Origin of the sequence: Corynebacterium sp. HMSC064E08 (assembly GCF_001811805.1) — a bacterium.
In the GTDB taxonomy this organism is placed as follows: Bacteria; Actinomycetota; Actinomycetes; order Mycobacteriales; family Mycobacteriaceae; genus Corynebacterium; species Corynebacterium jeikeium_D.
The window spans coordinates 21,913-79,583 of the sequence record NZ_KV806702.1 but is presented as its reverse complement, the minus strand read 5'-3'; the positions used below and the strand labels follow the sequence as shown (position 1 = coordinate 79,583).

At 57.8% G+C, this 57,671-nt stretch carries 41 protein-coding genes and 1 tRNA gene (1 of these 42 running past the window's edge); 13 read left to right on the top strand and 29 right to left on the bottom strand.

Features of this window, described 5'->3' with window-relative positions; all coding sequences use genetic code 11:
- From atpB to rho, 7 genes are all read right to left on the bottom strand, one after another.
- A protein-coding gene (gene atpB / locus HMPREF2820_RS08925) for a F0F1 ATP synthase subunit A (protein ID WP_016422455.1) crosses the window boundary here: on the bottom strand, nucleotides 1-628 show its 5' portion. The gene continues 167 nt to the left of window position 1, outside the view; only the first 628 of its 795 coding nucleotides appear in the window; it begins with the start codon at nucleotides 626-628; its stop codon lies beyond the left edge, outside the window.
- 390 nt (nucleotides 629-1,018) lie between these two features.
- Nucleotides 1,019-1,468: a Cg1360 family ATP-synthase-associated protein gene (locus HMPREF2820_RS08920; protein ID WP_005509564.1), complete on the bottom strand. Its 450-nt coding sequence runs from the start codon at nucleotides 1,466-1,468 to the stop codon at nucleotides 1,019-1,021.
- Nucleotides 1,465-2,697: a glycosyltransferase family 4 protein gene (locus HMPREF2820_RS08915; protein WP_246822263.1), complete on the bottom strand. Its 1,233-nt coding sequence runs from the start codon at nucleotides 2,695-2,697 to the stop codon at nucleotides 1,465-1,467. Before HMPREF2820_RS08915 ends, HMPREF2820_RS08920 begins: the two co-directional genes overlap by 4 nt.
- Before the next feature lie 82 nt (nucleotides 2,698-2,779).
- Complete coding sequence (locus HMPREF2820_RS08910; protein WP_005509411.1) at nucleotides 2,780-3,436, bottom strand: L-threonylcarbamoyladenylate synthase; 657 nt, start codon at nucleotides 3,434-3,436, stop codon at nucleotides 2,780-2,782.
- 37 nt (nucleotides 3,437-3,473) lie between these two features.
- Nucleotides 3,474-4,418 carry a peptide chain release factor N(5)-glutamine methyltransferase gene (gene prmC, locus HMPREF2820_RS08905; protein WP_049172049.1) on the bottom strand — a complete coding sequence of 315 codons (945 nt, stop codon included), beginning with the start codon at nucleotides 4,416-4,418 and terminating at the stop codon, nucleotides 3,474-3,476.
- Nucleotides 4,405-5,478 carry a peptide chain release factor 1 gene (gene prfA / locus HMPREF2820_RS08900; protein WP_005509382.1) on the bottom strand — a complete coding sequence of 358 codons (1,074 nt, stop codon included), beginning with the start codon at nucleotides 5,476-5,478 and terminating at the stop codon, nucleotides 4,405-4,407. Before prfA ends, prmC begins: the two co-directional genes overlap by 14 nt.
- Before the next feature lie 66 nt (nucleotides 5,479-5,544).
- Nucleotides 5,545-7,497 carry a transcription termination factor Rho gene (gene rho, locus HMPREF2820_RS08895; protein ID WP_070603730.1) on the bottom strand — a complete coding sequence of 651 codons (1,953 nt, stop codon included), beginning with the start codon at nucleotides 7,495-7,497 and terminating at the stop codon, nucleotides 5,545-5,547.
- Between the two features lie 515 nt (nucleotides 7,498-8,012).
- On the opposite strand from rho, the gene HMPREF2820_RS08890 reads away from it, so the two are divergent.
- Nucleotides 8,013-9,731, top strand: coding sequence for a long-chain fatty-acid--CoA ligase (locus HMPREF2820_RS08890; protein ID WP_042388601.1), 1,719 nt, complete (start codon nucleotides 8,013-8,015; stop codon nucleotides 9,729-9,731).
- A gap of 45 nt (nucleotides 9,732-9,776) precedes the next feature.
- On the opposite strand, the gene thrB is transcribed toward HMPREF2820_RS08890, so the two are convergent.
- The 4 genes from thrB to argS all read right to left on the bottom strand — a co-directional run bounded on the left by thrB (nucleotide 9,777) and on the right by argS (nucleotide 15,171).
- Complete coding sequence (gene thrB / locus HMPREF2820_RS08885; protein ID WP_005509404.1) at nucleotides 9,777-10,703, bottom strand: homoserine kinase; 927 nt, start codon at nucleotides 10,701-10,703, stop codon at nucleotides 9,777-9,779.
- Nucleotides 10,704-12,038 (bottom strand): homoserine dehydrogenase, encoded by a 1,335-nt coding sequence (locus HMPREF2820_RS08880; protein WP_016422448.1) that lies wholly within the window; start codon nucleotides 12,036-12,038, stop codon nucleotides 10,704-10,706. It abuts the gene before it with no gap.
- Nucleotides 12,035-13,453, bottom strand: coding sequence for a diaminopimelate decarboxylase (gene lysA, locus HMPREF2820_RS08875; RefSeq protein ID WP_070603728.1), 1,419 nt, complete (start codon nucleotides 13,451-13,453; stop codon nucleotides 12,035-12,037). The genes HMPREF2820_RS08880 and lysA overlap by 4 nt, the downstream gene beginning before the upstream one ends.
- A 65-nt stretch (nucleotides 13,454-13,518) precedes the next feature.
- A complete protein-coding gene (argS, locus tag HMPREF2820_RS08870; protein ID WP_049172039.1) occupies nucleotides 13,519-15,171 on the bottom strand; it encodes an arginine--tRNA ligase in 1,653 nt (550 codons plus the stop codon).
- A gap of 213 nt (nucleotides 15,172-15,384) precedes the next feature.
- Between argS and HMPREF2820_RS08865 the strand changes: the two genes are divergently transcribed.
- The 4 genes from HMPREF2820_RS08865 (at nucleotide 15,385) to HMPREF2820_RS08850 (ending at nucleotide 19,599) form a co-directional block, all read left to right on the top strand.
- Nucleotides 15,385-16,173, top strand: a complete 789-nt coding sequence (locus HMPREF2820_RS08865) for a (Fe-S)-binding protein (protein WP_070595721.1) — start codon at nucleotides 15,385-15,387, stop codon at nucleotides 16,171-16,173.
- Nucleotides 16,173-17,753, top strand: coding sequence for a LutB/LldF family L-lactate oxidation iron-sulfur protein (locus HMPREF2820_RS08860; RefSeq protein WP_070603726.1), 1,581 nt, complete (start codon nucleotides 16,173-16,175; stop codon nucleotides 17,751-17,753). Before HMPREF2820_RS08865 ends, HMPREF2820_RS08860 begins: the two co-directional genes overlap by 1 nt.
- 2 nt (nucleotides 17,754-17,755) lie before the next feature.
- Complete coding sequence (locus HMPREF2820_RS08855) at nucleotides 17,756-18,484, top strand: LutC/YkgG family protein (protein ID WP_083308470.1); 729 nt, start codon at nucleotides 17,756-17,758, stop codon at nucleotides 18,482-18,484.
- Nucleotides 18,485-18,576: 92 nt separating this feature from the next.
- The gene (locus tag HMPREF2820_RS08850; RefSeq protein WP_070603725.1) at nucleotides 18,577-19,599 is read left to right on the top strand and encodes a pirin family protein; all 1,023 of its coding nucleotides are present in this window, start codon (nucleotides 18,577-18,579) and stop codon (nucleotides 19,597-19,599) included.
- Nucleotides 19,600-19,795: 196 nt separating this feature from the next.
- Here the strand turns inward: HMPREF2820_RS08850 and HMPREF2820_RS08845 are convergent.
- The 10 genes from HMPREF2820_RS08845 to HMPREF2820_RS08800 all read right to left on the bottom strand — a co-directional run bounded on the left by HMPREF2820_RS08845 (nucleotide 19,796) and on the right by HMPREF2820_RS08800 (nucleotide 32,495).
- Nucleotides 19,796-19,868 (bottom strand) — tRNA-Arg (locus tag HMPREF2820_RS08845).
- A gap of 93 nt (nucleotides 19,869-19,961) precedes the next feature.
- The gene (locus HMPREF2820_RS08840) at nucleotides 19,962-20,753 is read right to left on the bottom strand and encodes an ABC transporter ATP-binding protein (protein ID WP_049194111.1); all 792 of its coding nucleotides are present in this window, start codon (nucleotides 20,751-20,753) and stop codon (nucleotides 19,962-19,964) included.
- Complete coding sequence (locus tag HMPREF2820_RS08835) at nucleotides 20,753-21,928, bottom strand: FecCD family ABC transporter permease (protein ID WP_070603724.1); 1,176 nt, start codon at nucleotides 21,926-21,928, stop codon at nucleotides 20,753-20,755. The genes HMPREF2820_RS08840 and HMPREF2820_RS08835 overlap by 1 nt, the downstream gene beginning before the upstream one ends.
- 30 nt (nucleotides 21,929-21,958) lie before the next feature.
- A complete protein-coding gene (locus HMPREF2820_RS08830; protein ID WP_038628435.1) occupies nucleotides 21,959-23,161 on the bottom strand; it encodes an ABC transporter substrate-binding protein in 1,203 nt (400 codons plus the stop codon).
- Between the two features lie 169 nt (nucleotides 23,162-23,330).
- Nucleotides 23,331-23,783 (bottom strand): MarR family winged helix-turn-helix transcriptional regulator, encoded by a 453-nt coding sequence (locus HMPREF2820_RS08825; RefSeq protein ID WP_038628433.1) that lies wholly within the window; start codon nucleotides 23,781-23,783, stop codon nucleotides 23,331-23,333.
- Between the two features lie 69 nt (nucleotides 23,784-23,852).
- The gene (locus HMPREF2820_RS08820) at nucleotides 23,853-24,344 is read right to left on the bottom strand and encodes a MarR family winged helix-turn-helix transcriptional regulator (RefSeq protein ID WP_038628431.1); all 492 of its coding nucleotides are present in this window, start codon (nucleotides 24,342-24,344) and stop codon (nucleotides 23,853-23,855) included.
- A 14-nt stretch (nucleotides 24,345-24,358) separates the two neighbouring features.
- Nucleotides 24,359-27,016, bottom strand: coding sequence for an ATP-binding protein (locus tag HMPREF2820_RS08815; protein ID WP_070603723.1), 2,658 nt, complete (start codon nucleotides 27,014-27,016; stop codon nucleotides 24,359-24,361).
- A 3-nt stretch (nucleotides 27,017-27,019) separates the two neighbouring features.
- Complete coding sequence (locus tag HMPREF2820_RS08810; RefSeq protein ID WP_070603721.1) at nucleotides 27,020-28,195, bottom strand: metallophosphoesterase family protein; 1,176 nt, start codon at nucleotides 28,193-28,195, stop codon at nucleotides 27,020-27,022.
- 2 nt (nucleotides 28,196-28,197) lie between these two features.
- A complete protein-coding gene (locus HMPREF2820_RS08805) occupies nucleotides 28,198-29,256 on the bottom strand; it encodes a hypothetical protein (RefSeq protein ID WP_070603719.1) in 1,059 nt (352 codons plus the stop codon).
- The gene (locus HMPREF2820_RS08800) at nucleotides 29,256-32,495 is read right to left on the bottom strand and encodes a DEAD/DEAH box helicase (RefSeq protein ID WP_070603717.1); all 3,240 of its coding nucleotides are present in this window, start codon (nucleotides 32,493-32,495) and stop codon (nucleotides 29,256-29,258) included. Before HMPREF2820_RS08800 ends, HMPREF2820_RS08805 begins: the two co-directional genes overlap by 1 nt.
- Nucleotides 32,496-33,074: 579 nt before the next feature.
- Here HMPREF2820_RS08800 and putP point away from each other — a divergent pair.
- The 3 genes from putP to HMPREF2820_RS08785 all read left to right on the top strand — a co-directional run bounded on the left by putP (nucleotide 33,075) and on the right by HMPREF2820_RS08785 (nucleotide 35,946).
- On the top strand, nucleotides 33,075-34,598 hold the full coding sequence (gene putP, locus HMPREF2820_RS08795; protein ID WP_070603715.1) for a sodium/proline symporter PutP: 1,524 nt from the start codon (nucleotides 33,075-33,077) through the stop codon (nucleotides 34,596-34,598).
- A gap of 97 nt (nucleotides 34,599-34,695) precedes the next feature.
- Entirely contained in the window at nucleotides 34,696-35,337 is a 642-nt protein-coding gene (locus HMPREF2820_RS08790) for an HNH endonuclease family protein (RefSeq protein ID WP_070603714.1), read from the top strand.
- Between the two features lie 108 nt (nucleotides 35,338-35,445).
- Entirely contained in the window at nucleotides 35,446-35,946 is a 501-nt protein-coding gene (locus HMPREF2820_RS08785) for a DUF2269 domain-containing protein (protein WP_070603712.1), read from the top strand.
- Between the two features lie 164 nt (nucleotides 35,947-36,110).
- Here the strand turns inward: HMPREF2820_RS08785 and HMPREF2820_RS08780 are convergent, their stop codons facing one another.
- On the bottom strand, nucleotides 36,111-38,282 hold the full coding sequence (locus tag HMPREF2820_RS08780) for a DEAD/DEAH box helicase (protein WP_083308469.1): 2,172 nt from the start codon (nucleotides 38,280-38,282) through the stop codon (nucleotides 36,111-36,113).
- 711 nt (nucleotides 38,283-38,993) lie between these two features.
- Here HMPREF2820_RS08780 and HMPREF2820_RS08775 point away from each other — a divergent pair.
- A complete protein-coding gene (locus HMPREF2820_RS08775; RefSeq protein ID WP_070603709.1) occupies nucleotides 38,994-39,926 on the top strand; it encodes a bile acid:sodium symporter family protein in 933 nt (310 codons plus the stop codon).
- Here HMPREF2820_RS08775 and HMPREF2820_RS08770 read toward each other — a convergent pair.
- The 5 genes from HMPREF2820_RS08770 to HMPREF2820_RS08750 form a co-directional block, all read right to left on the bottom strand.
- Nucleotides 39,923-41,305, bottom strand: coding sequence for an MFS transporter (locus tag HMPREF2820_RS08770; protein ID WP_070603708.1), 1,383 nt, complete (start codon nucleotides 41,303-41,305; stop codon nucleotides 39,923-39,925). The two genes, HMPREF2820_RS08775 and HMPREF2820_RS08770, sit on opposite strands and share 4 nt — an antisense overlap.
- A 52-nt stretch (nucleotides 41,306-41,357) precedes the next feature.
- Nucleotides 41,358-42,359, bottom strand: coding sequence for a DNA cytosine methyltransferase (locus tag HMPREF2820_RS10745; RefSeq protein ID WP_083308468.1), 1,002 nt, complete (start codon nucleotides 42,357-42,359; stop codon nucleotides 41,358-41,360).
- Between the two features lie 164 nt (nucleotides 42,360-42,523).
- Nucleotides 42,524-43,453: a NaeI family type II restriction endonuclease gene (locus tag HMPREF2820_RS08760; RefSeq protein ID WP_070601566.1), complete on the bottom strand. Its 930-nt coding sequence runs from the start codon at nucleotides 43,451-43,453 to the stop codon at nucleotides 42,524-42,526.
- A 110-nt stretch (nucleotides 43,454-43,563) separates the two neighbouring features.
- Entirely contained in the window at nucleotides 43,564-44,703 is a 1,140-nt protein-coding gene (locus HMPREF2820_RS08755; RefSeq protein ID WP_070603707.1) for a trypsin-like serine protease, read from the bottom strand.
- A 255-nt stretch (nucleotides 44,704-44,958) separates the two neighbouring features.
- Nucleotides 44,959-46,041 (bottom strand): chymotrypsin family serine protease, encoded by a 1,083-nt coding sequence (locus HMPREF2820_RS08750; RefSeq protein ID WP_246822253.1) that lies wholly within the window; start codon nucleotides 46,039-46,041, stop codon nucleotides 44,959-44,961.
- Nucleotides 46,042-46,318: 277 nt separating this feature from the next.
- Here HMPREF2820_RS08750 and HMPREF2820_RS08745 point away from each other — a divergent pair, with 277 nt between their 5' ends.
- The gene (locus HMPREF2820_RS08745; RefSeq protein WP_070603706.1) at nucleotides 46,319-46,873 is read left to right on the top strand and encodes a hypothetical protein; all 555 of its coding nucleotides are present in this window, start codon (nucleotides 46,319-46,321) and stop codon (nucleotides 46,871-46,873) included.
- A 28-nt stretch (nucleotides 46,874-46,901) separates the two neighbouring features.
- Here the strand turns inward: HMPREF2820_RS08745 and HMPREF2820_RS08740 are convergent, their stop codons facing one another.
- Both HMPREF2820_RS08740 and HMPREF2820_RS08735 read right to left on the bottom strand, forming a co-directional pair.
- Nucleotides 46,902-47,732 carry a hypothetical protein gene (locus HMPREF2820_RS08740; RefSeq protein ID WP_070601567.1) on the bottom strand — a complete coding sequence of 277 codons (831 nt, stop codon included), beginning with the start codon at nucleotides 47,730-47,732 and terminating at the stop codon, nucleotides 46,902-46,904.
- 198 nt (nucleotides 47,733-47,930) lie between these two features.
- Nucleotides 47,931-48,752 (bottom strand): (2Fe-2S)-binding protein, encoded by an 822-nt coding sequence (locus HMPREF2820_RS08735; protein WP_246822252.1) that lies wholly within the window; start codon nucleotides 48,750-48,752, stop codon nucleotides 47,931-47,933.
- Between the two features lie 177 nt (nucleotides 48,753-48,929).
- Between HMPREF2820_RS08735 and HMPREF2820_RS08730 the strand changes: the two genes are divergently transcribed.
- The 3 genes from HMPREF2820_RS08730 to HMPREF2820_RS08720 all read left to right on the top strand — a co-directional run bounded on the left by HMPREF2820_RS08730 (nucleotide 48,930) and on the right by HMPREF2820_RS08720 (nucleotide 57,463).
- A complete protein-coding gene (locus HMPREF2820_RS08730; RefSeq protein WP_224783718.1) occupies nucleotides 48,930-49,748 on the top strand; it encodes a hypothetical protein in 819 nt (272 codons plus the stop codon).
- A 106-nt stretch (nucleotides 49,749-49,854) separates the two neighbouring features.
- Nucleotides 49,855-53,691 carry an ABC transporter ATP-binding protein gene (locus HMPREF2820_RS08725; RefSeq protein ID WP_168164052.1) on the top strand — a complete coding sequence of 1,279 codons (3,837 nt, stop codon included), beginning with the start codon at nucleotides 49,855-49,857 and terminating at the stop codon, nucleotides 53,689-53,691.
- Nucleotides 53,692-53,794: 103 nt separating this feature from the next.
- The gene (locus tag HMPREF2820_RS08720) at nucleotides 53,795-57,463 is read left to right on the top strand and encodes a multifunctional oxoglutarate decarboxylase/oxoglutarate dehydrogenase thiamine pyrophosphate-binding subunit/dihydrolipoyllysine-residue succinyltransferase subunit (RefSeq protein ID WP_070603704.1); all 3,669 of its coding nucleotides are present in this window, start codon (nucleotides 53,795-53,797) and stop codon (nucleotides 57,461-57,463) included.
- The last annotated feature ends 208 nt before the right edge of the window (nucleotides 57,464-57,671 follow it).

Genomic DNA, 57,671 nt, shown 5'->3' with positions numbered 1-57,671 from the left:
AGTTCGTGGCACCGAAAAGCAGGACTAGAACCATGTGGCCCGCCAGCATGTTGGCCATCAGACGGATGGTCAGCGTAACTGGGCGGAGAACGAAGTTGGAGAAAATCTCGATCGGCACCACGATGAGGTGGAGTACCGGTGGCAAGTTCGGAATAACGACTGCCGACTTCACAAACTTGAAGAAGCCCATCTTCTTCGAGCCCGCGTAAATGAAGGCAACGTATGCGAACAGGGCCAGAACCAGTGGCATACCGATTCGGGCGTTCGGCGAAATATTGAGGCCAGGAATAATAGCCGCAATATTCATCGAGATAACAAGGAAGAAGATGGTGGCCAGAACCGGAAGGAAACGACGCCCCTCCTTCTTACCCAGAATCTCCTCCGCGATGTGGATGCGGACGAAGTCCAGCATCAACTCCGCAACGTTCTGCAGACCAGTCGGCACGAGCTTCGGACGACGCATTGCGACGACGAAGAACACGGCGACGATCACGGCCATCAAAAGACGAACAATCATCAGGCGGTCCATGGCGTACCAGTCGCCACTGCCACCTAAAATGAAGTCGCCAAATTGTTCACCCGGGAAATACTCCTCCTGCAAGTTGGGTGAGTGAAACTCACCCCGCATCTCGGCAAGTGTTGTAACGCTCAGCGTTCTCTCCCGTGATTGGGCCGCTAGAACTATTGTCAAGCGGTGCGAAGGACGTCATTTAACGTGTCGCGCCGCGGATTCCATTCGCTCATCAGCACGGCGCTCACGGGGACCGTACCTGTGGAAATGATAGTTATTTCGCTACAGGCCGTCTTACCCGAAACTCAGGATAACAGTTCTGACTCATTTTCCCCACCCGGTACACCCCCGCGTTTCCGACCCCGAATCCAACAAAGAGGCCGACCCCCTCTGTGGGTTTCGGCCTCTATTTGTGGCATCTTCTGCACAAACTGGACAATATGCTTATTACCTGCGGTTTTAGAAGCGCTTTGCAGCCTCTCAGCAGGTCAACAAGTTATTAACGAGCTATTCGTCCTTCATTGGTTGCACATAAGTGAGGTTAGATTGCGACATTCCCCACACTTCTGCACCGAGTGTCACCATCAGAGTGAGTACAACAGTGACGAAGAAAGTCATGTTGTCATAAAACTCAAGATTTCTAATAACAACCAGGACACCGATTAGTACGACAATCTTCAACAACCAGCCACCCAGTACAACGGCAAGCGTAACGGACGGCGAAGTTCGAGCAGTAAAGAGGATGCCTAGAACGGTAAGCAATACGAAGCTTCCGCTAATGCCCGCTCCAAGGAGTACGCCCCAGACACCGGGCATACCGTTTTTGCCACCCCAGACCAGCAGCGAAAGCACGGTAATCACAGCGAGCGCGATTGCGCCCGAGCGAGCAGCAGCCAGCAGCGGTCGCCGCGAATCATCGTATTTAGACTCGGGCTCCGGAGTTGTTTTTTCAGTCACGGTCGAAGATTGTACCTTCTGCGTCCACGTCGACGTCTTATAACCTGCCGGACCCCACTTCCACTTCTGGGACGCGCTCCCGTTGAACGGTCGTCGGCAAGCGCATTGCGACGGCGGAGGGTGAAGACAACCGCGATGATAAGCAGGATCCCGAAGGTGAGAGCGACAAATTCAAAGGGGAAAATGGTGGTGGCAACGGCGGCGTACGCGACGACCGACACCCATAGGTAAAGCACTAGCACCACGCGGCGATGACTGTGTCCCATCGACAGGAGGCGGTGGTGAATATGCATTTTGTCGGGTGAGAAAGGTGACTTGCCCTGGCTGACGCGGCGAACGACAGCGAGAAGTAGGTCTAGCATTGGCACGCTAATTGCTGCGATGACGACCACAACCGGCGAGATTAGAGCGATGACGTCAGCGGTGCCGTACATGGAGGGCGCGATGCGTCCCGACGCCGACACCGATGCCGCTGCGAGCAGCAAACCGATCATCATGGCACCGGAATCGCCCATGAAAATGCGTGCGGGCTCGAAGTTGTGAGGCAAGAAGCCCAGGCAAGCGCCGAGGAGACACGCGGAAATCATCGCTGGCGGATAGGCAGAGACGGTGCCACCTTGATCATGGAGCATGACCATCGAATAGACAAGGATTGCAGCTGCGGCGATCATGCCGAGTCCAGCTGCGAGACCATCGATGCCGTCAACAAAGTTGAAGGCGTTAATCAATGCCACAGTAAATAGGACAGTCAAGACTGTGGACATGATTGGATCGAGAATGAGAGTGGCGCCGCCACTGAAAGGGATATAGAGCAGATACCAATTGACGCCCATAAATGACATCAAAAGTGCCGCCGCGACCTGCCCCACCAACTTCGTAAGGGCATCTAAGTCAAAGAGGTCATCCCAAATACCGACGATTAGCAAGAGCGACGCGGCCGCCACAACTGCCCTCATATCTGGAGTCATAGGTGGAAAACCACGGTTGAGGGCCGGCATAACCGAGGCAAGGGCGATAGCTGCGACCACCCCAGAGTACATCGCCACGCCTCCGAGCCTGGGCTTCGGAATATCGTGGACATCGCGCGTGCGGGGCGCATCCAACCAGCCCGAGCGAACCAGCACAAAACGCACTACTCCAGTGAGCAAATAACTGACAGCAGCGGAAACTAAAACGAGCATGGCGAGCTCGCGGATGGGCACACCTGCCCCACCCGACTGGGCTGCCAATAAGCTCATGTCCGCCACTAGGTACTACTCACCCACACAATCGCTGCAGATATTAAACAGGAAAAACCTTAGGTAGCCAAGACTACTGCCCCAGCAGTCGCTCGGGCGTCGTACTCAAAACCTCAGCAACCGCCGCTGCTGACACAGCGCCTTCGCGCAGAATCCGCGGCACTGGAGTCGAGATATCGACAATCGTCGATGGGGTGCCAATCGTGGCTTCGCCGCCGTCGACGTAGACAGCCGCTTCCCCACCCAACATCTGCTTGGCACGCACGGCATTGGTGGCCGGTGCCTGGCCGGAGATGTTCGCACTGGACACGGCCATTGGACCGGTGCGGCGCAGAATCTCGATAGCAATTGGGTGCAGCGGCATGCGCAGCATGACCGTGCCCGCGGTATCACCAAGGTTCCACGGCAAGCTCGGCGCCTGGTTCACAACCAGCGACAGTCCGCCCGGCCAGAAAGCCTCCACCAGCGTGCGAGCAGCTGGCGAGTATTCGCGGACGAGCCCCTCAATCGTATTCCAGGAACCCACGAGCACCGGTACCGGCATATCCGGGCCGCGGTGCTTGGCACGCAGCAAGGAGGCAACGGCCTGGTTATCAAAGGCATCGCAGCCAAGGCCATAGACGGTATCGGTAGGCATAACGACCAGCCGCCCTGCCTTCACCGCATCTACTGCTGCTGCAATTGCGCGTTCGCGGTTTTCATCTGTGCTGCAGTCCATAATCCTGCTCATCAGATTTGTGCTCCTGCTTCAAAGTTTGCTTTTAAGATCAATTTTTGCGTCCCACCGTAAAACGGTCACGGCCTGCAAAGTCACGGTGGACCTCTACATCAGCGTAATCCCAGGTGTCCTTTAGCAGTGAACTGACATCGTCTCCTGAAGAGTCATCGTGCTCGATGCCGATGACTCCACCCGGCCGCACCAGCGCATCCACTAGGTTCATCATAGGTCGAATGACATCTAGCCCATCGTCGCCGCCGAAGACCGCAGAGTGCGGATCAGCTCTCACTTCGGGGTCAACTTCGGTGTCTTCGGGCACATATGGAGGGTTGGACACAACAATGTCGGTCTCGCCTACCCATTCTGCGAGCTCAGCGCCATCATCAATCAGCTGAACATCCGTGACATCGCCAGCAATCAGACGCACACGCCCATCGCCGTACGTCTCGATATTCTTCGCAGCCCACGCCCGTGCCCGCTCAGAGAGCTCCACAGCCACCACGTCCGCTTCGGGTACGGCATCGGCGATCGCCAACGCCAACGCACCGGATCCAGTACACAAGTCAACGATTTTCGGCTTGACGACGCCACTTGCGACCAGTTCACGGGCTCGATCGATTGCCCACTGCGCGAGCAGTTCCGTCTCCGGCCGGGGTACAAAAACACCGGGCCCGACCTGTAGTTCCAGGCTCATCATCGGCGCCGTACCGAGGATGTGCTGCAGTGGCTCACGAGCCACTCTGCGGGCCAGTATCTCGGCCAGATACTTGCGACCGTCCTCATCGGTGTACGGTTCGTCTCCGCGGAAGATAATGTCTGCCGATCCCGCATCGACTGCGGCTGCAAATAGCGCCCGTGCGTCGGCATCCGGAGAAGCCAGCGCCGCGTCGTCAAGCGTGCGACGCGCATAGCGAAACAGCTCGCCGAGAGTACGGACGGAATCCGGTAACGTCGGCGAGCTATTTTCTGCGGGCGTGGGGCTACTCGGCTTCAAGACGCTCAGCGCGCTCCGCGTCGTGGAGGGCCTTGAGCAGGTCATCCATGTCGCCGCCCAGCACCGAGTCCAGGTTGTGAGCCTTGTAACCGATGCGGTGATCGGAAACGCGGTTCTCCGGGAAGTTGTAAGTGCGGATGCGCTCGGAGCGATCCATGTTGCGCACCTGAGACTTACGCTGGTCAGAGGCAGCCTCGGCGATCTCCTCTTCCTTCATCTGCTGCAGTCGAGCAGCAAGGACCTGCATAGCGCGGGCCTTGTTCTGAATCTGCGAGCGTTCCTTCTGACAGGTAACAACGAGACCAGTCGGAAGGTGCGTCAGGCGAACGGCGGAGTCAGTCGTGTTAACACCCTGACCGCCCTTACCGGAGGAGCGGTAGACGTCGACACGCAGATCCTTTTCATCAATCTGGATGTCTTCGACCTCGTCGGGCTCCGGGTAGACCAGCACACCAGCGGCGGACGTTTGAATACGGCCCTGAGATTCGGTAACCGGCACGCGCTGCACGCGGTGGACGCCACCTTCAAACTTGAACACGCTCCACGCACCGTCGCGGGACGGAGTCTTGGCTCGGATGGACATAGTCATGTCCTTCACGCCGCCGAGATCAGACTCGGACAGACCGAGAATCTCGGTGGTAAAGCCGTGCTTTTCTGCATAGCGCTGGTACATGCGAGCGAGCTCACCTGCGAAGAGCGCAGCCTCCTCACCGCCGGCACCGGACTTGAGCTCCATAACGATGTCATCGCTGTCGTGCGGATCGCGCGGAGCCAGCAGGTCGGCGAGCTTCTCCTCGAGTTCCTCAGCCTCGGCAGCGAGACGCTCAGCCTCAGCTGCGAACTCGGAGTCCTCGTATGCCATCTCGCGAGCTGCCTCCAGGTCATCCTGGACCTCAGTCAGCTTCTTGTGAGTCTGAATGACCGGCTGCAGCTCATTGAAGCGCTTGCCGACCTTACGGGCAGCCTTCGGGTCGTTGTGCAGCTCGGGGTCAGCCAGCTGCGCCTCGAGCCCGTGGTATTCGGAGAGGATGTCGTCAACTGCGGAAACCTGATTAGCCATTGAATATTCCTTCAGATTGTGATGGGTGAAATGCTGGTTGGTGCTGTGGTTTGCGGCTAACCCCAGCTAAAGCATGTCGTCCACATCAACGTCGGCGGCCATTGGTGCAGAAGAAGCCACCTGCATCAGGAATTCCTTATTGTTCCGGGTCTTCTTCAGCTGCTTAATCAACAGGTCAATAGCAGCCTGCGACTCCAGCGCGGAGAGGATGCGGCGCAGCTTGTGCATAATGCGAGCCTCCTCCGTGCTGAGCAGCAGCTCATCCTTACGAGTACCCGACGGGTTGACATCCACTGCCGGGAACACGCGGCGCTCGGAGATTTTACGGTCGAGCTTCAGCTCGGCGTTACCGGTGCCCTTGAACTCCTCGAAGATAACAGTGTCGCCTGCGGAACCGGTCTCCACCATCGCGGTGGCGATGATGGTGAGGCTGCCGCCTTCTTCGATGTTTCGGGCAGCACCCAAGAAGCGCTTCGGTGGGTACAGAGCGTTGGAGTCCACACCACCGGAGAGGATTCGTCCCGATGCCGGCGAAGAGTTGTTGTACGCACGGCCAAGGCGGGTAATGGAGTCCAGCAGTACGACGACGTCCTGCCCCTGTTCCACCAGACGCTTTGCACGCTCAATAGCCAACTCGGCCACTGCCGTGTGATCTGACGGCGGGCGGTCGAAAGTGGAGGCAATGACCTCGCCACGGACACTGCGCTGCATGTCGGTGACTTCCTCCGGGCGCTCGTCGACAAGCACGACCATCATGTAGCACTCGGGGTTGTTCGTCGCGATAGCGTTCGCAATGTTCTGCAGGATCGTGGTCTTACCGGCCTTCGGCGGCGAAACGATGAGCGCACGCTGACCCTTACCAATCGGCATAATCAGGTCGATGACGCGAGTGGTGAGAATCTTCTGCTCGGTCTCCAGGCGCAGGCGGCGGTTCGGGTACAGCGGAGTGAGCTTAGCGAAATTCGGGCGCTGCTTTGCCTGCTCCGGATCGATGCCGTTTACGGTTTCAACCTTGACCAGCGGGTTGTACTTGCGGCGATTACGGCCGTTGCCATGAGTGACCTGGCCCGAGCCATTCTCGCGCGGCATGCGGACCTGACCGGTAACGGCGTCGCCCTTGCGCAGGCCGTACTTACGAACCATTTGCGCGGACACCAGCACATCGTTAGAGCCCGGCAGGTATCCGGACGTGCGCACGAATGCGGTCTTGTTATCTAGCACATCGACGATGCCAGCCACCGGCTGGAGAACGTCATCCTCGCGGATCTCGTCCTGACCGCCGTGTCCCCCACCGTTGTTATCGCGTCCGCGACGGTCGCGGCGATTGCGACGGTTGCGGCGGTTACGGTTGCCACGACCGTCATCGTCATGATTATTGCGGTCGTTATTGCGATTGTTGTTGCGACCGCGGCGGTTGTTGCGGTTGCCGCGGCCTTCATCGTCGTTGTCTCGATCGTGGTTGTTGCGATCGTTGCGGTTATTACGGTCGTTGCGATCACCGCGGTCATTACGATCATTACGATCGTTGCGATTGTCGTTACGCTCACTGCGGTCGTTGCCGTTATCGGAATCGTCGCGGCTATCGTTGCTGCGATCGTCCTGATTCTCCTGCTCGCGCTGACGAGCACGGTTACGGCGATTTCGACGCTGCTGAGAACGGGACATCTCCTCGCGACCATCCGCGTTGGCGTCGTCTCGCTTGTCGTTGCCCTTGTCGCTCTTGTCGGCGCTCTTACTGGAACCCTTATCCGCGCTTTCCGACGGCGATTCCTTGGCATCCTTCGCTTTGAAGCCGGTATCCGCAGCCCCAGCCGCAGCCTTCTTCGCGCGGGATTTCCGAGCTGGAGCGGAACCAGCAGCCGGGGCACCATTCTTAATGGCCTCAATCAGCTCATGCTTGCGCATGGCGGAGATGCCGCGAATGCCCTTGCTGGAAGCGATTTCACGCAGTTCTGCCATTCGGAGGGCCGCAAGATTCTCTGGGCCGCCTGCCGTGGCAGTGGTGTCCGTATCGGTCACGGATGTCCTTTCATCGACCTTCCCTGCAGTCACTCTCTACAGGGGGCTATGTCATTGACACTTTTTCGCTCTTACTGCCCGCCACCGCGTGTGCTCCGTCGTCGAACCTTTACCACGTGCGGAAAAGTAGCCGCAGCTGACGGGAAATTATCGAAAAAGCCAGGCAAAAGACCTCGACGTTGAAACTAAACCGAGGCATCTTGCCTACATTATTTCCGCATCTCAAACCCGAGCGTCCGGGCTGAAGATGGTTAGGAAATTCTAGGTCCACAGCACCGCAAGACTATGTAGTCGCACTACTGATTTGTGTGTTTTCAATGTCACGTTGCGCCATCGCGTTGTGTGAACAACTGCGAAGGTCAACGGCATGCGGAGTACATGAAGAAGTACGTATCTAGCCGCGTATTGAAAACGACCTATTGCCCAAGGATAGTCACCAAATAGTCAGGTAGCAACACTAGTTCTCACCTGCGTTTCGCTAGGTCGCGGGGCTGTGAGTCGGTACTGTAGAGCTCATGCGCAGTACGATGCCTCATATTCCTCTCAATATCGCTCAGATTGTGGAATACGGTCGCACCATTCACGGTCGGACTCCGGTGACCTCCTGGAACAGTGACGGACCTGAGACCACCACTTTTTCCGCCATCGCCGCGCGCGCTAGTGCGCTGGCACATGCACTTCGCGATGAGCTCGGCATCGACGGCGACCAGCGCATCGCCACCCTGATGTACAACTGCACCGAACACTTCGAGGTCTTCCTCGGCGTCGCCTCCATGGGCGCGGTATTCCAGCCGCTGAACAAGCAGCTCATGCCGGATCAGATTGTGCACATTATCAATCACGCCGATGACCAGGTCATTATCGCGGACCCGACCGAGATCGAACTGCTCGCCGAGGTTCTTCCCCACTGCCCGCACGTCCGCGCTGTCATCATTATCGGTATCGGTGATCTGTCCGACGTGGCTGAGCAACTGCCAGATGGCATCCCGTGGTACTCCTACGAATCGCTCATCGACGGACGCCCCAGCCGCTTCGACTGGCCTGAGCTCGACGAAAGCTCCGGTGCAGCCATGTGCTATTCGACGGGCACCGAAGGCGCACCTAAAGGTGTCGTCTACAGCCACCGTTCGCTGTACTTGCACAGCCTGAATATGCGCACCACTGACTCCTTTGCAATTTCGCATGGAAACCCATGGCTTTGCTGTGTGCCCATTTATCACGTCCTGTCCTGGGGCGTGCCGCTGGCCTCCTTCATGTGCGGGGCGTCGCTAATCTTCCCCGGCGCGGACCTGTCCGCACCACGTCTGGCAGAAATCATCGAAACCTCAATGCCGCGCGTAGCTCAGGGCGTGCCGACGCTGTGGATTAACCTCATGGCGCACTACCTCAGCAATCCTCCGAAGCGCATGAGCCTGCAGGAGATTTTCTCGGGCGGTTCCCCTGTCCCGCCTGCACTGATTCGGCTCTGGGAAGAGCGCTACGGTGTCGACGTCATCCACTTCTGGGGCATGACCGAGACTTCGCCTATCGGTACCGTGGCACGTCCTCCGTACGGCGCCTCCGGTGAGGCCCGCGAACGCTACCGTGTCAGCCAAGGGCGCTTCCCGGACATCATGCAGTTCCGCATTGTTGATGACAACGACCGCGTGCTCGACCTGCATGACCGCAACCAGGGTGAGCTGCAGGTGCGCGGCAACACGGTCACCGGAGGCTACTACAGTTCTCCGGAGGCTCAAGATGGAGGCACCGCGCACTTCTTCCGCGGTGCGGAGGTCGACGAGGCTAGCGAACAGTTCACCGAGGACGGGTGGCTCCGCACTGGCGATGTCGGCTCGATTACTCACGACGGCTATCTGACTATTCATGACCGTGCTCGCGATGTCATTCGTTCCGGTGGCGAGTGGATCTACTCTGCTCAGCTGGAGAACTTCGTAATGGAAAGCCCACAGGTACTCGAGTGCGCGATTATCGGCATGCCAGATAAAAAGTGGGGTGAGCGCCCACTGGCCATTACGGTGCTGATGCCGGAAGTTGAACCAAGCAAGGAGACCGCTGAAATGCTCCGCGATGAGCTGCGGCCAAAGCTACCAAAGTGGATGTTGCCGGAGTACTGGGCCTTCGTGGACTCAATCGATAAGACCTCAGTGGGCAAGTTCGACAAGAAAGACCTGCGCTCGCACTTGAGCGCAGGTCAGTACAGCATCGTGAAACTGAAGGGGCCGGGCGAAAAGTAGGTGGCAGGCTAAGCCACTGGCTCGGCACCTGGCCGCAGCGGCGGCTTAGCCGTCGACCACGACCTTAACCGGCTCGCCGATTCCCAGCTCCATGACCTTGATGCCAGCCTCGCGGGCATCGTCCAAGATCTTCTCATCCACTGCAGTAGTTCCCAGAACCATACAGGTCGGGCCAGCACCCGAGAGAAATGCTGCGTAGCCACGGTTGCGCAGGCGGTTGACCCACTCTGCGGTCACCGGCAGCACGTCGGAGCGGTACGGCTGGTGCAGGCGATCTCGCGTTCCCTCCCACAGCAGTTCCGGGTGGGACTGCAGCGCTGCGGTCATAACCGCAGTACGGGAGACATTGAAACGAGCGTCGACATGCGAAACATCGCTCGGCAGCACCTGACGGACTGCATTCGTGGAGGCGTGGAATGCCGGTACGAGTGCGGTAGCCTGAATGGACTCATGCACCGGAATGCTCACTGCTCGGTACTGAGGTGCGGTGCGACCATCGACAGGCTTGTCGGTCCAGCTGACCACTGCCCCGCCGAGAACGGATGCGCCGGCATTATCCGGGTGGCCCTCGAAGACCGAGGATTCCTGGATTACCTGGTCGTCGGTAAGCGGGAAGCCCGCCAGACCGTTAGCGGCAGCGACACCAGCAACAGCGGCGGCTGCGGAAGAGCCCAGACCGCGCGACTGCGGAATGGTGTTGTGGCAAATAACCTTCAGCCCCGGTGCCTCGACTCCTGCAGCGCGAAGGCCCGCGCGAATCGCGCGCACAACCAGATTAGATTCGTTGCGCGGCAGGTCAACTTCGCCCTCGCCGTGAATTTCAACGACGACACCGGACTCGATGACCTCGACCTCGACGATGTCGTAGAGCGCAACTGCCAACCCCAGGGTGTCGAAGCCCGGGCCCAAGTTCGCTGACGAACCTGCAACAGTGACGGTGACCTTCTGACCCGGGAAAAGCTCCTGTGCCATTTAGATATCCATTCCTTCGATACGAATGACGTTGTTGACGGCCAAAACCGCGTCGTTGGCGCGCAATTCGTCAACCGTTGCTTCCAAATCCTTCTCCAGTGCCTTGTGGGTCACGATGACCAGGCGAGCGCCGTTGGCGCCCTCTTCCTGGCGGACGGTGCGCAGGGAGATGTTGTGATCAGAGAAGGTACGAGCGACATCGGCAAGCACTCCGACACGATCGTCGACGTGCAGGTCGATGTGGTAGCGGGTGCGAACGTCACCGAAGTCGAGAATCGGCAGGTTAGCGTAGGTGGAATCTCCCGGTGCGCGACCACCGTGGACAATGTTGCGAGCAGCTGCAACGAGGTCACCGAGCACTGCGGAGGCGGTCGGATTACCACCAGCGCCGTTGCCGTAGAACATCAGGCGACCAGCGGCCTCGGCCTCAATGAAGACAGCGTTGAAGGACTCACGCACAGTTGCCAGCGGGTGACGACGTGGAATCAGCGCTGGGTACACGCGGGCGGAAATGGACTCCTTGCCATTTTCGTCCGTAACCCGCTCACAGGTAGCCAGCAGCTTAATGGTGCAGTCTGCGCTCTTGGCAGCTGCGATGTCGTCAGCGGTGATCTCGGTAATGCCCTCGCAGTGAACGTCATCAGCAGTCACGCGGGTGTGGAATGCCAGGCTGGCCAGAATAGCTGCCTTGGAAGCGGCATCGTGGCCCTCGACGTCTGCAGTCGGGTCGGCCTCGGCGTAACCCAGGCGGGTGGCCTCTGCCAGCATCTCGTCGTAGTCCGCACCGGTGGAGTCCATCGCATCAAGGATGAAGTTGGTAGTGCCGTTGACAATGCCCATGACCTTATTGACAGTGTCACCGGCCAGCGAACGACGGAGCGGACCGACGACCGGGATAGCTGCCGCCACAGCTGCCTCAAAGAACAGGTCGACACCCGAGGAATCGGCAGCCTCAGAGAGCTCCTCACCGTGTGCGGCGACGAGTGCCTTGTTGGCGGTCACGACCGACTTGCCGGCACGCAGTGCCTCCAGCACAACGCGACGTGGGTAATCAATGCCGCCGATGACCTCGACTACCAGGTCAACGTCATCGCGCTGAACCAGCGAAAAAGCATCATCGGTAAGAAGATCCTGATCCACATTCGGACGCGGCTTGGTCTTGTCGCTCACAGCAATACCAACGACCTCGACCGGGCCGCCGATGCGGCGCTCGAAGTCCTCAGCCTTCTCGTTGAGCAGGCGGTAAACCTCAGTACCGACTGTGCCAAGACCTAAAATAGCGACACCAACTTTGTGGCCCTCGCCCTTTCCAGGATTATTCGTTGCGGCAGTCATCGTGGCGTTTCACACTCCAGGCTTAGTAAGTCTTGTACGGTTTCTCGTCTTAATATTTGGGTCACTTGACCATCGCATACCGACACTACTGGTGGTCGCGTCAGCATGTTGTAGCGGCTGGCCATTGCGTAACAGTATGCCCCAGTAGCAGCGAGCGCGAACAGATCACCCTCGACAATGTCGTTCGGGTAGTTCGCATCGTTAATCAGAATGTCTCCCGATTCACAGTGCTTTCCGACGACGCGGGTGGGAATCCTGGAACCGGACACCTCGCGATTAACGACGCGACCATCATAGTTCGAGCCGTAAAGCGCCGGACGAATATTGTCGCTCATGCCGCCATCGACCGATACGTAACGACGGGTCATGCCATCATCGATGGTCACATCCTTCAAAGTGCCCACTTCGTACACCGTGACCATGGACGGGCCAACGATGGCACGACCTGGTTCAACAGCCACTGCCGGAGTCGCAATGCCGATACGCTGCGCAAGCTTGTCTACGGCAGTGAGGATCTCGTCGGCAAGCGGAGCAACGTCGAGGGGCTGCTCGCCTGCGGTGTAGGCGATCCCGAAACCGCCACCGAGGTCGAGAGTGTTGAAGTGTTCCGAGATTTCAGTGCCGTGGCGTTCGACCAGCTTTTCCACCAGTGAGAACACGCGCTCGGCGGCGAGAATGAAACCGTCGGAATCGACAATCTGGGAGCCGATGTGGCAGTGCAGACCAACCAGGCGCAGATTGTCGTCCTCTTCTACGAGGTTGGCAGCTTCCAGCGCAGAACCAGACGCGAGGGAAAAGCCGAACTTCTGATCTTCATGCGCAGTAGCAATGAACTCGTGGGTGTGCGCTTCCACACCGGGCTTCACGCGAACGAGCACGTCCTGCACCACGCCTCTTTCAGCCGCCACCTGGGACAGGCGACGCAGCTCCGAACGGGAGTCAAGCACAATCTTGCCCACGCCAGCGGAGATAGCATCACGCAGCTCAGCGGTGGACTTGTTGTTGCCGTGGAAGGTCATGTCCTTGGCTGGGAAACCCGCCGCCAGAGCGATAGCCATCTCGTTGCCCGAGGCGACATCGAGATGCAGCCCCTCCTCCATTACCCAGCGGGCAATGGTCTTCGACAGGAAAGCCTTGGATGCGTAGTGGACATTCTCCGCGCCGCGGAAGGCCTTGGCCATCGAGCGGCAGCGGGAGCGGAAGTCCTGCTCATCGACGACAAAAACCGGAGTGCCAAATTCCTTGGCAATGTCGACCAGGCTCACGCCGCCAATTTCCACCGAGCCGGAGCTTTCTTCGTCATCGCCCCGACGACGGGCGGTAGTTGGCCAGACATGCGCTGGTAGTTCATTAAATTGGGTGGAATCGGGTCGGGTGTAGCCACCCAGTTCGAAACCATTGCCGTCGATAGGCACGAAACAGCTCTCTTTCTCCGTTACCCGGGCGGAGCAACGGGGTGTAGTTTTACGGGCGCGTTCGACTACATGCGCTCAGGTGCGGTAACACCGAGCAGCTGCAGAGCATTGGCCAGCGTCTGGCGGGTAGCCTCAGCCAGGCCGAGACGAGCACGGTGTAGCTCGGATACCTCCTCGTCTGCCTTTGGCAGAATCTGGCAGGTGTCGTAGAAGCGGTGGAAGACACCGGCGAGCTGCTCAGAGTAACGGGCAATGCGGTGTGGTTCCCGCAGGTCAGCAGCAGACTTGATGATGGCCGGGAACTCACCGATAGTGCGGATGAGCTCACCTTCACGGTCCTCTACCAGCAGGGAGAAGTCAGCGCCTTCACTGGTCACACCGGCCTCTTCGGCACGGCGACCGATTGAGCACAGACGAGCGTGACCGTACTGGACGTAGTAGACCGGGTTGTCGCTGGACTGCGAAGCCCACAGCCCCAGGTCGATATCCAGGCTGGAGTCCACGGAGGAACGGATTAGCGAGTAGCGAGCAGCATCGACGCCGATTGCCTCAACCAGGTCGTCCAAGGTGACCACTGTGCCCGCACGCTTGGACATCCGGACAGCCTTGCCGTCGCGAAGCAAGTTGACCATCTGACCGATGAGCACCTCGACGCCATCGGCGTTGTAGCCGAGCGCTGCAGCGGCCGCGCGCAGACGCGCGATGTAGCCGTGGTGATCGGCACCCAGCATGTAGATGCACAGGTTGTGGCCGCGGTCGAACTTGTTCTTAACGTATGCGATGTCACCTGCGATGTAGGCTGCGTCGCCGTCGGATTTGATGACCACGCGGTCCTTGTCGTCACCGTAATCGGTGGACTTCAGCCACCATGCGCCGTCAGCTTCGTAGAGCTTGCCGTTTTCCTTCAGGGAATTGACAGCTGCTTCCACCTGACCGGACTCGAACAGCGAGTTTTCGTGGAAGTAAACGTCGAAATCGGTGCCGAACTCGTGCAGAGACTTCTTGATGTGCTCGAACATCATGTCCACGCCGATGGCGCGGAAGTGCTCCTGGACCTCTTCCTCAGAGCCCTCGAGTGCCTGCGGGTTCTTCTCCAGCACAGCAGCGGCGATGTCCTGGATGTACTCTCCGCCGTAGCCATCTTCCGGAGTCGGCTCGTTGCGAGCGGCTGCAACCAAGGAGTCGGAGAAGCGGTCAATCTGGCGACCGTGGTCATTGAAGTAGTACTCGCGGGTGACCTTGGCACCGGTGGCAGACAGGACACGACCGAGAGCGTCACCGACTGCTGCCCAGCGAGTACCACCCAGGTGAATCGGCCCGGTCGGATTTGCGGAGACAAACTCCAGGTTCACGTCGAGGTTGGAGTTGAAGTCGGCATGACCCCACTTCTCCCCCGCTGCCAGGACGTCCTCGACGATCTTGCCCTGGGCATCGGAGGCCAGGCGGATGTTAATAAAGCCCGGGCCTGCGATGGTTGCTTCATCGATGCCCTCAGAAGCGCCGAGCGCTGTGGCAATTTCAGTTGCCAAGTCACGCGGCACCATGCCGACGCGCTTGCCCAGCTGCATGGCGATATTGGTTGCGTAGTCGCCGTGCTCAGGGTTACGCGGACGCTCGACGGTCGGGTTTTCCGGCACGATAGAGACATCGGCATCGTGGGCAGTCAAAACCTCGACGGTGACTTTTCGGACTAGTACAGCAAGATCAGCAGGATTCACGATTGCCTATCCTATTAGGTCAATCGCAGTCGTGGAAACATCAGCCACCAAAAGATTGTTTTGAGGGGTATCTGCAGGCCACCGCGTCCGGCTGTCCTACACCGCTTTCACAATCCAGCCGAATTCAGGTTGAGAACAGATTTAATCCGGGTCTAGGCGTAGCATTCAGGTAGGAAATTATTGCCTTACCCCTCAACCCATTTTGGAGCGACCGTGAAAGTAGCACTTTTCGCGACCTGCATCGGGGACATGATGTTTCCAGATGCAGTGAGTGCGACCGCCAGAGTTCTCACGCGCCTAGGATGCGATGTGGTCTTTCCGCCACAACAAACATGCTGCGGCCAAATGCACGTCAACACCGGGTACCAAAAGGAAGTCCTTCCTCAGCTGGACACCTACGCTGATGCTTTTGCAGATTCCTCGATTGACTACGTTGTCGCCCCGTCCGGTTCCTGCGCCGGCGCCGTTCGCCACCAGCATCCGATGATCGCGGGCCGCTACGGTACCCGTGCCCAAGTCCATGCGGCACAGGCCTGCGCGAACAAGACGCTGGATCTCTCCGAGTTCATCACCGATGTCGCTGGTGTGACTGATGTCGGTGCTTACTTCCCCCACTCAGTGACCTACCACTCCACCTGCCACAGCTTGCGGGTGCTCAAGGTGGGTGACCGTCCGTGGCGGCTGCTCAGCGCAGTCGATGGAATCGATCTGCGCGAGCTGCCCGGCGCGGCGGAGTGCTGCGGTTTCGGCGGCACCTTCGCGGTGAAAAATGCGGAGACTTCCGCTGCAATGGTTGCCGACAAGACAGCCAATATCCGCGCTACGGAAGCGGAGTTCGTCACCGCTGGCGATGCTTCCTGCTTGCTCAATATCGGTGGCGCGCTGCGTCGCCAGGACTCTGGCGTGCACGCCATCCATATGGCCGAGATTCTGGCCTCCACCAAGGAGACCCCGTTTGATGTGCACAACCGCCAAGAAGCTTCCCTGCGAGGTGAACAGTAATGGTCGCAGTTAACGTCGGCATGCCAGCCCTTCCTCCCCGCGCGCCGCACAACGTCGGGCATCTGCGCGGTACGCGCGGGTTCACGGCCGCAGCGCACGAGGAGCTCAAGAACACTCGCATGCGCGAAAATGTCGGTCATGCCACGCGTTCGATTCGTCAGAAGCGCGCGCATGTCGTAGCCGAGAAGAATGACTGGGAGCAGCTGCGGCTCGCGGGCAGCCACATCAAGCGCGATGTTATGGCGCGTCTGCCGGAACTGCTGGAGCAGTTTGAAGAGTCAGTTACGAATGCCGGCGGTCACGTCCACTGGGCGCGCGATGCCGCCGAGGCAAACCGCATCATCACGGACTTGGTGAAAGAGACCGGCGAAGAAAAGGTCGTCAAGATTAAGTCGATGGCCACACAGGAAATCGGCTTGAACCAAGCACTTGCCGACGCCGGCATCACCGCCCGCGAAACCGACTTGGCGGAACTCATCGTTCAGCTTGCCGACGACATGCCGAGCCACATCCTGGTTCCTGCTATCCACCGCAATCGCGAAGATATCCGCGAGATCTTCCTCAATGGAATCCCAGGAGTCGACCCGGACCTGAAAGCCAATCCGGCCGATCTCGCCGAGGCATCCCGCAAGTTCCTGCGCGAGCAGTTTATGGAGGCCAAGGTTGCGATTTCCGGCGCCAACTTCGGTGTGGCCGAAACCGGCACGGTAGCCGTCGTCGAATCTGAGGGCAACGGCCGTATGTGCCTCACACTGCCGGAAACACTGATTTCGGTGATGGGTATTGAGAAGCTGCTTCCCACCTTCCAGGATCTGGAAGTCTTCTTGCAGCTACTACCACGGTCGTCGACAGGCGAGCGTATGAATCCCTACACCTCTCTGTGGACGGGAACGACCGACGGCGACGGCCCGAAGAATTTCCACATTGTGTTGCTGGACAATGGGCGCTCGGCCACTCTTGCAGATCCGATTGGGCGTGAAGCGCTGAAGTGCATTCGCTGCTCGGCATGCCTGAATATCTGCCCTGTTTATGAACACGTGGGCGGGCACGCTTACGGTTCGGTCTACCCGGGCCCGATTGGTGCGATTTTGTCCCCGCAGCTCACTGGCATGGATTCCTACGATGATCCGAATGCTTCGCTGCCCTATGCGTCTTCGCTGTGCGGGGCTTGCTTTGAGGTCTGCCCGGTGCGAATTGACATCCCTGCGGCACTGCTGGAGCTGCGTCACCGTAAGGTCACGGAGCACCGCCCGCCGGTGGAGGGCAAGCTGTTTGCCACGCTCGGGTTCATCATGGGCAATCAGAAGCTCTGGAACATGAGCGCAAAGATGGCCTCCCTCGCCCGCGTACTCGGTTTGAAGGACGGCGAGATTCACGCCCTGCCGCTCTTCCTCAGCGGGTGGTCGGATGCGCGTGATACCCCAGTTCCGCCGAAGAAGCCGTTCCGCTCACTGTGGGGTTCGAAGGATTTCTCGGCGCAGCTGACCCGCGAATCGACCAATCAGGTTCCGACGAAGATTAATGGGCTATCGGGTTCTGATCAATCTGACTCGTCCGACACATCCGGCAAGGAGGCCTAGCGATGTCCCACTCCTCAGCATCCGCAAACATTGCCAAGAGCGAAATCCTCGAGCGTATCCGCAATGCTCAGAAAATCGCCTTCGAAGGCCGTGACTTGGCCTCTGACGTGGGCATCATCCCTGGCGAGCCCGGCGCGCATTTCGACATCCCCCGCGACTACGAGCGCTCCTCCGACCTGACGGCCAAAGAGATCATCTCGCTTGCCGACGAACGCATCGCCGATTACAAGGCCGACGTGCGCCACTGTGGCAGCTCGGCAACCGACATCAATGAGGCTGTGAAGAAGGCAATTGCTGATGTCGGGGCCTCGTTGATTGGTATTCCCGAAGGTCTAGACCGCGAGTGGGTTGCGGGGTTGGAGTCTGGTGGAGGTAAGGCCACCACCGAGATTCGCATCGACACCGGTTTCACCGCCAAAGAGCTGGACGAGCTCGATGCGATTGTCACCAGCTCTGCTGTCACCTGCGCCGAGACCGGCACCATTTTCCTGGACGGTTCGGCCACTTCTGGCCGCCGCGCGCTGACCTTGGTGCCGGATATTCACATCTGCGTTGTCCCTGCTTCCACGGTCGTCTACGGCATCCCGGAGGCAATTTCCCGTCTACGCGAGAGTGATCCCACCGCTCCGATCACCATGATTTCGGGGCCTTCTGCGACCTCGGACATCGAGCTTGCCCGAGTCGAAGGTGTCCACGGGCCGCGCACGCTGATTGTGATTATTGCTGAATAGAGACAGTCGGGTCGGTCCTTGGCTAGCATTTTTGATTGACACGCCAACATTTTGTTGTGGATGATGAATTTAGCTAGCCAAAGGAGCCTGTCATGAGCGCAATCATTCAAAAATTCTCCGTAGCCGATAATCCGCAGCTTCCAGGTATGGACCCATTCCTGTTTGCCGTCCACCACTATGACCTATATCCACAGGCCAAGGGCCAAACTATGGCTCCCGATGCCTCTCTACTCGGCCGTAATATCGGCATGGACTTTTCCGGCAAGGACGGCTGGTCCATGTACCACGGCACAACCGTCCCCGGCTTCCCCTCCCACCCACACCGCGGCTTTGAAACTATCTCGATTGTCGAGGAAGGTTACGTCGACCACACCGACTCCGAAGGTGCACAGGCTCGTTACGGCGATGGCGACACTCAGTGGCTGACCACCGGCGCAGGCACTGCGCATGCTGAAATGTTCCCGCTTCTGCATAACGACGGCCCCAATCCTCACCACATGTTTCAGATTTGGCTGAACCTGCCGCCCGAAGGCAAGGGGGCAAAGCCGCACTTCCAGATGTTCTGGGCAGAAGACACTCCGCATGTCACCGGCACTGATGACAATGGCCACGGCTACGACATAAAGGTCATCGCGGGCGCATTCGGCGATACTCAGCCGCTTGCTCCACCACCGGAATCCTGGGCCGCTGCACCAGATTCCGATGTAGCCGTGTGGGTGCTGCGTTTGCAGCCGAACGCACAGCTAACGTTGCCACCAACCAAACATGCCGAGACAATTCGGACTCTCTACTCTCTACGCGGCAGCCTCACTATCGAGGGCGAAACGCTGGTGCAAGAGGGCGCAGTGCTGCGCTCAACCGAGGCACTGGACATTTCTGCAGGTGACGAGGGGGCCTTCGCGCTCATGCTCCAAGGCCGACCAATTGGCGCTCCCGTGTATCAGCATGGCCCGTTTGTCGCGAATAGCCGCGAAGAGCTCGTTGAGGCATTCGATGCCTACCAGCGTGGCGAGTTCGGCGCATGGCGGTTTGATTCCAACGATCCGGTTGCACCCTTTGAAGAGGGGCGCTTTGCCCGCTATCCGGACGGTACGGTTCGTCGCCCGGTCAATTAACCGGGATCCCCCGACGGGCTGCACATGTGAAACTGTGTGAGTTTATGACACTTTCAGGCCATTTTTTTGGGTCATTTTTGTCATAAACGCAGTCAGTAACTCGGATTGGCCCGCTTCCGCCAGGTACACCCGAAACAAAAATCCCTCAAGCAACCAGGCGAATCTAATCGAACCTAACCGCTTAAGGGATAAGACGTGCCCCCGAGAGGAGTCGAACCTCCGACCTTCGGTACCGGAAACCGGCGCTCTATCCACTGAGCTACGGGGGCGTGTGGCACAAGTACAACAAGTGCAACGAGAAGAGATGTTACCACTTGGCTGGGGCGATTAGCGAAATGCCCCGCACCCCAGCCAAATCCGCACTATGCGGCCTCAGAAACCTGGTCTTCCTCAATAGGACACACCACAGGAACGCCTCCATCATTAAGCACGCGGGCTCGAATTCCATAGACGCGGGCCAAAAGATCCGGTGTGAGAACGTCAGCAGGACTCCCCTGGGCAACCACGTGGCCGTCGTGAAGCATGACAAGCTCATCGCAGTAGCGGGCTGCGAGATTGAGATCGTGGATTGCGACGAGCGCCAAGGAGCTCCGTGAGGCGACCTCCGCGCGGACGAGCTGTAGGAGTTCCACCTGGTGGCGCAGGTCGAGGGCGGAGGTGGGTTCGTCGAGAAGCATGACCTCGGGATCGCGGACAAACATCTGCGCGACGGCGACGAGCTGACGCTGACCGCCGGAGAGCTCGCCGACGAAGCGGTCGGCAAGGTGCTCAATACCAACCTTCCGGAGAACCTCCGCCGTGTGCTCAATCTCGGAGCCGCGCACGCGCAGACGCCCGGCGCGCCGACCAGAGACCAGTACCGATTCGAATGCGGTCAGCGAGGCGCTAGCCGGCAGATCCTGCGGCACGTAGCCCACCACATCGCGCAGTTCGGAGCCGATGACCCGCTCATTGTCACGGGTCAGTGCAATCTCCCCGGACATGGGCTTTCGAATCCCCGCCAGAGTGGTCATCAGTGTGGATTTGCCCGCAGCGTTTGGCCCGAGCAAACCCGTCACCGTACCGGGCTTCAGCGTGCGTACTGAGGCCCCGCGCAGCACCTTCCGCTTGCCATAGCCTGCAGCTACTTCGTTGACATCGAGAAATACGCCCATTAGTTCCACACCGTCCTCTTACGCAGGAAAACCAAGCCAACAAAAAATGGGACACCGACGATTGCGGTAATGATGCCAATCGGCACTGCCACACCCGGCACCACCGTGATGGATACCGCATGAGCTGCCGCCAGCAGCGCCGCGCCTGCCGCCATCGATGCCGGGGCAAAGAAGCGCTGTTCTTCACCGACCAGCATGCGCGCAATGTGTGGACCGACCAGTCCGATGAAGCCGATGATGCCGGCAAAGGCCACTGCGGTTGCCGCCAGCAGCGAGGCTACAATCAGCGTCGCAATGCGCAGCCTATCCACATTGATGCCCACGGCTTTTGCGCGGGCATCGCCAAGTCGCAGCACCGTCAGCGCCCACGCATAGCGAATGGTGAACGGAATGGCGATCAGCAGTGCCGCCGCAATAATGCCGTTGGCCACCCAGTTCGCGCGCTGGAGCGAGCCCATCGTCCAGAACACAATCTGCTGGAGCGCCTCGGTAGTCGCGCGGTATTGCAACAGCGACAACAGCGCTTGGAATAGAAACACCAGACCAATACCCAGCAGAATCATCGATTCCTTACCCGAGCCGCGCCATACCGACGCCGCCGCCACAATCGCCACCGCGATGACGGATGATACCCAGGCCACGGCCGCCAGGTTGAACTGCGCATGCGGAATAATCACCCAGCCCAGCACAATCGATGCCGCCCCACCGAACGCCGCTGCAGCCGAGATACCGAGCGTAAACGGCTCCGCCAGAGGGTTATCGAGGATTGTCTGCATCTGTGCACCGGCAAGCGACAGCGCTGCACCAATCAGCACTGCCATCACCGATGCAGGCAGACGCAGCTTCCACAGCACCGTACGAGTGGTTTCGTCCACATCATTCGGGCTCACGATGCCACGGACGACGTCCCCCACGCTCAGTGCCATCGGCCCCACAATCGTCGCCACCACAAACGCGCACACGGCCAGCCCCACCAGCACCGCAATGATGGCGATTTTCCGTGCCGAGCGTCGTCGGTACTGTCGCGCAGAGTCGTAGGTCGTGCTTGACGACGGACACTCGTGCTGTTCGGTGGCGGGCTGCGACTCTTGACCTCCACTGCCGTTGGTGGAGGTGGACTCGCGGGGTTCGTCGTCAAGCCCTGACGCGGGAGCGTGCAGATTGGTGTAAGTCATCGGATTCCTTCTTCGATGGTGGAAGATGGGTTACTTGGTCGGCTCCAGCGCGGTGAAGAAGGTGCCGCTGAGTTCGAAGGGCAGGTAGTCCTTGTGGAACTTGGCGAAGTCAGCGACCGGGTCGAGGTCAGCGAACTCCTCTGGGTGAATCCACTTGGCGAATTGCTCGAGCGCGAAGACGTTGTACGGCGAGTCGTAGAACTGGTGGAAGGCGGCGTACAGATCACCCTTCTTCGGCGCGGTCAGGGTGTCAAAACCCGGAGTCTTCAGCAGGCCTTCCAGAGTGCGCTGTGCGGTCTCTGGGGTGGCGGTGTAGCCGAGTTCGACGTGTGGCAGCACTTCCGGCTTCTTCGGATCGAGCGCCCAAGAACCACCGGTGGCGATGATCTTCTCCGGCTGGACGGACAGGACCTTCTCTGCGGTCACGTCGCCCGATTCGGTGTCGAGGAGGCTGTCTCCGAGGTTCTCACCGCCGGCTGCTGTGACAAGGTCGCCGAGGTTGGACTTGTTGACGGTCGAGCAGCAATCCTTGAGGCCGGCTGCTCGCCAGACGAAGGTCTTTGGCTTGTCTTCGAGCTTGGCGGCACGTTCGGTGATCTCGTTGACGCGCTTTGTGTAGAAGTCGGTGAACTTCTTGGCATTGTCCTGCTCATCGACGATCTGGCCGAGGAGCTCGACGGACTTGGCGGTATTCTCCAGGGGCTTTTGCCGGAAGTCGGTGAATACGTACTTCAGACCTGCCTGATCGAGCTTGGTGAGGAAACCGGACTGCTCCGCGGCCTTCTTGTGGTCAAGGGTCATGACGACCACGTCTGGGTCGTGGGAGATGAGGTTTTCAACTGTGACATCGCCCTTGGCGATATTGCCGATGGTCGGCATGTCTTTCAGCTCGGGGTTCGTCTCGAAAAGCTTGGTTTCAAACGACGGCGCGCCCGAATGCAAATCGCTGCCCATGGCGACAACGTGGTCACCCGGGTTTTCGTGGTCAAGCATCGCGGTGACAAACATGGCGCGGCCTTCACCGAGCACGACTCGTTCTGGCTGCTTGTCGAAGGTCACAGTGCGACCTGCGACATCAGTGACAGTGAGTTCTCCTTTGTTGTCGGCAGCCTCGTTCGACTCTGCGTCCGCACCGCATGCTGTAGCGACGAAGCTCAGCGCTGCACACCCGATTGCGGCCAGAGTTTTGGTCTTTGGCGCGGTTTTAGCCTTGGCGAAAATATTGACTCTCATGCGTTTCAGTTTCTGCCTTGTTTATTTCTGCGTAGTTTTTGGTACTTAGGGTGCACAAAGAGAAGTGAGCACTCACCCCTTTGCTTTAGGCACGCCTTACTTTACAACTTGAAACGTAGAGAAAAAAGCGCCCTGCTAGTGATTGTTTTACTAGCAGGACTTGGAAGTCTTATTTCCTTTCGAGAACCGACTGGAAGCACCTCAGCATCACTTCGCGGTCTTCATCAGCAAGTGGTGAAATAACTTCCTGGCGAACAGTGTCTACATAATCCGGCGCCGCCTCGGCAAACACGTGCCGACCAACGCCTGTTAAGACGACGACATAATCCGAATCCGGGTCTTCGCCGTGGTCTTCGGTGTGAATAAATCCGCGCTTTTCCAACCTGTTGGTATGTAGCAGCGCGCGGGGATGGTTCCACTTCAGTCGATCACAAATCTTGTCAACATGCAGAATCCCCTCCTCTACCTCATGCAGAGCGATGAGCAGGGTAAAGTCCGCGAACGTCAGCCCGGTTCGAGTGCGTAGGCTCCGCTCGATATTGCGCTCTACCTCGCGAAAAGCAGCTACCATCGACTGCCAAAAGAGCTGTTCATCATCACTCAGCCATTCAAATGAGTTCATACTGCTCTAGGCTAATGGTGAGAGCCTCGTAGCGGAGACAAATGAGAAAACACTCACAAAAACTTTTGGCTACTCTGCTTGTCCGTCGACTGAATCGGTGACCGTAGCATTGGCGGTCTCTGCAATCTTATCGAGCACAGCGGAAATCCCCTGATAGTCGATATTTTCACCGAGCACATCAAACAAAACATGGCGCACAAGCTTCACATGGTTCGGCGCCGCTTTCTCAATCACAGTTCGACCGTGTTCAGTAAGCGTGACATCGATACCACGGTTATCGCAGGCGCAGCGTTCCTTAGTTACTAGCCCGCGTCGCTCCATACGAGTAATTTGGTGTGACATTCGGCTGCGGTCCCACTCCAGGGATTCACACAGGGTGCGCATGCGCACTACATTGTCTTCAGCCTCGGAGAGAACAACCAGAACCGAAAAATCTGCAGTGGAAATATCGAGAGAATCTTGCAGCTGAAGGTCGATTGACCTGTCAACGGCCCGTTTAGCGTTCAGAATTGAGCGCCATAACCGCTGCTCTTCATCACTTAACCACGGAACATCTTGCATATGTACAGAGCCTACTATCTTGAAACCAAATCCTGAATTTTCATAAACTCCGCTCCTGTCACACGATCAAAGCGGGCTTCATCGCACGTCAGGACTAATACCTGCATATCGCGCCCCGCTTTGGCAAGAGCATTATTCATCCGCCGCAAACGGTGTTCGTCTGAATAACCTAATGCATCATCAATAATCACCGGAGCGCCTTGCCCGCCCTCCATGACACCGGCAACGGCCAAGCGCAGCAGAATGTCCAGCTGCTCCTGCGCTCCACCAGATAGCTCATCGACATCGAACTTGCCATCGGCATTGGACCGTGACTCAATCTGCAAGTCCTCATTCATCGTGAACTGAGTTCCCGCACCGAACACACCGCCACCGTACTCTTCGAGCTTGCACAGCAAGGGGTCAGCCAGCGCATTCCGCGATGCCACGCGTGCCTGTGTCATTACCTCCATGAGAGTCTTGGCGGCAGCTGCACGTCGACGCATTGAATTCCGATCTCGCTGTGTTCGCTCCACTACTCCCTCAGCTGCTGCCAGTTTCTCATTCGCGCTGTCGAAATAGTCCAAGTGCACCCGAATCTCTTGCCGACGCTTTTCCAGCTCAGCCAGGCGATTCTCAACTGCATCCCGTCGCTGCTTAGCGCCCGCGAGCGATGCTTCCACGTCGTCGGCATCCCGCTGCGCCAGCTTCTTCTGAGCCGCAGCCAGTTGCTCTTCTGCCGCCTCATAGTCCTTGCCTCGGTTTTCCACCGCAGCAAAGATCTCGGCGTCCGAGGCTTTTTCTCGCGTCGCCGTGAGCGAATCTTCGCGGACCTTCAGAACGGACCGAGCCCCTTCAAGCTCGCTGCTGGCCTTCGTATAGTTGGCGTGTGCAGGACGCTTCTCCAGCTTCGATAAGCGCATATCAGCACTGTCGCGCTCCGACTCGGCATCCCTACGCCCCACTGCAGCTTCTTCCAGCCGGGACTTTGCCGATACCAAGTCAATCTCCGTCGGCGCATCCTCGCCCGCAAGCTCCTGATACCGCTCGCCGTGTACTCGTGCTTCTTCCTTCGCATCATCCAACTCTGCTGTGAGCTGGTGATACTCCACACCGTCGGACACCGCAGTTATGGATGTCTCCACCTGGAATTTTGCTTTTTCCGCTTCCCGACGTCGTGTGTATGCCTTTTGTGCTTCCGCGACGGAATCAGCGCCTGCAACCTCAAGCTGTTCTTTGAGCGATGTCTCTGCTTTTTCTAGCTTGCGCTGCTGCGAATCTGAGCCGTCTCCGGGCTGTATAGCAACCGTGACGTCGCCGACTTCGATGGCCAATGGCTTAGTAACCGCGCGTTGAACTGTCTCAGCCTCCGGAGCTAGCCCCACTTTCTCGCCGTCGACCGTGACCTCCTGCGCACTACTAGCCGAGAGCTGCACACTCGGGCTCGATGCCTCCAGCACAGCGGCGGCTGTTGCAACTTCGCGTTCGCAGGTCAACAGTTTTTCCATTACCTCTTCGGTAACGGAATTCCGAGTAATTATCTCCTTGTGCTCTGCCAATTGCGCGCGGAGCGCATCGAGCTTCTCCACTCGCTTCGACAAGGCTTCAACCAAGCCGCGCTTCTCCCCCAATGCGACTTCAGCTGCAGCCAGCTCTTCTGCTTTTCGAGCTTCGCGGTACGCGGTCACAACCGCATCGCGATCCTCCTGCGCCTTCTTTAAAGCTGCGACCTCCTTATCGAACGCTTCCTTAAGTTCAGCAACTCTCTTCTCTGCGACGGAATGCTGGTCCTTGGCATCTTGTGCCTGCTGAATGAAGGTTTCCCGCTCTTGCTGAGCCTGTTTAGCTAAGTCCAGCTGCTGCTTCGCCGCTGCAGAGACCTCCTGTGCCTGGGACACGGCAACCCTGAACTTTTCGAGTTCTTCGAGTGCCTGCGCCCAATGCTCGACTTCGTTTTTGGCTTCTGGCAACGATGCCCGCTGCGTGTGTTGGCTTTCTTCATTACGAGCAGCTTCCTCATTGAGCGCTTCGAATTCTCGGACCTTTTTCGCCGCTTCGTCGCGCACCTGCTGGGCTTCCGCCAGCTCCTTGTCTACGTCGGTAAGCTGCTTGCGCTCTTTGCCATTTTTTTGGAAATAGTTGCCGTATTCAGCTTCAACGGCTTCAAACAGACCTACCTCTTCTGCGGTTTCCGCGCGCTGCCCCGATGCCGACTGCAGTGCGCTTGTGACCTGCGCATAACCGCCCAAGGAGAGTGTCTTTTGCGCTTGCCCCTGTTCAGCAACGAAAACCTGCCACAGGTTCTTGGTGTCCGCGTTGTGCATTCGTGCGGCCAGCCACTCTTCCGCCTGGTCATCTTTAAGAACCTCGGCTGTCGGAGAGTGGACGGTGACGATTGTGCCAGTGTCCTTGGTGCTACCAAAGATCTTGTCCAGCGTAAATTCGTAGCCGTCAAGCTCCAGCCGGAGCTTAACCTGCGGCTTTTCCTGGCTGGAGTGACTGTTCAGACTAAGCGCTTCGCTTGACCTGGACTTCCATTTTGTCGTCAGCGCAACGTGAATAGCTTTGGCGATTGTCGTCTTACCCGACTCGTTTTCACCGGAAATCACTACCACGCCCCGCTCGGCTAGCCCTGTGATTGAGAGTGAATCAATCGCACGTACATTGTGTAATTCGATGTCGTGAAAACGCATGATTTATTCCTTCTCTCCGGCCAGGCGCGCCAGCAAGCGAAGCGCATCGGCTGCTGCGGTGGTTTCAGATTCTGATAGCGGGCTGCCGCTCTCGGTTCCCCCTTTGCTCAAGACCGTTAGTTTTTCTGCAGCTATGAGCGGATAACCGGTGAGATTGAGATTAGAGATATCCCCCTCGGACGGAACCACCGTCAAATCGGAACCACTTTCTCGGCGATAAAGTGCAGCGAAAAGCTGTTGATACTGCTCAAGTCGATTTTCAAAGGTAGTCGACTCTGACAGTGTCACGGTTCCTCGCAATGAATACTTCACCGCTGTGTCTGTCTTCGTCTCGATACCGTCCAGTTCAGCAAAGAACTCATCGAGGTCTTCCGCGCCAGTGATATCCATGTCGATGGCATGAAAAGCCCACTGCCCCACTCGGTGGGAGGCCACGGTAACTGTGCCCTTTTCGGGGTCGTCCTCTGCGATGTCGACGACTAGCGCGTTGCCGGAATCCCGTTCTTTGTCATCATACGCTGTGGTTTCGTGCGCGCCGGAGAAATAAACTCTGCCAGCATGATCGAGTTGGCTCGTGGAGTGGGAATCCCCCAGCGCAACATAGTGCAACGCCCCACGATCTATAGCTTGTTCCAAGCTGGTCAGATCAATGGTCGCTCCTGCATCAGCACCAAAGCCTTCTACTTGGCCGTGTGCGACCATCACTCGGATTCCATCGGCTGACTCAAGCTCCGCGGCTATTTCCGCCACGATGTCGTCTGCCGAATACTTGCCGCGCACTGGCACGCCGATGAGTTCCACCCCGTCACGGATGGCAATGGGCGCGCTGTCGCGAATTACGTAAACTCCTCGGTCTTCCAAAGATTCGAAAGCACTACGTCGATAAATGGAAGAAGCATCAAGCGCATCATGGTTGCCGGGTAGGAGATAGACCGGCACGGGTAGCTTGGCGATTCTCTCAAGAGCCCGCAAGAATACCTTGTCCGGCAATGTATTGGAATCGAACACGTCTCCAGCGACGACAATGAACTCAGCGCCTTCTCTGGTTGCTAACTCTCCAATGCGGTCGATGGCGTTGAGGCGACTTTCGTGGAACCTAGCTTGGGCTTCACCGCCGTCGAGCTCTAGGAACCACCGAGTCATTCCCAGTTGCCAATCTGAGGTGTGAATGAATTTCATGACTAGCGCTCCTTTTGTCCCAGGCTCAGCGATTCCTGCAGATGTTGCCAACAATCTTCCAAATCAGCGACTGCACGAATGGTCTCTCTCGAAATTACGCAGGTTGGCTGCAATGCTTCATGCAGCAAACTGCGGTCGGTAACTGTTAGTGGGTCAATAACCTCGAGCGAAGGAACACTGACTCGTTCCAAGTCATTGCCCCAGTAATCGGCTTCGACAGCGAAAAGTTCGGCAACCTTTTTCTGCTCGTTGTCACCGCCATCTTTTCCACCAGCGCCATCCGAGTTCTGGGCGGTTTTATCGGGATCCTCCCGAACCGCGCCGCCAAGCCCGAGGCGCTTCGGCGCAGTCCGGTTTCGTAGCTGTGTTAGCTCCTGAAGCCGGCGTTGCAAGTCGCGCTGCGGATAATCGCGCAGCTGCAGTAGCGACAGCGGATCGCGGTCGATATCAGCGACAAGTTGAGCGGCAACTGCAACGGTGTGCTTACACACAGGTGCCGGGTCCGGGCAGGTGCATTCGCTGTAAATGTGCTCTTCACCATCGCACAACAGCATTTCCATCTGCTCATACGGCAACTCGCCGTGCTCAAACTCTGTGAAGGCCGACGGATTGTTCACCAACCACCGCAGTACGTCGTCAGTTTGTTTCTGCTCCCGCCGTGGGAACCGAATAAAGACTGAAAATGGTTCCGGCTGGCTGCCCTGCACTTCACCGATGATGTAACCATCCGCGATTCGAAGCCCCAGCACATTCCCGTCGAACCTGTACTTCTCACCTCTGTGAACACGACCCGAATCAGCGCCACGGATGATGAACTCCCACACCCACCGGGCAAAAGTTGTACGTGGCTCGACCGCCACGCGCGCTGCGGTTCCACGTCGCTGCTGTCCGGTAAATGCGCCAGCCCAGTCCTGGGTGGCCAGGAGCTTTTCAATCGTCGAGCTGGTTGCTGGCGCGCTTCGCGCCGTAGTCCTTTTACGACCACGCTTTCCAGAGGGCCCCTTGCCAAACTCGGCAAAGATGACATTGTCGCCCCATGTCACGTCTCCGTCACCGGCCATCAGTACCACCTCTTCTGGACTCTAAACGGGGTCACATTGTTGGGAATCGAATCGTCATCCGAGGTTGTGGAGTCCGATGCCGTGCCCTTCGGGTTCACCCCATCAGTCACCGTCCCACCGGACTTTGACTCCGCTGCGTCCATCGATTCACGCAGTGCCTGAATCTTGTCCTTGTCCAATTGCCACAGAGACCGCAAACGGTGAAAGTCCATCTCCGTCAGCTTGGTTTCACCAGCGCGTACAACCGCATCGGCCAATTCTGCCTTCTCGAAAATCAGCTCGTCGATACGCTCTTCCAGCGTTCCCACACTGACCAGCTTGTGCACGTGTACGTCTTTACGCTGACCGATGCGGTAGGAACGGTCCGTGGCCTGGTTTTCAACTGCTGGATTCCACCACCTGTCAATATGAATGACGTGGTTGGCGGCAACCAGGTTGATGCCAACACCTGCCGCGAGAGTAGACAGCAAAATGATTGGTGGGCCGTCCGGGGCATTAAACTCTGCCACTACTTTCTCGCGCTGTGCCGGAGTCATTGCCCCTTGGATAAACGGAATGTCCACGCCCAGGCGCTTGCTGAAATGAGGGGCGAGCATCTTGCCGAACTCCACGAACTGCGTGAACACAAGCGCGCGTTCACCGTTTTGGACAATCTCATCGACGAGCTCTTCCAGCCGTGCAACCTTGCCCGAGCGATGCTGCCCATGATTAAGCAGCCCTGAGCCGTCGTGCTGGTAGTGCGCTGGGTGGTTGCAAATCTGCTTCAACTTCATGATGCCGCCGAGGATGATGCTCTTTCGCCCGAAGTTGCCAGAGCGATTCCGCTTCGAGCGCTTGAGCTTGTCCTCGATGTCCTTCACAGCTTCCTGATACAAGAAAGCCTGCTCCGTCGTGAGAGGAACCATCTCCACCTGCTCATTCTTCTTGGGCAGGTCCGGCGCGATAGCTGGATCCGACTTGAGTCGGCGCAGAATAAAAGGTGCTGTAATCGACTGCAATTGCAGTAGCATTTCCGCATTCCCATCACGCTCGATGGGAATCGCAAACTTGTTGCGAAATGCATTCGCCGACCCCAGCATGCCTGGATTACAGAAATCCATGATGGTGCGCAGCTCGCCCAAGTCGTTTTCCACCGGAGTACCAGTCATGGCGATGTTGTGTCGCGAGCCCAGGCTCCGCAGCGCTCTGGATACCTGGGCGTTGGGGTTCTTAATTGCCTGCGCTTCGTCAGCAATCACATGATCCCACTGCACTTGGGAAAGTTCGTTCACATCGCGGGTAGCAACACCATAGGTCGTCACAACAACATCGTGTTTCCCGATAAATTCCTGTAGTTCTTCACCATGAGGGCGGTGTGAACCATGCAGCAGCCCAACCTTGAGCTCTGGAGTGAACTTTGCCGCTTCTGCTGCCCAATTGCGCAGCACACCTGTCGGAACGACCAGAAGCGAAGCCTTGTGCTCTTGATCCTTCGCATCCGCTTGACGACGGCAGCGCTCAAACTCCAACAGCGCCAAAATTTGCACAGTCTTACCAAGCCCCATGTCGTCAGCGAGAATGACACCAAAGCCGCGGTTGGACATATCCGCCAGCCACTCCACACCGCGCTGTTGATACTCCCGCAACTCACCGACAAAACTCGGTGGTACCTCGACCGACTCTGCGAGGGCCGTGGAACCGTCTGAGTACTTCGACACTAACGCCTTGAGCCAAGAGGGATCCCTGGGGGCGACGGGCACTGCTGCTGGTGCTTGCGACTCCAAGCCACCGTCGAAGACCAACTCTTTCAGGGTGGCTTGCCCTTTACCGGTTTCCTCCCCGGCCTTAGTCTGCTCCACCAAAAACTTCAGGGCTTCTCTAGCTACCTCTGGGTTCGCGTGCACCCAGTGGTCACGCAGATGCACTAGCCCCGTACTCGATGCAGCGAGCTCACGCATTTCCGCTTCCGTCAGTACGGCATCCCCCACGGCCAACTTCCACTCGTAATCAACCAGTTGGTCAAATCCGAGTTTCGGTTCCGAACGGCGCCCAGCAGGCCCCGTCGGGTCTAGCTGGACGACTTCAGTGTGCAACTGCAGGGTGGTCTCCACCGACTTCCAGTTCGGTGGCAGCATCACATCGATATCGACCTTTGCCAGCTGCGAGATGCCATCAGTCATAAGCTCTATCAGCTGCTCTGAGGTCAGCAGCAGATCTAAGCCCGGGTGACCCGCTGCTTTCGCATATTTGAGCGTTGGGAATGCCTCTTGTGCAGCCAATAGCTGCGGGCGAAGCAGCGACAGCACGGACCGGCGACACATTTCTGGGTTCAGGCGTTCCGGAGCTGCGACGCCGATGCGGTAGTACATCCGCAATGGCCATAGAGTCTCATGTTCCACCGCAGCTGAACGAGGATTGAGGCGAGTTACTGAGCCGCCTTCGTCATCCGCTCGATCCCGCAACTCCAACAGCTGCGGAAGATCCACATCCGGCAAGTCCTCCAGCTGGCCTTCAAAACCAACGGGTTCCTGCACCATTAGCTGCAGGCGAACATCCTCACCATCGGCCGACAGCCTCCACTTTGCCAGCGACTGCGCCACCCCCGGTGTCGCACGCCCCAGGGACTCCGACTGCAACAACGACCGCACGAAGCTCTGGCGCTGTTCTGCCGGTTCATCCAAATCGGCCAGGAGCGCGTTGGTGACCCAATGAAACATCCGATTGATGAAATCCTCAGCCACCGTGGCACCTCCGTTATCAATCAACACCGGTGGTGTACGGGAAACGACCTGACTCTGCCAGGCAATCTCACTCAACCCCTCAGACATCCGCCACGTCGGCCACCACTCATTGTCTTCCCACGTCAGCGCCACCAATGCCCGCCCAGAGCGTGCGAAAGCATCCAATCCCTGCACAACATCTACAAAGAACCTAAGATCCGGCGCCATCGCCGTCGAGGAAACTTCCTCCTGCAATTGCACCAGTGCTGTCACCGCAGCCCATGGCGGGAACACCCATGTGGGTACCGCTTTCTCTACTGCCCGCCCCTTCGGTGTGCGCAGTTTTAGCGTCAGTTGTGCTCGACTCCCCCGGTCCAGGACTGCAAAAAGCCGACGCTGATGCGCCGGGACTTCCAGCAAATCCACGTCCGCAATAATCCGGTGCCCCTCTGGCCGCTCCACCCACAGGTGAAGACCCGAATCATCCTTCCAGACCGCGTGCAGCAGCAACGGCACCGCTGACTTAGCAACTTGGCCCATTACTTCCTCCCCACTGCTTGCTCAGTCATCACCGTCTAATCACCCGGCGACTTCGCCGCCAGATATTTGTTCAATGAAGATTCTGCCACGCACCCCGGATCAGCTTTTCCACCACACCACAACATTAGCACGCATGTTCGAATTATGTATCTTGCAAAAATTAGTCCCCTTCTACCCAAATACCCCTTTTCCCAGGTAATTTGTCGCACTTAACCGATTTTTAAAACCTTTTTCAACGCTTCTTATCTTGCAATGCAGCGCATCACATGCAAACGTCGTATGAGCTACAAGAATTAAAAATGTGTGACTCGTGCAATAGTTCTGCCATGGTTCGCATGTGCCAGTAGGCTCCGCTGACTGTCGTAGACAGCCCGGAAGCTGAAGTTGTGTTTCATTGCGAATCGCAGGTTCTGCTGTTTCTGTCGGCCACTTTCTGGCTCGATGTTGCTGCGACGCTGTGAACGTCGTCAAGCGGACTGGCTCAAACGAAATTGAGTGATGCGCTAGGAAACGATTTCCGGCGTGCTGGGCAGTGCGTGAGTCCGACTGTACGCCTAATAAATAATGAGGAGTTGCCCTGTGGACCAACAAACATGGTTCATCATCGCACTAGTCATTTATCTGCTGTTGATGGTCTACATCGGTTGGACCGGATGGAAAAAGACCGCAGAGTATGACGAATACATGATTGGCGGTCGCGGTCTGCATCCGTTCGTCGCAGCACTGTCAGCGGGTGCATCGGACATGTCCGGCTGGCTGCTGATGGGTCTGCCCGGCGCGATTTACCTTTCAGGCCTGAATCAGACCTGGATTGCAATCGGCCTGGTCGCAGGCGCATGGTTGAACTGGAAGTTCACCGCACCGCGCCTGCGTAGCTACACCAAGATTGCTCGTAACTCGATTACCGTGCCGTCGTTCCTGGAGAACCGTCTGCACGATACGTCGAAGGTACTGCGCGTTTCCGCAGGCCTGATTATTCTGCTGTTCTTCACCTTCTACGTCTCCTCGGGCATGGTCGCAGGTGGCCGCTACTGGGAGTCGACGTTCGGTGGCAGCTACCTCGTCGGCATGCTGCTGGTTGCGGGGATTACTGTCGCTTACACTCTTTTCGGCGGCTTCCTTGCTGTCTCCTACACGGACGCGGTGCAGGGCATCATCATGTTCATTGCGCTGCTGACGGTTCCGACTGTCGGCATTATCTACCTGATTAACAACGGCAACTCCTTCTCGGACATCTTCAGCTTTGCTGCTAACAACCCGTACCCGGGCAGCGAGGGACAGCCGGTTGAGACCTTCTTCGATCCGTTCGCCGGCATTCCGCTAATCACGATTATCGGTCTGCTCGGCTGGGGTCTGGGCTACTTTGGCCAGCCGCACATTATCGTCCGCTTCATGGCTTTGCGTAGTGCAAAGGACGCAACTGAGGGTCGCCGCTGGGGCGTTGGCTGGCAGGCACTATGCATGCTCGGCTCGGTCCTCGTGGCCCTGACCGCAACTGTTTTCTTCGCTACGAACCCAGATGCTTCGGTCACTGATGCGTCTTCCTACGAGACCATCTTCCTGGACATGACCCGCATCCTGTTCCACCCGCTGATTGCAGGCCTGATTCTGACTGCAGTGCTGGCAGCAATCATGTCCACCATTTCTTCGCAGCTGCTGGTATCTTCCTCCGCGCTGATTGAGGACCTGTTTAAGGCAACGGTCAACAAGTCCCTGCGTCCGAAGACCTACATGACGCTCTCCCGCGTCGCCGTTGCGCTGATCGCCATCATCGCCGCAATCATCGCTGCTAACCCGAACAGCTCCATTCTGGATCTGGTTGGCTTCGCATGGGCTGGCTTCGGCTCAGCATTCGGCCCGGTGCTGCTGGCCGCCCTCTACTGGTCGCGTCTGAACACCCCTGGTGCTGCTGCCGGCATGATCACCGGTGCGGTTGTCTCCTTCGCATGGGGCATGAGCTCGCTCAGCGACACTCTCTACGAGATCGTCCCGGGCTTCGCCGCTGCAACTGTCGTGATGATTATTGTCACGCTGCTTACCAAGGAGCCGAACGAGAAGATCAAGGAAGAGTTCGACCACGCAGCAAAGCAGGCTCTGGTCTAACGCCTTGATCTAGGCTTGGCCTCCGCTAGCCCCGCAGGCTAGCCCCGGCGCATACCTACAAGGGAACCGAAAAAGTATTTTTCGCGCCCAACTAGGTATGCGCCCTTTTTTATTTGCCATCCTGGCCGCCGCCCTGACTGCCGCCTTTGTCTCATCCTTTGCGCTTACGCGAGTTCTCGTCACCTCCTCCCCCGCGGGGTCGGAGACGGAAGCCGTCGTCAAGCAACTGCGCACCGTGCGCGTCGTCGCCGACCGCCCCACCGTCACCGGATACAAACGCGAGCGCTTCGACGTCTGGGCAGGTTCTGCCGATTGCAATACACGCCATAAAGTGTTGGCGGCGTGGTTCGGGGGCTCTGTATGTTCGCTTGACGACGGCTCCCTGCGCGAAATCCCCGACCCTTACACGGGTGACCCGGTGGGTGCGCATGAGGTCGATATCGACCACATTTATCCGTTGGCAGCGGCGTGGGATTTCGGAGCCTACGCCTGGGATGCCGAGCGGCGACGGCAATTTGGCAACGATATCGAGACCAACCTCGTGCCCACGCGAAGCGCAGTCAACCGGGATAAAGGCGATGCCAGCCCGGCCGAATGGCTTCCTGCGGATACGAAGGCGTGTGACTATTCGCAGCGTTACTTAGCGGTAGCGATTAAATGGGACCTGCCCGTATCTTCGGCAGACTGGACGGCGCTGGCAGCTGCGTGTGGTATCCCCGCGGGGAAAGGCACGAAATAGAGAAAAAGGTGCGAGCACGTTAAGTTAAGGACTGGTCTTAATAAGGAAATATCCAGGCCACTCCTCGCTTGAACGCGAGGCCTACATTCAGTCGTGGAAAGGTAATACGTGCAAAACGTAGTTCTTATGGTTCACGTCCTAGCGGCAATTCTGCTGCTTGGACCGGTGACTGTCGCAATTTCGATGTTCCCGAAGCTCGCGCTTGCAGCCCGCGGCGGAGAGGCTGGAACGGTCGGCTCCGCGCGCACCATGCACGCCATTTCGCGCACCTACGGCATGTGGTCGCTGCTCGTGCCGCTGCTCGGCTTCGGTGTCATGTTCACCGATGTGTCGACCTACATGAAGTCCGGGGCAATGCACGCCGCAATCCTGCTGGCGATCATCGCCTGGGCACTGCTGTTCTTCCTGATTATTCCGCGTCAGCGTCTGATGATGGCCGGCCTCGGCATCGCTGACGAAGACGAGGATGTCAACGACCCGGAGTTCATCGAACGTCGCAAGAAGGCTGACGAGCTCGACTGGGACAAGCAGAAGGGCCAGCTGGCCATGTTCTCCGGCATCTTCTCCCTGCTGTGGGTTGTCGCCGGCATCCTGATGTTCTTCATCTAGAGCACACGCTCAGACACAATAAAACTGCCGGTGCGCCTGTACGTTTCGGCCCGACTTTTAGGGCTGGGAAGTACATGCGCACCGGCAGTTTTTTATTTTCTAGGTCAGCGCCACGGACGGTGGTCGCCTGACGACGCCCCCCCCTGCTCGCCTGCCTAACAGGTCTAGCGGCGTCCGCCTCGGTAACCACCGCGGCGGTCATCCCGGTCACCACGGTAGCCACCGCGACCGCGTCCGCCACCACGACGGTCATCGCGACCGCGACCACGACCACCGAAACCGTCACCGTCATCGAAGTTTCCACGGTAGCTACCCCGGCTGCGGCCGCCACCACGACGGTCATCGCGGCCACGACCGCCACGGTATCCTCCGCGACCGCGGCCGCCATCACGACGATCGCCACGGTAGCCACCACGGCCACCACGGTAGTCATCGCTGTCGTCGACCGAGGTGCCGTCGTCAAGCTTCAGCCCAATGAGCTGGCCGGAAATGCGGGTATCGGAGAGGTTGTTGATGACTTCTTGCGGCAGGTTGGCCGGCAGTTCGACCAAGGTGTGGTCGCCACGGATGTCGATGTGTCCGAAGTCCTTGGAGGACAGGCCGCCCTCGTTGGCGATGGCGCCCACAATGGCACCCGGGCGAACGTGCTGGCGACGACCGACGCTGATGCGGTAGGTTGCGGTGCCCTCGCGTTCGAATTCGACCAGGTCGGCGCGCTTGCCCTGACCGCGCTCACCACGGGAGCGACCATCGCGGCCACGGTTGCGGTCGCGGTCGAAACGATCACGGTCACGATCATGACGACGGCCACGCGGTGGCTCCTTCATCAGGAAGTCGCCCGACTGTGCCTGTGCAGCGATAGCAGCGGCGATATCAACCAGCGGGGTGTCGTGCTCTTCTGCGTACTCCTCGATGAGCTCGCGGAAGACCGGAACCTGCGAATCAGCAAGCGCCTCAGTCAAATCATCAGCGAACTTCTGCTTGCGAGAGTCGTTGACCTCATCGACGGTCGGCAGCTTCATCTCGTGCAGCTGCGACTTGGTTGCCCGCTCAATCGAGCGCAGCAGGCGCCCCTCACGCGGAGTGACAAAGAGCAGTGCCTCGCCGGAGCGGCCAGCGCGGCCGGTACGACCAATGCGGTGGACGTAGGACTCGGTGTCGTGCGGAATGTCGTAGTTGACCACGTGGGAAATGCGGTCAACGTCCAGGCCACGAGCAGCAACATCGGTTGCCACCAGGATGTCCAGGCGACCGTCCTTGAGCTGATCAATCGTGCGCTCACGCAGAGTCTGCGGGATGTCGCCGTTGATGGCGGCAGCGGAGAATCCGCGGGCACGCAGCTTCTCGGCGAGCTCCTCGGTCTCGTGCTTGGTACGCACGAACATGATCATCGCTTCAAATTCCTCGACCTCGAGGATGCGGGTCAGCGCGTCCAGCTTGTTGCGGTGGCTGACCATCAGGAAGCGCTGGCGAATATTGTCCGCAGTGCGAGTCTGGGACTTGACGGTGATCTCTTCCGGCTCCGTCAGGTACTGCTTGGACAGGCGACGAATCGAAGCCGGCATGGTAGCCGAGAACAGTGCGACCTGCTTGTCATCCGGAGTGTCGGCAAGAATGCGCTCGACATCCTCCTGGAAGCCCATCTGCAGCATCTCATCGGCCTCGTCCAGTACCAGGAAGCGCAGGTCGGAGATGTCCAACGAGCCCTTTTCCAGGTGGTCGATGACACGACCCGGCGTGCCGACGATAATCTGTGCACCTCGATGTAAACCCGACAGCTGCACTCCGTAGGACTGACCACCGTAGATTGGCAGGACCTGAATCTTGCCCAGGTGATCAGCAAACGACTGGAAGGAATCCGCAACCTGCAGTGCCAGCTCACGGGTCGGAGCGAGCACCAGCGCCTGCGGTGCGCGGACGGAGCGATCAATGCGAGCCAGAATCGGCAGCGCGAACGCCGCGGTCTTACCGGTACCAGTCTGAGCCAGGCCGACGACGTCGCGGCCGCTCATCAGAGTCGGGATAGTTGCAGCCTGAATTGGGGACGGAGTCTCAAACCCAACCTTGCGAACTGCATTGACAATGTCATCGGGCAGCTCCAGCTCATCGAAGCCGACGGTGTCGTCGTCGTTGTCGTCTTTGTTCTTTTCGGCCTTCTTCTCGGCCTCGGCAGTCTTTTCTACCTTCTCGGTCTTTTCCTCAGCGGCCTTCTCTTCGACCACCGGTGCTTCCTCGGCCACTACATCCTCGGCCTTCACAATTGCGTCCTCGCGCTGGTTTTCGCGCTGATCCTCACGGTTTTCCTCGACGCTGCCATTCATTTCATTATTAGCCATTTGGGGCTCTTCCTGGGCCTTTTTGCCCGCACATTCAATATTCAACAGTTGATTACTCACAGTTGGGTCGCACATACATGACCCGCCCAATTTACGTTCTAGTTTTCAGTGCTCTCACGTCGGAATTGCGATGACATCGCTTCTCTTGCACATACTTCGAAAAATTGCGCCCAAACCCAATTCAGCTTTTACTTCCGAGGAGGGGCGCCCATCATGCACTATGCACTCTCAAGCGTTTCACCAGCGAATTTATACCGCTGCCAGATTCTCTGCGACATTGTCGTCAGGATTTCACACCGACTGCCCAGACTACGCCACCGTCGGTCAAAAAACCATTTCCCGTCAGCAAGGTCACAACACAAGGTGGTCGATTTCTTGGATGAGGCCCGGCGCTGGGGCCGTCGTCAAGCGAGCACATTGCACCCACTTCGGGGCGCCTATTTTGCAATTTGCCGGGGTGAGGTGGCTAACATTTTCCCTACACGTTTGTACACATATCAGCTATTTTCCGCCGTGGAACACCCACCGTTCGGCGGATTTTTGCAATTTCGCAACGTATAAACCCAAGGTCACTAGAGAATGTCCAGCAATAACAACGCACCAGAAACGCAGCCGTCTTCGCCCCGGCAGTCCCCGCTAAAACCACATTCTCCCGAGGAGACTTCTGGGAATGGCGAGCAGGAAAATGAGGCACCGTCGAAGCTCTCAGCAATGATTGAAGTTCTCGGATTTCCGGGCTTTATTTTGGCAGGTTCGGCGCTGGCATTCTTCTTCCCCGCCCCGTTTACTCCACTGACGGACTACATCACGTACTTCCTGATGATCATCATGTTCGCGATGGGCCTCACCCTGACCATCCCGGACTTTAAGCAGGTCGCTAAGCGCCCGTTGGCGATTCTCTTCGGCGTCATTGCGCAGTTTGTCATCATGCCGCTGCTAGCGATTGCCGTGGCTAAAGCCCTCGGACTCAATCCGGCACTCGCCGTCGGCCTGCTGATGCTGGGCTCCGTCCCAGGCGGCACCTCATCGAACGTTATCGCTTACCTGGCACGCGGTGATGTCGCGCTGTCCGTCGCTATGACCAGCGTGTCGACGCTGGTCTCGCCGATTATGACGCCGTTTCTCATGCTCGTGCTTGCCGACGCGCACACGGAGGTCGACGGCCTCGGGATGGCGTGGAGCCTCTGCCAGACAGTCCTCCTGCCTGTGGTTGGTGGCCTGATCATTCGCTTTGTGGCCGACTCGTTTATTAATAAAATCCTGCCGATTCTGCCGTGGATTTCCATTCTCGGTATCGGCGGCGTGGTCTTCGGTGCCGTGGCCAAGAATGCGGAGAGCCTGGCGAACATTGGCCTGATTGTGTTTGTGGCTGTGATTATCCACAACGTTTTGGGTTACGTGCTCGGCTTCTTTGCAGGCCAGCTGGTGGGGATGCCGACTTCGGGCAAGCGCACGGTGGCCGTGGAGGTCGGCACGCAATCCGCGGGTCTGTCCTCCGGTATGGCGGCGAAGCTCTTTACCCCAGAGGCCGCGCTTCCGGGCGCGGTGGCCGCGGTGGTGCACAACATTACCGGTGCGATCTATGTGGCTATTTGCCGAAAGCTCGATGAAGGCAAGGAATCTAGCAAATCCGCTTCTGCTTAAGGCGTTTTCGCTTTGGCTTCTTTTTCTCCGCTGTTCGACGAGTGGGCTGGTAGAGTCTCGCGCCCGAAGATCCAGCCCACCATTGCGACCAGCGAAATGACACCGCAAACAAAGAAACCGGCCTTGAATCCTGCGGCATCCACGATTGCGCCGACAATCAGCGGGCCGGAGATTGCTCCGAAGTCCTGAGCCATTTGGAAATTGGCGAGCACCTTTCCACCTTGGCGGTTGGCGCCGATGACGTCGGCAAGCACAGCCTGCTGCGATGGATTAATCATGCCAGCGCCAAAGCCCGCAAGGACGGAGAGAATCAGTAGCGGAATGGCGCCGCTGCTAAATCCGATAGCGCCCGTGAACACGCCGTTGATAAATAGCCCCGTGATGAGCAGAGGGCGACGGCCGATGCGGTCGGACAAACGACCTGAAAACTGCAGTGCCGTAACATTGCCGAGTGCGAAGGCCGTCAGCGCGAAACCAGCTGTGGCAGTGGCAGCTACTGCCCCATCGCTGCCCGGTTCTGGGGCACCGACATGGGAAAACGTTGCCGCAGCGAACAGCGGGACAATCGCGACGCGCACGCCGAAGTTCGACCAGCCGTTGGCGAAAGCTCCGACTAGTGCGCTTCGATATGCCGAGTCGCGGATTGCCTCGGAGAACTTCAGCACTGGAGTCGTGCGCTTTGGCACTACGTGGCGAAGGTGCTCTGCACTCAGCGACATGCCGACCACAATCGTTGCCACAATCAGCGCGCCACCGTAGATGAAAAACGGCACCCGCATGCCCCATGCGCCCATCGCAGCACCAATAATTGGGCCAAAGACATTGCCCAACAGGAAGGCTGTGCCGTAGGCGGCCGAGCTCTTACCGCGGATCTCCGGCGGTGAAATCCGCACAATCAGCCCCATTGCCGAGACCGTGAACATCGTCGAACCGATGCCGCCGAGTGCACGAAACGCCAGCAGTTGCCAATAAGTCTGCGCAATACCGACGAGCAAAGTCGAGAACGCGACGATACTGATGCCGGTTAGGTACGTGCGCCGGTAACCGAGCTTCTCTACCAGCGAACCCGATGCCGGCGCGAAGATTAGCCGGAAAATGGAGAACGAACTGACCACGAAGCTGGCCGCGAACACACCCACATCGAAGCTGCGCGCGTACTGCGGCAAGATTGGCGCAATCAGCCCGAAGCCCAGCGCAATGATGAACGCAGCGCTGACTAAGATCCAGATTTCTCGCGGAATCGGCTGCTTTGTCCGGTCTGATTCCCCCGGCTGAGGGCCTAGGCCTTGTGCTTTGCTTCCCACCCCCGACGCAATGTCTGGCTGAGATTCGCACTTTGCTCTACGACGAAGCAGGTCGCGCGAACGGGAAGCTGACAAGGTAACGGTCCTTTCTTGCTCAGTTGACCGATTTCAATAAAAGACTCGACTCTTATACAGCTATGACCTCTTGAATCGGCACCTGTGCTGTGTTTTTATTTAGTGCATTTGAAATCGAAGTTCCCAATGCTCTTGCCACAGGAGGCGGAAATGCATTTCCGACCTGTCTCCAGGCAGCAGTTTTCTTTCCAGAAATTTTCCACTCCGGTGGAAAACCTTGAATTAGAGCTCCCATAGCAACTGTAAGCCGTGGAGGTTGATCCACTGGATCGTCAGCGGCAGGCGGATACTCCGCGATTGACGACCCCTTAACCCCTAGCTTGGCCCATGCTTCTCTTGCACGCGAAGGACCAACATCTGGGCCACCATGCTTCTTAGATCCGCCAACGAGAGTCGGCGCAATTTTATTCGCACGAGCTGCCCAACTTTCCGCTCCTGGCCACCCCTGCGAAGCCATCTCCGCATAAAGCGTTTCACCTACTGTCGGGGCTTCACCTTGCGGTTCAGGCCAGTGGAAAAATGGAGCATACTCCTGTTTCACAGCTACCAACACAAAACGAGGACGGAGTTGCGGAACACCGTGTTCCGAAGCATAAATTAATCGCCAATGTGGTTCATATCCAAGACGATAGAGTTCGTTAAGAACGGACTCTCGGTAATTCTTAAACCGTGGTTGCGACAACCCCTTCACGTTCTCCAAGAGCACTGCTTTCGGGTCGGCCAAAGCAATAATCTCAAGCGCTTTTGGGAAAAGATCTCGCTCGTCATCAGCCCCGAGCTGCTTTCCGGCAATTGAAAACGGTGGGCAAGGCACACCCCCAGCCACTAGATCTACGCCTTTGAAATCCGCACCGTTTAAGTTGAGGACATCGTCCTCGCGAACATTCCAACGCTGTTTTGCTGCAACGAGATCGTTGCCCCTATTCAAACGCAGCGTATTACAGGCATCTCGGTCGTTCTCTACTGTGCATACATGATAGAAACCGGCTTGCTCAAGCCCCAAAGCTTGGCCACCAGCACCGGCGCAAATCTCTAGCGATGTGAATCCACTCATCTCTAACGCCACCTCCTACATCGCCAACCAATGGTTCTTCGAACTGGAAGCTACCCGATGCTCAGGATCCACCACGAGACATAATTCGAACATCCATTCGATACCGTGCTTAATAACGCTTTCTACCCTACTACCCCGACTGATTTTACGGTCAACAAACCCGATCAGAATGAAATAGGTGCCTGTACCACCGGGTCAGTGCTCGTAGCTACTCGCCAAGACTGACCGTCAATTTCCACAGCGCCCCGCCCCCGATGAGAATCAGTAACCGACACAACTCTCAGCGCAATCAACTCATCGGAACGCAGTTTCACACCAGCCAACTGCTCCGCGATTTCCATCTGCCGCATATACTTTCCGGTTAAGATAATTATGCCCTCAGCTGCCAGAGCTGTACGCGCACCACCATTGCCACGCACACGCTTCATGTAGTCGCGCTGTTTCGCCACCGTTGCAATATCTTCTCGATTGATGACCAATCCGAGCGCCTGCCGGAAAAACTCGTTAACTCGCTTTTGCCCAGATCGATTGGCGAAGATCTTCTCACGAGCACTTTCCGGCAAATGAAGCAATCGATTTATGGGCAGCGGAGCGTCATCAAAGATCCAATCAATTCCAGATCGAGCTGACCGAGTAAACGTCCGCTTCCGATCACGATTCCCACCTTTCGTCAATTTGTCCGACGAAGCTCGCTCAACACAAACACTGAAACAGGAATCCTCATCAGAGGAATGCAGTCCAATAATAATCTCGTTTTCGGCTTCTACCGGGATCATCCACGACCCCTTATTCATGGAAAACTTGCAGTCTACGTCGATTCCAGCGATCCGATAATCAAGATGTTTCTGTATGCCGTCATCGATGATCTCCGCAAACTCATGACGGATAGCGATTTCGATCAATGTTCCAAAATGGGTCTTCTCAGTCTTGTAAAGCTGTTCCCAGCGGTAACGTCCTGTTTTCTGGCCGTTATATAGCAAGTAATAGGTTTCCCTAAAAACCTTTGCAAACCGATCCCCTTCTGGATCCGCATCACGAATTAGTGCCTTGACCTTTTCGACCTCCGAATCGGCAGCACTGGTTATCTTTTGCATAGTTAAGGACCTTAAGCCACAAACCCCCTACCCCGCCACCATGGCGGAATAGGGGGTTAAACGGAGCGTCGTAAAGCGAACGCCCTATCTACGAGACTGCGGTGACCTGATTAGAACAGGCTCGGCAGGTTCGCCTGCGAGGAAATGCTGTCGGCTGCCTGTGTTGCCTGAGCGGTCGCACCAGACAGCTCCGGGATCGGCAGCTCCGGGAGAGCTGGGCTCTCCGAGATGATGTCAGCAATTTCCGGTGGGACCTCAACGCCCTCTGGGAGCAGCTCGCCAATCGGCCCCAGATCCGGCTCTTCCTGCGGGACGTGCTGGTTGGTGTACTGGACGTCCTCGTCAATCGTGCGGAACTCAGACTGCGGTTCAGTGGAAGTCTCTACCTTGAAGCGCTCGTTAACCTGGCCGTCTGGGATGTCGTACTGCTCTTCAAGAGCAACGTCAATCGGCTGGAAGCGGCTCAGCGGGCCAATACCCATGGAGTTAACGCCGATGGCCTCGCGAGTCTCTGGGTTGTAGGCGTTTCCGCCCGAATCGCCGTGGTCAATCGGAGCGATGGCCCAGACACCGTTGCGGACACGGAAGGCCTGGAAGCCGCAACCGCGGCCAGTACGGGAACCGTCAGTGCACACGGGCTCACCGAAGTTGTCGACGGAGATCTCCATCGGGTCGAGAGTGCGCTTGTCCTCGATACCGACGATTTGAACCGGCTCGCCATGGACGTTGCCGAACTCATCCACAGAGTGGGACATAGAGGTGGTCTTGATGTCGTCCTGAACCTCAATGATGCCGTAGTCACCGCTATTGAAGAGCTCGTTGAAGAACTCCGGCATAGTGGTGTTTTCGTCGAAGTCGCTCTCTTCCGGCATGACATCGGTGCCCATGTAGTCCTTGTTGACCAGCTTGTCGCCGTCCTTGGTTGGGATGAAGAACTGGCCGGTGACCTCTTCGCCGGTTTCAGTATCCTTCGCCACAACACAGTGACCGGCAGTCATGATGACACGATGCGAAACGCCATTCTGATCCACAACGGTGCCGGGAACTCCCAGAGAGCACATCGGGGACTGAACATGCCGTCCGTCGATGTTCTTACTGCTCGGGAACGGCATTCGCAACGGCGAGCCCGGGCCGATGACAACATCCGAGTTTGCCGGTGCAGCCTCAGCTACCGCGATTCCGGGCACAAAGCCACCTACAGCTACCGACAGTGCAGCCGTGAGTGTGGCGACCTTCTTCGAACTGGCCATAGTGTGCGCTACTCCATTTCTGTACAGAAAACTTGTCCCACTCAGTGTATTAGGGACACCTTTACAAAGCTCTCCAAAAATGAAACCTAGGGTGAAATTCTCAGTCGAGGAACCGGTGATTCGCCTTCATTTCACACTCATTAGACATCAAAAAGTTTGCTCAACAGCAATGCAAGAGCCAGAACCATCCGCCTTGGATGATTCTGGCTCTCTTAACGGTTCGGGGGTGATTTTTGTCAGATTCTCAGACTGGTGCTAGCTCTCAAAGCTTGGAAGCTGAATTTCTGCCAACTGAGGCGACTCAGACAGATGTGACAATTGTGGTAATTGGGGCGATTGTGGCAGCTCAGGGACTTGCGGTAACTGTGGCAGCTGGTCCACGAGATCGACTAGCTGCGGTACAGAACCTTCCTGTGAATCCTGCGAATCCTGCCCCCGGGCATACTCCTGATCAGCCGCCATATCCTCGTTGAGGGTGCGATAGGTGGAGTCGCGCTGAGCCGTGGAATCCGATACCTCAAAGTGGTCGTTTACTTGACCGTCGGGAATACCGTAGGCCTCCTGGATGGCAATATCCGCGGGCATCACACGCGAGACCGGACCGAAGGTCATCGAATTCACGCCAATAACTTCATTTGTGGTCGGGTCGTAGGCATTTCCGCCAGAGTCACCGTGATCAACGCCAATACCAACCGTCCAGATGCCGTTTCGAGCTCGGAATACCTGATATCCACAGGCTCGTCCGGTGCGCATACCGTCCTTGCAGATAGGCTTGCCAAGATTATCGAAGGAGACTTCGCCACGCGGCAGGTCTTCATTGTCCTGAATGCCAGTCATCACTACCGGCTCCCCGTAGCTCTGACCATTTTCATCAATGGAGTAACTTGCACCGGTAGTCTCTACGTCCGGATCCAGGTTGATTATTCCGTAGTCCGCGCCATTAAAGCCTGCCGGCAACGACTCCAGTCCGGCATCTTCCTGCGGCAATTCCCAACGATGGGCACCTGCGGTACCAATGCGCTTATCACCTTCAGTGGTTGGCACATACACCTCACCAGTGACGATTGGCAGACCTATATCCGGAGCATCATTCAGGCAGTGCCCTGCGGTCAACATGACCCGATGCTTCTCCCCGTTGCGGTCCGTCACCGTCCCCGGAACACCCGCCGAACACATCGGCGAGTTGATATTTCGATACCCATCCCACGGACTTCCCTCCATGGGGGTTCGAATCGGGTCACCCGGACCAACCACGACAGCATGTGCAGCGACCGGGGCCACCAAGGACAAAAGTGCTGCGAAAGCCGCTACCGCCAGTCGACTTCTTGCGTGCTTCATTGAGACGAATCTTTCAAATGTTTAGTTTTCCTTTAGGGCCACCACTCACACTAATCCACCACCCCACCCCCAGAAATAGTGTTTTCTCAGACTCTTGGGCTTTTACAAAAGTCGTTATCGAATCGTTTCCACAACCCCACGCGTCCCTGCAATAACACCAGACACCTAGCCAATTGACTACCCCCACTTGGGTAGCCCACTGATGCTAATCTTATTTCGCACACGCGTTCTATACGTTCGAAAATATGAGTCCGGGGTGTTCGATAATTTGTGAGCCATGAGTACAACAAACGAGTTTCCCATTCACCGTCGCCTAGCCCTTCCCCCGCTATCCGCTACCTACCGTGCAGAATGTTTCGAAGACCTCGCCCTCATCCGCACAATCCTCTGCCACCCCACCATCGGCCGTAGGCATTCGCCCGGCGCGCTGGATCACTCCTTCTCGCTTTCCGACGGGCCTGTGGTCACCGTCCGAGCGTCACGGATAGCGCTTCCTCGCGCACTGGTCTCTCAGCTTGCCGACGTGCACGCGGAATACTTCGTCCTGAAGGATGAGCCCATGTTCATGTACTCCGTTTCCGTCAAGGTGGAATCCTCATCGGAGGTAGTCCTCCGCGGAATTGGCGGTTCGAATCGGACACGGGAAGAAAACCGCCGACGCACTCGGGCTGTAGCCGAGGCTCTCCATCGTGCGCAGGACTGCAGCAAGATACACGAAAACGGCACTGACCTCGCACTCCCCGGGCGCCGTTATAGTTGGATCGGCACCAGGGACGCGCGGCCACTGCCGTGTCCTAGCGAGCTCTTTTCTTCTCGCTCATCAGCGGCTTAGCACTAGTCACAGCACTGCCGCAGTATAGCTACTCGCTGTCGTCGCCTTCTTCGTCGTCCTCGTCGTCATAGTCGCCATCGTCGTAGAGGTCATCATCGTCCTCGTCGTCATCATCCTCGTCCAAGGAGGCAACGTGATCAGAGTAGATGTACTCTGCATACCCGTCATCGACGGGTGCCAGCTGATCTTCCCATTCCTCTGCGCGGTCTACTACGAGCGCAAGGACATCCATCAGCTTGTCAAAGTCCTTGAAGGTGCCCAGTGTCAGAACCTCATTGCGCAAGGTCTGGATATCAGAGTAGAGGTCAGCGAACATCTTGCGACGGTCATCATCGGTGAGAACCGTTTCGGTGTCCGAGTCCCAGAACTCCGCGATGGCCTGGTCGACGATGTCGTCCAAGTTCGCGTCCTGGGAGATGAAGCGGACGTGTGCGCTGGGCTCGTTGTTGTGGGCAGTTACCAAAACCTGCACCAACGAGGAGGTACCAACTTCGGAGGTAACCAGAGTTGCCTCTTCGGGGTCCTGTTCAAACTCCAGGTCAGCAATGCGGTCATCGTCGCCATCGAGCAGAGTGCGAAGCAGGCCAACAACCTGGTCAGTAGCTACATGGTGAGCGACTGCTGCGACGGCGTCTTCGACGGAGAATACAGCGGAGACCAGAACAGCTTCGAACTCGTCGTCCTCATCATCCACATCGGCAGCGGCTACGTAAACTTCGGCAGCCGGGATGTCCTCATCAATGGTGACGAACTGAACCTCCAGGTCAGAGGTAATGGGAACGAAGAGGGTGTCATCGTTGACACGACTTTCAATGCCCTCGCGGTCCAGTGCCGCAGCAATCTGCTCGAAAAAGCTCATGGGTGGAATCCTCCCTTGAAAGATAATTGGCCTCTACCCGCAGCCAATCGTAGCGACAAACGCGCAATCATGGGGCGGCTCATGCCCCCGACAATTGTTGCGAAAGATCACGCCGGCAGTGCGCGTGCTACATCAAAGCCGCCAACGCGGCCGGTTGAGGGGCAGGCCGCCAGCTGTCGATTCTCGAAAACAGAGCGCTCAGTAGCGTGCCCAGAGCTGATGGCGTTCCTCACGCGAACGTTTCGGACACGAGACACACAGATCGGCGTCTGGGCTGTGATAAATCATGCAGCAAGTAGCTCTCTCCAGGTGAGTAACTACATCGAAGTCCGGTTCTTCTCCCGATTCAGCAGCGGCTTCATCCCAGGGGCGCACCTCGCCTCCACAGGAATCCATGAAACGAGGAAGAGGGACCCGATGTACTCGCTGTATTCCCTCAACGACATGTTTGCCAATAAGCGCTCCGCGCCAGGGCTCCATCAGCTCATTACCGGCGGATATTGCGGCGTTAGCTACGGCATCGGCAGCCACGGCCCAAAGAGGGGCAGGCTTGATTTCCCCGACTTCTCCAACAACCTGAGCCAACGGATCCAAGAAATGAGCCAGTGCTTCGCCGGAATCCTTCAGCTCATCCGCATCCTCAGCGGAAATGCTTTCAAACTGTTGAGCTTGGAACCCAACCCAATAGTCATCTCGGAGAAAGGCGAACCAAGAAGACCACTGCCACACCGGAACTCGATCGGACACCAACACGCATGCCAGCGATGGCCCTACCAATGCTCCGCACATGGACCACCACCACAACTGGGCCTGGAAACGGGTATCCCCCGCAACCTCGGGCATGGGAAACAGCTTTCTCCCAGCCTCAATTCCGGCGGCTACAGCTTCGGTAGAAAGGTGCCACTCGGCAGCGCCGTCGTGAGGCATAACATCTGCGGAAAACCGAGGAAAGTCCGCCAAAAGCTGGGAGTACTCGGGAGGCAATGCGGCACCCCGCGTGACATCGTTCACCAGTCTCATCCTTCTATCGACTGTGTTAATCGCCGTACACCTGTCTATTTTTCCACCGACTACGGAATTTCCCCACAGCTCAGTAGTGTTTATATGGGCATATGGCTCTCAACGGACCCGTTTAGGAGGTCTACTACTTTGTTCCAAAAGACGAAGAAGGATTCAACTCGCACAGTAACTGATGCGGTGAACTCAACCCCCGAAGCGATCGAACGTGATGCCGGAAAACTGGGAACCCTTCTTATCCAAACCCTGGATAAGACCATGAGCTGGCAGTCGTCTGCCATCACCGGGTACGTCAGTTCCCTACACAAGCGCAAAAAAGATGAAACTCCGGCGCAGGTACAGGAACGTATTGATTCCCACTACCTCAACCTGGTCACCGGCACCGGTGGTGCCGCCGGCGGCAGCGCGGTTCTCCCCGGCGTCGGCATGATCACGGGCTTGGCTGCGGTTACCGGTGAATCGCTGCTGTTCCTGGAAGCATCAGCCTGGTACACACTGGCCTCAGCAACCCTGCGCAATATTGACATCACCGATCCGCAACGCCGTCGCACGCTGATTCTTGCGGCCATGAGTGGTTCTGAGGGGACAGCTATTATGGCCTCTCTGCTTGGCGAGGAATCGCTGCGGAAGCAGACCAAAACTTCCGTAAATTCTCTACTGCCACGGCTTGGTGTTCCGCAGCTGGGTGCAGCAAACCGCCTGCTGATTCGCGAGGCACGCAAGCGCTTGATGAAGAACGCTCGTCTGGCCATCATCGGTAAGATTTTGCCATTTGGAATTGGCGCCGTGGTTGGGGCCTCCGCCAACCGCAAGCTCGGTGGCATTCTTATCAGCTCCACTCGCGCATCTCTGGGCCCGCTTCCCCAGGATTGGTCGGACTTTGAGCGAAAGCTACCGGCTAAATCCAACACCTCGGAGGACTCGAAGAAGGACTCAAAGTCATCGAGGTTCTCTATTCCCTCGGCGCTGAAGTGGCCGAAGAAAAAGAAGAATAAGTAGTTCCTCTTACCCCGATTACCCTTCAGCGACTTACCCTTCAGCGACGTTTTTCAATGGAAGAGCGGTACCCACCATGGCCCAGAGCAAACCCCTCAGAACCTCTCCCATGAAGTTCTTGTGGAAACAGTCTCTTCACAGGCCACTACCGCTCTATGGTGTCATTGTTGCAGCGCTAATCGTTGTCGGGCTAGAGTCCGTACTTCCGCTTCTCACTAGAGATGCCATTGATGTGGCAACGGGCTCTTCCGATGGCGGTGTCCCCGCGCGCCTACTGCCTTCCCTAACTCCCCTGCAGGCAGTCATTTCCGTCTTTCTGGCCATCGCGTTAGTACGCTTCGTCGCCCAGGTGGGGCGCAGATTCTTCTCCGGCAAACTCTCCATTGATGTTCAGCACGACCTGCGACTAAAGATCCTTCGCTCCCTACAAAACCTCGATGGTCCAGCACAAGACCGAGTCAACACCGGCCAGGTCGTGTCACGGTCAATTTCCGACCTCCAGGCAGTGTCCGGACTACTGGCGATGTTGCCGTTGACACTGGGATCCGTCGTCAAGCTGTTCATCACTATCGGCATCATGCTCGCCCTCTCGCTGCCCCTGACACTGGTCGGCCTCGCCGTCGTGCCAGCGATTGTCTACATTGCGGTGAATTCGCGTGACAAACTCCATGCCGCAACCTGGGCTGCCCAACAGCAAGCAGGCGAGATCGCCGGACAAGTCGAGGAAACCGTTTCCGGCATCCGCGTTGTCAAGGCGTTTGCGCAGGGTGACAACGAAGTTGCGAAGATGGAGCGTAACTCGTCGCTGCTCTATTCCCTACGCCTGCGAGCGGCAAAACTCAGCGCTCGATTCCAACCGGCGCTGCAGTCGTTGCCGCAACTGTCCCTCGTCGGAAATATCGCGGTCGGTGGCTGGCTCGCGATTAACGGACACATCACCCTAGGCACGTTCGTAGCTTTTGCCACGTATCTCACCAGCCTGACTGCCCTGTCGCGTCTGGTCTCCAACATGGTCATCTCGATACAGCTGACGTCGGCAAGCATCGACCGCATTTCCGATGTCATCGACGCCCGACCAGACAACCCCGAACCCACCGACGCGCTCCTCCTCCCCGACGGCCCCGTTGGCATCAGCTTCAACCACGTCACCCACAGCCGTGGCGGACGCACGCTTATCGACGATGTCTCATTCTCCGTCGCGCCAGGGTCGACCTTAGCGTTGATTGGCCCACCGGGGTCCGGAAAGACTATCGCCACGGAGTTACTCGGCCGTCACTATCTGCCGGATTCGGGAACTATCACTATCGATGCGCCCAGCCACGGCACATCCACAGATACCGCGCGCATTCTCTCCAGCGACGTATATGACGCTATTACTGTCGTTCCGGACACTCCTTATCTATTTGCGGGCACGTTGCGTGAGAACATCGCATTCGCCAATCCCGCGGCGTCCCAGGAAGAGATTGTCGCCGCAGCGACCGCCGCCCAGGTCAACTTCGTCGACGACCTGCCTCAGGGGTGGGACACAGCCATCGGCGAGCGCGGGCATAATCTCTCCGGCGGACAAGCTCAACGCGTCGCGTTAGCACGGGCATTCCTCGCACGGCCTCGAGTTTTGGTTCTCGATGACGCGACCTCAGCAATCGATGCTGCAACAGAGTTGGAAATCTTCAACGCGCTGACCTCGCAGCTGGCGGATACGACTATCGTCATCGTGGCGCATCGATCTTCCACTCTCGAGCAGGCGGACCACATCGCCATTTTCGAAGACGGTGCCATCACTGGCATTGGCACCAAGGCCGAACTGATTTCTTCTCATCCGCGCTTCACCGAGCTGATGGACATCGACCAGAGCGCCTACCCCGAAATCGAAAACCTCGTTCTCGACCCCATCGACAGCGAAGACCCCAGCCCCGAGGAACTCTGGCCCGACGAATCCGCGCCAACCTCCGACGACTCCACGTCAGACACCGCTGCGCGGCTTCCCGGAGGTGCCACTTCTCAAATGAGCCGCGGGGTTGGCCGAGCCGGAGGCGGTCCAGGTGGACCTGGTGGTCCAGGTGGCCGCGGCGGCGGTCGTGGTGGCATGGGGGCGGCTCTCGCCAATGCTCCTGCGACGCCTGAGCTTCTCGAGCGTGTGCGAAACCTCCCACCCGCTACCGAAAAACCGCATGTGCCCGCTGCGGCACTCGACAATTCCGAGACTTTCTCTCTGCGCCAACTGCTCTCCTATGTCCGCGGCCTATTTATAAGTGTCATTGCGCTGCTCGCTCTCATTGCCGTTGCCGATCTGGCGTTCCCCATGCTCGTGCGCTACGCCATTGACCACGGCATCAGTGAGCACAATGAGGCCGTGCTGTGGGCCTGCGCCGCAGGTGGCTTGGCGACGGTCCTCATCAGTTGGCTTGCCGTAGCCACAAATGCTGTTATTACTGCGCGCACTGGTGAGCGGCTGCTCTATGCCCTGCGTGTGCGCTGCTACCGTCACCTGCAGTCGCTTGGCATTAACTACTTCGAGGCCAATCGCTCGGGCGCCATCATGACGAGGATGACAACCGACATCGATGCGCTCTCCTCTTTCCTGCAAACGGGACTGGCAGAAGGGGCAATCGCCGCGTTTACTCTGCTCGGTGTCACAGCACTGTTGCTTGCCACACAGGTGTCACTCGCCGCGGTGGCGTTGGCATCGCTTCCCATCATTGTGGTGGCCACCCTGGTATTCCGCCGAATCTCCTCGCGCCTATACAAGTCTGCACGCGAGCAGCTCTCCTTGGTCAACGCTAATTTTCAGGAGACCATTGGTGGGCTTCGCGAGATTCAGATGTACCACCGCGTCGCCGATATCGAATCTTCCTTTGCCGAGGAATCCAACAAGTACCGCGCAATCCGTCAGCGAGCGCAGCTGGCTGTGGCTCTATTCTTCCCCGGCATCAACTTCGTCTCTGAGTTGGCAACGGCCGCGGTATTGGCTGTCGGTGCCCAACAGGTTGCCTCGGGAACTACGACGCCCGGCGTACTCGTCGCCTTCACGCTGTACCTGGGAATGCTCTTTGGCCCGATTCAGCAGCTGTCCCATGTTTTCGACGGCTACCAGCAGGCGAAGGTCGGCCTCAATCGCATTGATGACCTCCTACAGACCGCCCCCATGCCAGATCACGGCACTACTGACGGCGCGTCCCGCGCAGCTGCTGGCGACCTCCGCTTAGACAAGGTGACTTTCTCCTACCCCGCCGCCAACTCTGAGCACGAACGCCCGCAGGTTCTCGATGCTCTCGATTTACAGATTCCTGCCGGAGAAACAGTCGCAATTGTCGGATCCACCGGCGCCGGAAAATCGACAATCATTAAGTTGTTTGCCCGTTTCTACGACCCAGTTGGCGGCGTGGTGCGAGCCTCCGAAACTGACATCCGCGACTTCCCTCTTAACGATTGGCGACGAACCCTCGGCTATGTCCCCCAAGAATCACACCTGTTTTCGGGGACAGTAGCAACAAATATTTCCTACGGTCGGCCAGACAGCAGTCATGCTGAAATTCAGCAGGCCGCGAAAAACGTCGGTGCCCTCAGCACCATTGCCAGCCTGCCCGGTGGCTTCCACCACCCCGTCGGCCCAGATGGCCGAGGGCTCTCCTCCGGACAGCGTCAGCTCATCGCACTCGCTCGTGCCGAAATGATGCGTCCTGAACTGCTGCTTCTCGACGAAGCCACCGCGACACTCGACCCTGCAACAGAGTCGGCAATCCTTGAAGCCACTGACCGTGCGTCGCGTCAACGCTCGGCAATTATTGTGGCCCACCGCCTGGCTACAGCGGCTCGGGCCAACCGGATTTTGGTACTTGACCACGGGCGTATTGTCGAAGACGGCTCCCATGATGAGCTTCTAGCGGCGGGTGGCCAATACGCAGAGCTCTGGAGCAAGTACCATATGGGGAGCGCGACGGTGTAGTAATTCAGAATTTTCGTTATCCTTGAATGACACTTTGACGCTTGCGCTAATTAGAATAAACGTGAGTTAGTAAAACTAAGACGAAAAGAGGCGAGTACCTGCCGTGAGCAGCGACATGAGCTTCGGCCAGAACGAATGGCTGGTCGACGAGATGTACCAGCAATTCCAGAAGGATCCACAGTCTGTGGGTCAGGAATGGCGCGAATTCTTCGCAACCCACACCCCGTCCCAAAAGGGCGAGGACCTTTCCAATATGGCAAAGCCAGCAGCAGCCACGAAGGAGGAAGCTAAGGCAACCGGACGTCGTGAATCCAAGGGGGTCGAACCCACTAAGACCCCGAACAAGCCGGCGTCCCCGAAGCCAAAGAAGTCCCCAATGGATGCAGCAGCCAAGGTTTCGGCTGTTGAATCCGGCGAGGAGCCTCTGAAGGGCGTCGCACGGGCTATCGCTAAGAACATGGATGTCTCCCTGGAGATGCCGACCGCTACGTCGGTTCGCGATATGCCGGCACGTCTGATGTTTGAAAACCGCACCCTGGTTAACAATCATCTGGCACGCGCCCGCGGCGGCAAGATCTCCTTCACCCACATCATTGGTTACGCCATGGTGAAGGCTGTCATGCTCCACCCGGACATGAACAACAACTACAAGGTGGTTGACGGCAAGCCAGTTCTGGTTACCCCGGAGCACATTAACCTCGGCCTGGCCATTGATATGCCAGCTAAGGACGGCTCTCGTTCGCTCGTAGTTGCTGCTATCCGCGAGTGTGAAACCCTGACCTTCAAGCAGTTCGTCGACGCCTACGAGGACATCGTCGTTCGTGCTCGCCACGGCAAGCTGACCGGTAAGGACTTCCAGGGCGTCACCATTTCCCTGACCAACCCGGGCGGTATCGGTACTCGCCACTCCGTCCCGCGCCTTACCAAGGGGCAGGGCGCGATTATCGGTGTCGGCTCCATGGATTACCCGGCTGAGTTCGCCGGTGCTTCCGCGGACCGTCTGGCAGAGATGGGCATCGGCAAGCTGGTGACCATCACCTCTACTTACGATCACCGCATCATCCAGGGTGCAGAGTCCGGTGAGTTCCTGCGCACGATGAGCAATCTGCTTGTCGACGACAAGTTCTGGGACCACATCTTCCAGACCATGCATGTTCCTTACACCCCAATCCGTTGGGCGCAGGATCTGCCGAACACGGGTATTGACAAGAACACCCGCGTCATGCGTCTGATTGAGGCCTACCGTTCCCGCGGTCACTTGCTGGCTGACATTGACCCGCTGCGTTCTGACCAGCCAAATACTTCTGCTCCGAACCACGCTGACCTCGATATTGAGGAACACGGTCTGACCCTGTGGGATCTGGACCGTACCTTCAACGTCGGTGGTTTCGGCGGCAAGGAGACGATGACGCTGCGCGAGGTTCTCTCTCGCCTTCGCAACGCATACTGCCTCAAGGTCGGTTCCGAGTACGCTCACATTCTCGACCGCGAAGAGCGCGAGTGGCTGGAAGAGCGCATTGAGGGCGGCCAGCCAAAGCCGTCCCACGCTGAGCAGAAGTACATCCTGCAGAAGCTAAACGCCGCAGAGGCATTCGAGAACTTCCTGCAGACCAAGTACGTCGGTCAGAAGCGCTTCTCCCTTGAGGGCGCAGAGTCGCTGATTCCGCTGATGGACTCCGCCATCGACACCGCTGCTGGTGCTGGTCTGGATGAGGTCGTCATCGGTATGCCACACCGCGGTCGACTGAATGTGCTCGCAAACATCGTCGGCAAGCCACTGCGCCAGATCTTCACCGAGTTCGAAGGCAACATCGACCCGGCACAGGTCGGCGGTTCTGGTGACGTCAAGTACCACCTGGGTACTACTGGCCGTCACATCCAGATGTTCGGCGAGGGCGAGATTGACGTCACTCTGACTGCGAACCCGTCCCACCTCGAAGCCGTCAACCCGGTCGTTGAGGGTCTTGCTCGTGCACGCCAGGACAAGATCAACAAGGGCGAAGAGGGCTACTCCGTCATGCCGCTGCTGCTGCACGGTGACGCTTCCTTCGCGGGCCTGGGCATTGTCCAGGAGACCCTGAACCTCATGTCCCTGCGTGGTTACAAGGTCGGCGGTACCGTCCACATCGTGGTGAACAACCAGATCGGCTTCACCACTTCGCCGGACTCCGGTCGATCCTCCTACTACGCAACCGACATCGCCAAGGCATACGGCTGCCCGGTCTTCCACGTCAACGGTGACGACCCGGAGGCTGTCGTCTGGGTCGGCCAGCTGGCTGTTGAGTACCGTAACCGCTACGGCAAGGACGTCTTCATCGACCTGGTTTGCTACCGCAAGCGCGGCCACAACGAGGCCGATGACCCGTCCATGACTCAGCCGCTGATGTACAAGGTCATCGACGAAAAGGAAAGCGTCCGCGCTCAGTACACCGAGGACCTGATTGGTCGCGGTGACATTTCCGAGGAAGAGTACGAGGCAGTTCGCCGAGACTTCCACGACCAGATGGAAGCTGTCTTCAACGAGGTCCGCGCAGCACAGGACGCAAAGCCGGGCGAACAGTCCGGTATTGCAGGCTCTCAGCCGCTGCCGCATGGTCTGAAGACCGGCATCGAGAAGGCTGAAATCGTCGAGATTGGTCAGTCTTACGTCAACCTCCCTGAGGGCTTCAAGATTCACCCGCGTGTTGCGCCGGTCGCTAAGAAGCGCGCGGAGATGACTCAGGAAGGTGGCATCGACTGGGGTATGGCCGAGCTGCTGGCAATCGGCTCCTTCACCGGTGCTGGCATCGACGTCCGCTTCGCAGGTGAGGATGTCCGCCGCGGTACCTTTACCTCTCGCCACGCAGTTCTGATTGACTCCGAGGACGGTTCGGAATACAACCCGATCGACGCCTACGGTAAGTCCAAGAACGGTAGTCGCTTCATGATTTACAACTCGGCTCTGACCGAGTACGCAGGCATGGGCTTCGAGTACGGCTACACCCTGGGTAACCCGGACGCAGCAGTGTTCTGGGAAGCACAGTTCGGTGACTTCGCCAACGGCGCTCAGACCACCATTGACCAGTACGTTTCCTCCGGCGAGGCCAAGTGGGGTCAGACCTCCAAGCTGATTCTGCTGCTACCGCACGGCTACGAGGGCATGGGCCCGGACCACTCTTCGGCACGTATCGAGCGCTTCCTGCAGCTCGCAGCCGAGGGCTCCTACACCGTTGCTCAGCCGTCCGAGCCGGCTAACTACTTCCACCTGCTGCGTCGCCACGTCCTGTCCGACCTGCACCGTCCGCTGGTTGTGTTCTCGCCGAAGTCGATGCTGCGCAACAAGATGGCAGCGTCTGCTGTCGAGGACTTCACCAACCCGAACAAGTTCCGCTCGGTCATCGATGACCCGAACTTCGAGTCCAAGGACAAGTCCGGCATCAAGACCCTGCTGCTCTGCTCCGGCAAGATCTACTGGGAGCTGGAGAAGAAGCGCAAGAAGGACAAGCGCGACGATCTTGCAATCGCTCGCCTGGAGATGCTGCACCCGCTGCCGCACAACCGCCTCCGCGACATCTTCGAGTCCTACCCGGATCTTGAGGAAGTCCGCTGGGTTCAGGATGAGCCGGCTAACCAGGGTCCGTGGCCGTTCCTGGCACTGAACCTCCCAGAGGTTCTGCCGGATATGCCGAAGCTGACCCGCGTTTCCCGCCGTGCACAGTCCTCCACCGCAACTGGTGTGGCTAAGGTCCACCAGATTGAGGAGAAGGCTCTGCTGGAAGAGGCTCTCAAGTAGGTCTCATTGACTGGTCTTCGCCAGTTGGCGTGTAAACGCTAAGGGGTTCCAACCGAACGGTTGGAGCCCCTTTCTTGTTGCTTGGGCGATCGTTGCCAGGCATCAAGGGCGAATAGTCAAAAAGCGTGTCCGGTCGGCGTGCCACCGGGTCGGCACCATTTACTACTTAGTCCTCAATGCGAGTTACTGACTACGTTTATGACAAAAA

Excerpts from the sequence above, each read along its gene's own strand:
- HMPREF2820_RS08910 (WP_005509411.1), bottom strand. The coding sequence starts at position 3,436 with ATGAGCAGGATTATGGACTGCAGCACAGATGAAAACCGCGAACGCGCA.
- prfA (WP_005509382.1), bottom strand. The coding sequence starts at position 5,478 with ATGGCTAATCAGGTTTCCGCAGTTGACGACATCCTCTCCGAATACCAC.
- HMPREF2820_RS08890 (WP_042388601.1), top strand. The coding sequence starts at position 8,013 with ATGCGCAGTACGATGCCTCATATTCCTCTCAATATCGCTCAGATTGTG.
- thrB (WP_005509404.1), bottom strand. The coding sequence starts at position 10,703 with ATGGCACAGGAGCTTTTCCCGGGTCAGAAGGTCACCGTCACTGTTGCA.
- HMPREF2820_RS08880 (WP_016422448.1), bottom strand. The coding sequence starts at position 12,038 with ATGACTGCCGCAACGAATAATCCTGGAAAGGGCGAGGGCCACAAAGTT.
- HMPREF2820_RS08860 (WP_070603726.1), top strand. The coding sequence starts at position 16,173 with ATGGTCGCAGTTAACGTCGGCATGCCAGCCCTTCCTCCCCGCGCGCCG.
- HMPREF2820_RS08855 (WP_083308470.1), top strand. The coding sequence starts at position 17,756 with ATGTCCCACTCCTCAGCATCCGCAAACATTGCCAAGAGCGAAATCCTC.
- HMPREF2820_RS08850 (WP_070603725.1), top strand. The coding sequence starts at position 18,577 with ATGAGCGCAATCATTCAAAAATTCTCCGTAGCCGATAATCCGCAGCTT.
- HMPREF2820_RS08840 (WP_049194111.1), bottom strand. The coding sequence starts at position 20,753 with ATGGGCGTATTTCTCGATGTCAACGAAGTAGCTGCAGGCTATGGCAAG.
- HMPREF2820_RS08835 (WP_070603724.1), bottom strand. The coding sequence starts at position 21,928 with ATGACTTACACCAATCTGCACGCTCCCGCGTCAGGGCTTGACGACGAA.
- HMPREF2820_RS08830 (WP_038628435.1), bottom strand. The coding sequence starts at position 23,161 with ATGAGAGTCAATATTTTCGCCAAGGCTAAAACCGCGCCAAAGACCAAA.
- HMPREF2820_RS08825 (WP_038628433.1), bottom strand. The coding sequence starts at position 23,783 with ATGAACTCATTTGAATGGCTGAGTGATGATGAACAGCTCTTTTGGCAG.
- HMPREF2820_RS08820 (WP_038628431.1), bottom strand. The coding sequence starts at position 24,344 with ATGCAAGATGTTCCGTGGTTAAGTGATGAAGAGCAGCGGTTATGGCGC.
- HMPREF2820_RS08815 (WP_070603723.1), bottom strand. The coding sequence starts at position 27,016 with ATGCGTTTTCACGACATCGAATTACACAATGTACGTGCGATTGATTCA.
- HMPREF2820_RS08810 (WP_070603721.1), bottom strand. The coding sequence starts at position 28,195 with ATGAAATTCATTCACACCTCAGATTGGCAACTGGGAATGACTCGGTGG.
- HMPREF2820_RS08805 (WP_070603719.1), bottom strand. The coding sequence starts at position 29,256 with ATGGCCGGTGACGGAGACGTGACATGGGGCGACAATGTCATCTTTGCC.
- HMPREF2820_RS08800 (WP_070603717.1), bottom strand. The coding sequence starts at position 32,495 with ATGGGCCAAGTTGCTAAGTCAGCGGTGCCGTTGCTGCTGCACGCGGTC.
- HMPREF2820_RS08790 (WP_070603714.1), top strand. The coding sequence starts at position 34,696 with ATGCGCCCTTTTTTATTTGCCATCCTGGCCGCCGCCCTGACTGCCGCC.
- HMPREF2820_RS08780 (WP_083308469.1), bottom strand. The coding sequence starts at position 38,282 with ATGGCTAATAATGAAATGAATGGCAGCGTCGAGGAAAACCGTGAGGAT.
- HMPREF2820_RS08775 (WP_070603709.1), top strand. The coding sequence starts at position 38,994 with ATGATTGAAGTTCTCGGATTTCCGGGCTTTATTTTGGCAGGTTCGGCG.
- HMPREF2820_RS10745 (WP_083308468.1), bottom strand. The coding sequence starts at position 42,359 with ATGAGTGGATTCACATCGCTAGAGATTTGCGCCGGTGCTGGTGGCCAA.
- HMPREF2820_RS08760 (WP_070601566.1), bottom strand. The coding sequence starts at position 43,453 with ATGCAAAAGATAACCAGTGCTGCCGATTCGGAGGTCGAAAAGGTCAAG.
- HMPREF2820_RS08755 (WP_070603707.1), bottom strand. The coding sequence starts at position 44,703 with ATGGCCAGTTCGAAGAAGGTCGCCACACTCACGGCTGCACTGTCGGTA.
- HMPREF2820_RS08750 (WP_246822253.1), bottom strand. The coding sequence starts at position 46,041 with ATGAAGCACGCAAGAAGTCGACTGGCGGTAGCGGCTTTCGCAGCACTT.
- HMPREF2820_RS08745 (WP_070603706.1), top strand. The coding sequence starts at position 46,319 with ATGAGTACAACAAACGAGTTTCCCATTCACCGTCGCCTAGCCCTTCCC.
- HMPREF2820_RS08740 (WP_070601567.1), bottom strand. The coding sequence starts at position 47,732 with ATGAGCTTTTTCGAGCAGATTGCTGCGGCACTGGACCGCGAGGGCATT.
- HMPREF2820_RS08735 (WP_246822252.1), bottom strand. The coding sequence starts at position 48,752 with ATGAGACTGGTGAACGATGTCACGCGGGGTGCCGCATTGCCTCCCGAG.
- HMPREF2820_RS08725 (WP_168164052.1), top strand. The coding sequence starts at position 49,855 with ATGAAGTTCTTGTGGAAACAGTCTCTTCACAGGCCACTACCGCTCTAT.